The sequence below is a fragment of the Paraburkholderia sp. BGA-UO-ETr-F21 genome (assembly GCF_059567925.1).
In genome coordinates this window covers 344,390-399,710 of record NZ_JCAQOY010000036.1, presented here as the reverse complement: position 1 = coordinate 399,710, position 55,321 = coordinate 344,390, and the positions used below count along the sequence as shown (strand labels likewise).

The following is a 55,321-nucleotide window of genomic DNA, read 5'->3' as shown; positions in this document are numbered from 1 at the left end:
CCCCGCCTGCTTCAATCAGGAGACAGGCCGAACTGTTCCTGCAGCCCCGATTACTGCTTGTGTTCGCGATGACGATCGTGGGGTACGGTGGGTCTCTCATAGCGTTCACCTACCTCGCGCCGATCCTTGAACAGACGGCAGGGTTCAGTCCGTCGGCCGTAGGACTTGTTTTGCTGCTGTACGGCGCATCCGTCGCCGTGGGCAACATGTTCGGGGGAAAGCTGGCCGATACGCACGGACCGGTCGCGGCGCTCAAGCTGATCTTCGCTGTACTTGCAGCGGTACTTCTCCTGCTGGAGGTAACGGCAACGAACAGGGTGCTTGTGATTGTCGTTGTTCTGGCATGGGGTGCCGTTGCATTCGGTAACGTGCCTGCGCTGCAGGTATATGTCGTGAAGCAGGCAGAGCGTTTCGCACCGCATTCGGTCAACGTTGCCTCCGGGATGAACATCGGAGCCTTCAATCTTGGCGTCGCCGGTGGAGCGTGGACGGGAGGTGCCGTCGTCAGCCACCTTGGGCTGATGAACACGCCGTGGATCGGTGCAGTCGTGGTCCTTTTTGCTCTCGCGTTGACGTGGGTTAGCGGGAGTATCGACCGGCGCGAGCAGCAGCTTCGCGCCACAACTTCACTTCCCGTCTCGTAAGTTTGGGGAGACGTCCCGTATTTTTCTACCGATTGCTTCGTTGCGGCGACATCCGTCGTTTAGAGGCGAAACTCATCGAGAAAACATCATGTCCGCACAGATTGTTCTTATGACTGGTGCGTTAACTGGCATTGGCCGCGCAACGGCATTTGCCTATGCGAAAACAGGTGCCGGCATTATCGTGTCCGGGCGCAGCGAGTCCAATGGCCAATTGCTGGAGGCGCAACTGCGTGAGGGGGAGCCAATGCGCAATTCGTCAGGGCGGACGTCCGCGAGGAAAACCAGGTCGGGCACTCGTAGAGAGGACGTTGGAGCATTTCGGGAGGCTGGATGTCGCAGTCAATAATGCTGACCAGAGGGAGAGCTTGGGCCAAATCCCGGAGCAGACTGTTGAAAACTTTCACCGGACTTTCGATGCCAATGTGCTCGGCACTCTAACGAGCCTCAGGTACGAATTGCCCGTGATGTCGGTACAGAAGTCGGGAAGCGTTATCAACATTTCGTCGATTGCGGCTAAGGTGGGCTTTGCAAACGCCTCGATATATGCCGCTAGCAAACATGCGATTGACGGCCTTACCAAATCTGCCGCGCTTGAGGTCGCTCACCTGGGAGTGCGCGTGAACTCCATCGCTCCTGGACCTGTGCAGCCAGACATGATGGAGCGATTCGTCGGGCGTGACAGCGACGTCAAACAGGGTTTTGTGCAGACAGTGCCTGCTCTCGCGCAGGCACTGTTGACGAGATTGCCGACGCGATTGTGTTCCTGGGCAGCGATCGTGCCGCGTTCTTCAATGGGCAGACCGTCATGATCGACGGCGGCTGCCTAGCGCGTTAGGTGCGGCCCGATTCAGACAGGTTCGGGGGCCGCGTTCGGCGGGATTCATCCAGTTTCGGAATAGACCCTATCCCGCCTGATGGCTATCTGACCTCAGATTGAACCTCTACATTTCCACTCAACGAAGCATGCATGCCGGAGCTTCCCGGCGTTTCCCAGACATTCAAAGGCGGTATCATGACAAAGCTTTTCACATCAGCGAAAGTCGGTGCATTCGACCTTACTCATCGAGTTGCCCTCGCGCCGATGACGCGCGTGCGCACGGTCCAGCCCGGCGATATTCCGAGTCCGATGATGGCGGATTTCTACGGCCAGCGCGCATCGAAAGGTGGGCTGCTGGTGATCGAGGCAGCGAGTGTTTCCGTCCAGGCGCGTTCGTACCTCGGAGCAGCAAGCATCTATCATGACGGGCAGCAGGAAGGCTGGAAGGCCATCGCGGACGCCGTACATGCAAAGGGTGGATATGCGTTTCTGCAACTGATCCACGGAGGGCGCCAGAGCCACCTCGATGTGACGGGTGGTGCCCATCCGGTCGCACCGTCAGTGGTGCCGTTCGAGGGGGTGGCGCTGACGAAGGATGGGTTTGTGCCTGCGTCCCCGCATCGCGCGCTGGAAATCGAGGAGATCCCTGGCATCATCGAAGACTTCCGCGTCGCTGCAGAGCGTGCGAAAAGGGCCGGTTTCGACGGTGTCGAGTTGCACGCCGCGAACGGCTATCTCGTCGACCAGTTTATTCAGGACGGCACGAACAAGCGAACGGACGCTTATGGCGGCCCAGTTGAGAATCGCGTGCGCTTCATGCGTGAAGCACTGGAAGCGCTGATTTCGGTGTTTGGCGCCGACCGTGTCGGCGTGCGTATCTCGCCGTCGGGTGAGTGGGGCGGAATCTCGGACAGAGATCCTCAAGCGACGTTTAGCTACGTGGCGAAGGTGCTAGACAGCTACAAGATCGCGTACCTGCACGTGATCGAACCGCGTATCAAGGGCGACGATACCTTGCATGAGGCCCATCCTGTCGTTGCTGCATCGTACCTGCGACCGCACTTCTCCGGTCCGATCATCGCCGCCGGTGGCTTCGATCGCGAGGGCGCAATTGCGACGGTAGAGAAGGGAGATGCCGATCTCATCGCTTTCGGGCGTCACTTCTCGTCGAATCCCGATCTGCCTTACCGGCTGGAACACAACCTGCCTTTGACGCCGTACGTCCGGGCAGCATTCTGGGGAGGTGACGAAAAGAACTATTCGGACTTCCCCACGTACGACGAACAGGTGGCGCGGTCCGCGCAGGTTGAAGTCGCCGCAGCGGTGGTATGAGGTGGGCCGCGCCCTGCGGTGTCGCACAGGGCGCGGCGAACCTAACCCCTGGGGCGTTGTTGACGCAAGCTAACGAGAATTGGACATGAGCCGAGTTTATTCCGTGTCGAAGTCCGAGGCTGACCGTGCAGCCGAAGTTGCAATGGCCGCGGCCGCGGGGGCCGTGTCGGGTGCCCTACGCGCCGGTGCCCGCGTGCCGGCGTTCGAACTGCCTGACACCCGCGGCAACCATATCTCTCTCGACCAGTTGCTTGGTACAGGCCCCGTCGTTCTGAGTTTTTTTCGTGGTGCCTGGTGTACCTTCGGAGAGGAAAGTCTGGCGCAGCTCGCCGCGACGTTTGACCGTATTGTCGCAGCGGGTGCGGCCGCTTTTGCGATCGCCCCGTCCAGCCAGCTTTCCTCGTCTGGCAAGTCACTTCCGATCCCCGAACTGATAGACGTGGACATGAAGGTGGCTCGCTCGTTTGGCCTCGCGTTTGAGCTGCCCCCTGAACTCAGGTCGAGGTATCTGGAGCTCGGTTACGTTCCCCCGAAAACCCGAAAGTCGGACAGTTTTCTGGTGCCGATTCCAGCGACCTACCTGGTCGACCAGGAAGGCATGATCGTGCTCGCTCACATCGATGCTGACTATCGGCATCACATGGGCAACGAAGCACTGGTAGGCGCGCTGCAGGCTTTGCAGGACCGCTCCCTGGCGCGCGAGCGCACGGCCAGACAGCTGGCCGGAAAATGGCGCCTCGGACGCGACGTTTGAGTAGACACAGCCTCCTTCGAAGTACGTGGAGTCGACGGGGACGAACTCGATGAACCTGATTTCCGCGTGATCGGCACCCATGCGGCATCGGAATATCGTTCGAAAACCGCCAATCGCGCTTCGGGTGTAGTTTACATGCCCGAAATACGGGCTTACTCAGCGTGAGGTAACCTATCGTTTCGGCGGCCTTAGGCATCCAGTCCCGGAAGGGACTCAAGTGCTCATGGATGCTCTAAAATGCGCCGCGACAAAGATAGGACCTAGCGTCCATACCACGGGAGAGTCTCGATGGACCGCCTCGCTGCGATCGAAATCTACATTCGCGTCGTCGATACAGGTTCGTTCTCGGCGGCGGGAAGGCACTTCGACATCGGCCAACCGGCAGTGTCGAAGGCAGTCGCCCAGCTTGAAGAATGGCTCGGAGTCAAGCTGCTGCTCCGTTCGACGCGTTCCCTAACCCCTACGGAAGCAGGGCAGAGTTTTTATCTTCGAGCGAAGCGCGCGGTTGAAGAGGCCGATGAAGCAGTGCTCGCCGCGCGTGGTACGGCCGCGGGGCTCACCGGCAAACTTCGTGTATCGGCGGCGGTCTGTTTCGCAAGGCTTCACATCGTTCCTCGTTTGCCGGAGTTTTTGGAAAAGCATCCGGAACTCGATCTCGAACTGGTGCTCGACGATCGGAACATCGACCTTGTGGAGGAAGGGATCGACCTTGCGCTGCGCATGGGTGATCTGGCGGACTCCAACATGACGGCGAGGCGTATTGGCGAAGCAAGGCGCCGGGTCCTGGCTACTCCTGCGTATTTTGCGCAGCACGGGACACCCGAGAGCCCATCGGATCTTCTTTCCCATCGGGCTGTCATTTACTCGCGCGACTTAGGAGGCGGCGAGCACTGGACTTTCCGCAAAGACACTATCGAGCAATCGGTCAAGCTTGAGGGCCGTGTCGCAATATCGGCCACTGAAGGACTTCGAGCCGCCGTGTTCTCGAACATGGGGCTTGCAGTAGCGTCCGAGTGGGCATTCTCGCCGGAGCTCTGCTCCGGTGAAGTCATATCGGTACTGGACGACTGGATGTTACCTTCCATTCCGTTGTCGGCCCTCTATCCAACGGGCCGCATGGCAAGTAGCAAGGCGAGGCAGTTCGCTGCGTTTGTCGAGGAATGCCTGGCGCCAGAGTTCGCGCCGGAATTGCTGGCAGCGGGGCGGCGCCAGGCCGCAGCGTAACGACTTGTTCGGCAAGTGATTGAGCAGATCGCAGGACCGAGGTGGGGACACCTTGACGTAGTGGCTCGACTCGGATTGTTCGCGAACGTGTGTCACTGTATCGCCACAATACGGAATCGGCGTCGACTAAGGATTGCACGCTTTGGCATGCGCTTGCGCCTGGGAATCGGCGCAGATTACTGTTTGGTGCGGCCGGCAATCCTCGATTTCATTCATCGAGCCGGGACAGTAACAGTTGAAGCGTTGGTGCGGCGTTGCTCGGGCTGTGCCCTACGACGAGATCGATCTCCGGCATTTCACCGCTCAGCGGCCGGCTTGGACCACGCGGACGGCTGCTGTAGCTTGGAAGCTGCCGTTTGGCGACATCGGGTCGAACGGCCGAACTGGGTCGGGTTGCGTCAATCCGCTCGTCAAATTCGACGCCGGAAAGCGGCCACTGAAAATCCGCTTCCCGGAAGCGGCCAGTCGCCGGTGAGTACTTCCGACCCACAGCGGCCGACCGTCCTATGTTGTCCGAGGAGGTCGCTTCCACGTTCACAAACGATCATTCTCGGCCGCACTGATGACGTCGCGTGCTGGAGGTTGATCCTGTGAGTAGCGCGGAGTCATCGCAGTCCGGTTTGCCCTCGTGGGCGGCCCTGCGTTCGCGCGGCGGGTCGCCATCCTGGGCGGGTTCGCGTTGTCTCACCCTTTCGATTGTTGCTTGCGAACGGGAGGCTAGATGACATCGCTAACGAATCCGCCGACGGGCTGCGCGTTGACCGCTAGCGCGGTCCGCTTCCTGCGTTGTGCAATGACGAAGCTCCAGCCGCCCCGAACCGTGGCTCGGCGTAAGGTTCGATGCGCGCTGCCGATACCGGCCTGCCAATAAAATATCCCTGCACGGCATCGCAACCGAGCTCTTTGACTAGGGCGAATTGCGTTTCGGTCTCGATGCCTTCCGCGACCGTTCTCATGCCCAGCGCGCGCGCGAGCGCCACCATCGCTTCGACCATCGCACGTGCCTGGTGACAGGTCTCCTTAAGAGTGAGCTCCTGCACGAACGACTTGTCGATCTTGATGCGATCAACTGGCAACCGTGTGAGGTATGAGAGGCTGGAGTAGCCGGTGCCGAAATCGTCGAGCGAGACAGTCACGCCGAGCCTTCGTACAGCTGAAAGCGCGCGCGATGCGGCGGCGAAGTCGCTCATGACGACAGTCTCCGTCACCTCGATGTCGAGGGCGGAAGTGCATACGCCGGCCGCCTCGGCGGCCTCCGAAACCAGTGCGACGAGATCACAGTTCTGGATCGTCGTGGCCGAGAGATTGACGGCGACCTTGAACGGCATGCGGTTCGTCGCCTGCCATTTCGCCGCCTGGCGGAACGCAAGACGAATTAGCCAGTCGCCCGTCGCCTCGTAGGCCGGCGATTCAAGCAGCACGTCGAGAAAGTCGGCAGGCGTGAGGAGCCCCAGTTGCGGATGATTCCATCGCAGAAGCGCCTCGGCTCCGTAGACGTGGCCAGCATGCAGGTCCAGTTGTGGCTGGTAGTGCAGTTCGAACTGGCGCGCGGCGCTCGCTCTCTCCAGATCCGCGCGTAGTCGCCGGCGATGCCCGAGGCGCTGCGCATCCTCCTTGCCAAACGACCACACATGCGAACCGCCTGCGCGCTTCGCGTGATACATCGCGATGTCCGCATTACGCAGCAGCTCGCCCGCATTCGATGCCGAGATGGGGTAGCGCGCCACGCCGATGCTCGCGCCCACCGAGGCCCGCACGCACGGCGTCTGAATTGGCTCGCGCATGCGTAGTGTGACTTCGCCTGCGACGCGCGCGGCCTCGCCCTCTGGCGCATCGACGAGGCAAATTACGAACTCATCACCGCCGATGCGCGAAACATGCGGGCCTTCGGGAAACATGTCGAGAAGACGCTCGCCTATGAGACGCAGCACTTTATCACCCGCCGCGTGGCCAAACGAGTCGTTGATATCCTTGAAGCGGTCAAGGTCGATGAAGAGCAGATCGACGGAAGCGGCCCCGCCTTCATCGACGAGACGGTTCAGACGCAGCAGCAATTCCCGGCGGTTGATGAGGCCAGTCAGTTCATCATGCGTGGCTTGACGCGACAAGCGTTCGGAGATCGCGCGCGCTTCGGTGACATCGCGAACCAGCACGATGACACCGTCGTCGCATGGGAACGCCCGCACTTCAAACCAGGTACCGAGCGGCGAGTAAAAGTCAGTTGCGGTGCTCGGCATACCGGTCGCGGCCGCCTGCCGATAGGCTGCTTCGTAGCTCGACCCGATGAGATCCGGGTATTCGGCCCAGATCTCGCGACCCAGAAGGTCCTCGGACCGACGCTTTAGCAGCCGTGCAGCGGTCCGGTTGATATTCCGAAACTTCCACTCCCGGTCGAGCGCCATGACGCCGTCCGTGATGTGATCGACTATTTGAAAATCTTCCATGTCCTTGCCCCTCCCTGATGGACCGGTGCGAGGGTCCCGATATGTCTGTAATCGCTACCAGTGCGTATCGTAGGGGGAAATGGGCACGTTTGGAAACCGAAAGGTTTTCTGCGCTGGAGCTCCGCAGCGTCCCCTCGGCGCGGTCAGGCCAGGTGTGCCGTTCTCAGGGCGACCGCTTCCAGCGCGGAACCGGACATCTCAATGTCCGAGGTCCGGCGCCATCGAACGACGCTTGATGGCCGTTTATCGACTATACGACCTGCATACACCCCGAATCTCGCGAGGTTGCGATCGACAGCGAGGGACCTTTTCCTGCCTCGACGTTGACGGTTTCTGGTAATACCCTTGGGCTCGCACCACCACCTTGAGACCCGCGTCCAGTTGACGTCTGGAAGTGCGATTCTCCGATTTCTGTTGCGCTGCGCGCAATCTCGCATTGCGCAGACACACTATTTTGCGGCAGCTCGGCGCCCCTACCTGTAATCATATTTCAGACCGGGCTTCCCAAAATCATGAAAGTTGGCCGTTTTCACATAGACGTCGAAAAACGTCGCCTGATGCATGAAGGCGAAGACATGAAACTAGGGGTGCGAGCATTCGACATCCTTATCTGTATCGTCGCCGCTGGCGGACGGCTTGTCACGCGGGATGAGTTGTTGACAGCTGCATGGAAAGGGCGGGTGGTCGAAGATAACAACCTCGACGTTCATCTCTGTGCCATACGTAAGAAGCTCGGCCCAGACCGCAGCCTCATTATTACGGTGCCACGTCGAGGCTACCGTTTTGCAACGGCTCAAATTGGGGCTGAGCCGGGCTGCATCTGTGCAATCAAAGATGAACTTCCTTCGGATGCAAAGAAGTCTCGCGCTCGCTTGGAGGTTGCGATCAACCTGTTGCTTGAAATTTTCGACAGACCGGTTCCGGAATCGCGTAATGCGTTGCCATGGTCGAGGCCGGAAATGAACCGTCTGCAGGATAGTCAGGTCTCGCAACTACGGTCCGCGGCCGTGCGTAATGGTCGCGCACGTGCCAAGGCCGCGCGCGCAGTTTTTGCCGGAGCTCCGGCAGCCGGCCGTCTTCGTCGTACACGTTCAAACCCGAAGCGTTGGCTGCGTCGGCTTTGATGCAAGTCAGCTGGCCGGCTTCTGTGGTAGATGTTGGCGGGATGCCGCCAAGCGACGCTAGCTGCCCCGCACAACGAGACGGTTCACTCTCAGAGAGCGCGGCCGCAACCTGCTGCAAAGCCGGCCATCATCGCCCGCGAACGAGGGGCTGCAAGAGGTTGGAAGTGTGAGTTCGCCGATGCAGAAAGCTGCCGTTTTGCGGTGTGGTGCCGTCACCGCCAGCAATGCTCTACATGGCTGGCGTGGAACCAAGCCGGTCTCAACGTCAACGATGACCGAGCGTTAATCCTTTTTGGTTGGATGGCCGGTGACAGTTGTAGCCGACCTTTGAACGCCGAGCGACGCCGAATGTGAACGGCGGCTTGTGGCCGGGTTGAGGCGATGCCACCGGCAATTTGCTCGCTGGAAACGGCCGTTGAGCAGGGGCGGACGAGACCTTGGCGATTCAAATTGAATGGCGACCTCGAACGGCGGCTCATGGCCGGGCAGAGGCAATGCCGCCTGCGATCTCCTCGCCGAAGACCGGACATCGAGCGTGGGCGGACGAAACCTTGGACATACGAATTGGCTGGCGACTCCTACCGACGGCTTGCGGCACCCAGTCCGACGTTGCGCTGGCTGCTGGCTGCGGGCGGCTGGTTCCGCCGATCACGCGACTTCATCGGCAGGCGCCAGGCTGGTTTGCGCCCGACCCCACGGAGACAGGCCGGTAGCAGTCAGCTACCGTACCGTTCGGCTATTTCGCAGCCGCGTCGCGGCCATTGGCGCGCATAGCGTTACAAAATTAGTTGCAACGCGACTGTGCAGTGGTAACGAATTAGTTGACGTTGAATACGCGCCGGCGCCTTCATGGGGACGTCGAAGAGAGAAATGGTGCGTTGCACAACGGTAGTAACAGATTTGCTTGCGCGAGCGGCAAAAACCGCGGAATTCGGGCTGAGCCGCGTGCCGAACGGGTAGCCGTTCTCCGCACACCCTGTCGGCCGCGATGCGTCACGGAAGCCCGACTGGACCCAAGGCTCGGAGAGGACAGGGCGCCGACGACAGCCGCCGTTCGTCAGGGGCGCCATCAACCAGCGTCGTGGCGCAAACCCCCACCGGATTGGCGCGCCGGTGAGTCTCCGGCGTGGTCGGCACCCGGACGCCTATCGGATCCATCCGGCGGATGCGGCCGGTCGATGGCTGAGTGGCGCAGCCCCGCCTTCATGGCGGCGTCCTGTATCGGCCACGCTCCGACGCACGCGTCGTGTGTCGTGAATCGGCAGGGAGGGCGCGCCGGTTGCGCAAGCGTGCGCGGATCGGGTAGGGTGGCGGCATCTACAACCACAACGAGGAGCAAGCAATGAACAAGCAGGAACTGGTCGACGCAGTGGCCACGAAGACGGGCGGCAGCAAGGCGGCAACCGGCGAGGCGATCGATGCGGTGATCGCGGCGATCACGGGCGAAGTGACGAAAGGCGGCACGGTGCAACTGGTGGGATTTGGTTCGTTTTCCACCGGCGCGCGCGCTGCGCGGGTCGGCCGCAATCCGGCGACTGGCGCCGAGATACAGATCCCGGCTGCGAAGACAGTGAAGTTCACGGCGGGGAAGGCGTTCAAGGATGCGGTGAACGGCGCCTGAGACCGTACGCAAGCCGTCGCCGGATTTCTGCCGATGGCGCGGCTGCCGGCAGGGTAGCCGCCACAGGTGCTGGCGGCAGCCGCGGCACGGAGTGATCGGGCAAGGGCTGGACCTCGGCCAGTTGGCCTGGTAGCATCAGTGCGAGATACCGCGATGTACCGCGGCCCCTGCGATTCGCTTCATGTCTCTCTAGATAGCCGTATGGAAAAGAAACGATCGCGGACCGGGCGCGAAATCTCGTGCCCAACGATCGGTGCGTTACTGCGTTACCGGACGCGCATCGTGCGCGTCATCGCGGGAGCCCGCGGGCAACGCGCGATGATCGAGTCGCTCGACACCACAGGCAGGACCTTCTTGAGCACGGTGAAGTGGGTCAGCCTGCGTGAGCTCGGCAATCAGCTTTTCTGAAGCCGGATGTCTTCGCGGGTGAGCGGTCAGTCACGCCGGGAGGCGTGCGGATCAAATACCTCGACTCTCCAGTTCTGATATACGCGCCGACGCCCGATCGTGGCAGGTGCGTGCTCATCCCATCACACTGGATGGGGAAATTTGCTACTCGTATACTGGCGCTGACATCGGCAAAGGAAAGTGTATGAGGCGCGTAGTTGTCCGGCGGTCTCCAGTTCACGGCAAAGGCGTATTCGCCTTGCGCGCGCTCGCGGCGGCCGAACGGGTGCTTGAATACAAGGGTGAAATCACCTCGTGGCGCAATGCGGTGCGACGTCACCAGCATCAAGGCGTCGAAGGACACACATTTCTTTTTGGCCTGTCGGATGGGCGGGTGATCGACGGCAGCCGTGGCGGCAACAGCGCGCGCTGGCTCAATCATGCGTGCGCACCCAACTGCGAGACCATCGAGGATGAGGGACGGATTTTCATCTACACGCTCCGGCCAGTCGACGCAGGCGAAGAGCTTTTCATCGATTATCTGCTGGCAATCGACAACGCCGTAGACGAAGAGGCTCGCGCGCAATATGCATGTGCTTGTGCGTCTGTCGGGTGTCGTCGGTCGATGCTCGCTGTGACCGCGTAATGGGGAGCCAAGGCAGGGCGGTCCCGAGAGCGACAACGGCGCGACAGGGGAACTGGTTCCCGACTGCTGGAAGACTCACGTCGAATCGATTCAGGGGATTTTTCGAGGAAAATTGAACCCGTGCGATCGATACGCAACATGTGTCCTCGAACCGGGCGGTGGGTTCAGTCATCGTGTCCGATGAGAGTCGAGCTTCTGATGTCGGCCATGAAGGGACATTCGGCGTCTCTGGCTAGATCGTCAACAACCCTGATGTTTGGGTACCCTGCCGGTTATGCTAAAAGGTGTTCGAACATCCTCGAAAGATGAGCTCGGAGTTGGAATGCTACTTACCCTTACGCCGCTATGGCGCGATCATGACGGCATGCTTAAACTTCGATTTTTTCGTCGAGGGCTCGGGCTATGCGGCAGAAATCACCTTCTACTGCTACCCAGAAACGATAGAAGCGTTCGGTCGTACTCTGGGTGAATTTCCTCGGTCATCGATAGATGAAGTGGTTTTTGAGAATGGCTCAACCGCTCCGAATTCTTATAGTTGGCTGGCTCTGCGCGTGTTCGTCTTTGATGGGGTCGGCCATTCAGCACTTGAGGTCGAGTATCAACGAAATGGCACGCGCCTAGTAAGCGCCCGATCTCGGTTTGCCGTTGAACTCGAGCCTGCAACAATCAATCGACTCGGCTCTGAACTAGCCGCCTGGGCGTCATTGGCCGGTGAAGAATCTTTTGAGTTCACCTCCGCACAGCGATAGGCTGTGCATGCCGGCTGCACGAGGCAGGACCCGGCCGAGAACGGCCGTTCGACAATCGCTGGCGGAAAGTCTACAAATCTCGCTGGCTCACGCATGTTCCGAACTAACAAAATTTGCCGTTTTTAAATCTGCGGCATTTAGGAGCCTTGTATGCCCGCACCCTACATCGGCAGCTGCCTCTGCGGTCAGATCAAGTTTGAGCTCCGGCACGAACCACTCACTTTTTATGTTTGTCATTGCACCACCTGTCAGCGAAGAACAGGCGGTGCTGCGCTGCCCGTGATGTGGGTCCGTCGAGTCGATTTGCATGTCCTGGAAGGTGAGCCGATCATGCTGACCTTTGACTTTGACTTTGGTCGAGGGCGGCAGCGGCGCAGCAAGGCATGCGCGCGCTGTGACACGCGGCTTTGGGCCGAGCCCGTTGATCAGCCCGATCTGGCGATACTCAGACCAGGCACATTGCAAAACCAAAGCGAATTTTCCCCGATCGCGCACATATTCACCCGTAGCAAACAGCCATGGTTTCTGATTCCAGATGGCATTCCTAGTTTTGAAGGAAGTGTCGGCGAGCAGGAAGAATTGCTTCGCTTATGGCGCGAACGGAAGATCGACGGGCGCTAAGGAACCCGGAATTGACGCTGGACGGGCGGTGATCAGAGAGCTTGTCACCAAATTGCGGGCCGATCGCCTGTTTCAATATGATCCAGTCGTCTTCGGGCTCAGTCCGGCCATGAAGGGACACTCAACGAGACCGCGTCCATTGTCGACAATCTTCGGAGCTGCGCTTAGCCGCGCGAATTGGCGATCCGGTTTCCACCGTCGGCCAACCTTCTTAAAGCCCCCCTCGCCGCGTGCATACCGCATTGATCCTCATAATCGCGAACTGCTCTCTCGCTCCAGGCATATTTTGAAGAATGCATTCGTGATATGCCTGCTCACGCGGGAGCAGCATCTCGCTATTTCTATACAGCGCGTAGCATGACCGTTGAATGTAGTTCGAGGCAACTTGACTACGGGCGTCGCGCAACCCGACAAGCAAACACTCGTCATATGAGGAACCGCTGTCGGCCAATGCAGGTTGCATTGTTACCAAACCTGAAAGGCATATTGCCGCTCGGGCGGCATGCATCCGTAAAGCGCTTATGGGCATTGCTAAGCTCTCAATCTGTAATTTGCTTGGGATGGTTTTACCCAGGATTTGACAAAAGTTTATCAAAGCAAGGCCCATCCCACCCGCGGCATACTGAAACAATTTTCCGGCTGCATGCAATCATCAGCGCACGGGTCGCACATTAGCTAGGCTTCCGGGATCGGCCAATTTGGGACGTTTGACTTCGCTGTCCAAATTGCTAACAACCAGTCGGAATTGCGCGAGATTTGCGCGCGTTGTTGATCGCGCGCTCCACGTCCGAGGATTGAACCACTAGTCGTGCGTCGGCCGGACGCGTCGCGTGCAGCGTGTGGATCACTCAAGAATTTCGACTGTTTGCCGATATTAAAGTCCAGCGTCCTTTCATTGAAGCCGAAACTCATGACCCAGCGATTCAAATCATGGCTGCTGGCGTTCGCATTGAGCGCAGCATGTGCCGGTATCGTGGCATGCCTGAACCTGGTAATCGACAGTCCGGAATATTCGCAGCCGTCCTGGTTGATCTATTTACATGTGGCTTGCGCATTCGTTGGCGCGCTTGCCATCACTCGTTTCATCCAAGGGATTCCCGCCGCACTGCAGGGGCCGGGTTCACGATCCACTGTCGCACAAGGCGTCGTCGCCCACAACAGGGTAGCCGTCGTGAACATCGTCGTGCCAGGGAAGAGTGCATTCTTCTCGACACTCCGGTGCGTCATGATTCTCTGTTTTGTGCTGTGCCTCATGGCACAGTTTGTTCAAGTCGGCAAGCTTACAGACGACACGAGCGGTTCGCCCATCAGTCGCGGCCCGCAGTTGCGGAAGCTAAGTATATGAGGCCGGTTTGTAAGCCGCGTCGCGAGCCATCTGCGACAGCAAAGGCTCCAGAGGAAGTAAATGATGTGCGTCGTCGGTTGGCGCCCGAGATGCTTGTGGTCTTCCTGCTCGCGCTGGGCATCGCCTCGATCTGCTTCGGACTTTACAGCCTGATTCAAGCATTCGACGTCTTCGATCTTCCGGGCCCATTTAGGATCTGGTTCTCGCGCGCCCTCGTCGCGATGGCGGTCGGCGTGATCGCCTTGCATATCGGTGGAAAGCGCGCAGAGGTGCTCTAGGGCACGTTCGTAGGACGCAGTGCGGCCACTTTCGGTCATTCGATTTCGGCCCGCAGTTCGCGGACGATTGACGCCACCGGTCTCTTGTCCTCAAGTATCGCGCCCAAGCTCCGATTGATACCAAGACTGAATGGAGGCTAAAACAATGCCACACGGAGGAAATCCGGTTCTTCGACTGCTGTTGAGATACTGGTGGGTATTGTATTTCGCGGCGTGCCTCAGTTGGGGTATCCATGATTGGGGAGAAATCTTGGCCTCGCCAACGATGCCAAACGTGACTACGGGGAATATTATTCCTTACAATAACCATGGAAAGATCGTGTACATAACGCCCAGTCAGAGCCGCGCCATGATCTGGCAACCCTGCATCGGACCGATCCTGATCCTCATCGTATTTTTAGTTCGACAGCGACAGAGAAAGCGTGAAACCTAAAGGTTCGTGGATTTCTTGGATCTGCTGCGTAACTTGGACATTGAAAGAGCGGATCGAATGTATAGACCTTGGAAGCCCCTCGGGAAAATCGTCAAAGGTGACTGGCCAGGCTTCGATTTAAAGATCAAGGGGCGCAGCGTCGCTGTGAACCGTCATGTGTGGCGAGACCGAATCTGCATTTCCGGAATGCAACTGAATTTCCAGCACAGCGTAGCTGGTTTCTATCTTATCGACGAAAGCGTTGAAGTTACGTCGAACTACTCACCCATTCCTCAGGCGTTCGATAACTCGGACGCGGCGTGGCGTGGCTGCGAAATGTGGGTTGAGGAGAACAGTCCACGGATCGAGCTATACGGAGAACTCGGAAAAGTAAATTATGAGAGGTTGAACAGCTACTACATGGTAGGACAAGACGTTGTGCTGGTAGTCGACGCAGAAAGGGAACCGACGGTGATCGAGTTGCCGGCAACATCGCTGCCGGTCTGGGAATGACCGGTTTCGAGATTGGTGACTGTCTCCAATGGGTCGGGTTATGCCTTTTGTATGAGATGCGCACCCGGCGCGATGGCCGCGCACGACACGTGGGGCAAGGTGCGGCCAGGAGCAGCCGATCAGCATCGTGCTCGAAAGCGGCCGTTGGGCTATCGGTCAAATCGCAACGTAACTATCCTGCGAGAGCTTGTTAAATTTTAGTTGCCTTGCTAACCATATTGCGATTTAATGAACCCATGTTCGATCATTGCCTCTACTTCAATTCTTCGGCACTCGCGCGCCTCGCTGAGCGTGAATGGGCAGCTGTGTACGCGCCATTCGGGCTGACGCCGGCACAGGGATTTGTGCTGCGCGTAGTGCTTGCATCTCCCGGGTGCCTGAGTAGTCAGGTTGCGGACACATTAGGCATTGCTCGCCCCACCGCCACCCGACTTATCGACAATCTTTCTGAAAAACGATTGGTCGAACGCCGCCAGGCTGAATCGGATGGTAGGGAATGGTGCGTCTACCCAACCCGTGCAGGAAGGGCGCTCGACCAGCCAATTAACGATGCTAGTGCGGCGATCGCGAGAGCCCTGCGTGCGAAAGTTGGGCCGGAACTGTTCGAATCGGCTGTCTCCAGCATGCACGGCATCAGGAAGGCGCTTTCTTGAGGCCCGGATTCTTGTCTCAAATGATTGTCTTGCTAATTAAATCGGAAGGCCAATGAGAAACGTATCGACACAAAGAACGACCGCCCCGCGAAGTTTGCAGCGACAATCGTGGAGATCGGGGGCTGGAGTGCGATGGACCGCGGGCATCGCCTTTGCGGTAGCGGCGATTGCATTGTTCCTCACGGCTGTCGCCTATGCGCCGGCAAGCATCCGCGCAAACAATAACCTTTGTCTTCAGCAAGTCGCGAACGATGAACACGCGAGTCTCGAAGCCTTTTTTCAGAATCCCGCCCAACAAGACGCTTTTGTACAAGCCGTTACTGTCTGTTCGCGCTGAAAAAAACAAAGTCCTCCAGCAAACATCATTGGCGAGCGTCCGCTTCGTCGTTTCTCCAAGGACGGCTTTGGGTCGCAGTGAGACAAATAACCACCGTGCCATGAGCTTGGCCATCGACCTTTACCATAGCCGACCCTAAGCGGCAGTTCTAAATTGACCAGCTTGAGCGTATCGCCGAATGCCTGTCGACCGTCCCCCCCAACATACGAAGTCTCCTCAGACGGGAGTGTAGATCGAGAGTTTCAGCGACGGATCGTCGTTTGCCTGAAACGTAGCGTATTCGTAGCGTTGAGTGCCACGCTGAGGATGCGCGAGTACCTTCTGTCCGGATGCGCCACCACGGACATCGTGCGCGCTCCACCACCTCGCAAAATCCGGACTATGCGAACGCAGGCGTTCCACTAGCTCTACGAACGACGAGTCGGCGGAAAACAGATCATGCGTCGTGCGAAAGAGGGCGATCATGCGGCGCGCTTCGTTCACCCAGGCGGATCCGAACAGCCGCCGCGCTTCCGGTTCGATGAACATATAAACGAGGATGTTGTGGTCCGCCTCAGCCATGCGATCAAATCCGAACAGATCCGCGGCCGCCCGGTTCCACGTCAGGATGTCCCACCGGCGGCCGGTCACGTATGCCGGCAGGGGCAGGCTTGAAACGATGCGCGCGATCGCCGGCGGAACGCTCTCCGGTGCAAACGTACCCTGGTCATTGCAGCGGGCGAGCGTCCGCAGATGTGCGGCCTCTGCTTTTCCAAGGCGCAGGGCACGAGCAAGTGCGTCGAGAGTGGCATCGGAGGGACTGACCGCTCGCCCCTGCTCGAGCCGCACATACCAGTCCACGCCAATGCCCGCCAGTTCGGCAACTTCTTCCCGCCGCAGACCCGGCGTGCGACGGCGCCGGCCGCTTCTGGGCACGCCCGCATCCGGGACCAGTTTCTCCCGGCGCGAGCGCAGGAAATCACCAAATTCACTAAGTCTCGCTGCTGGCATGTTCGTCTCGCAGGGGGGTAGGCGCAAATCCTAGGATAGTACCAGGCCTTGTTGTTTATCCTGGGCTCGCCAGAATGACGTCGTCAAATCATCTATGAGGAGGACGACGATGAAAGCTGCAGTCCTGCATTCGCTTGACCGGCCGCTCGAGATTGCGCAGATACCGAACCCGGAAATCGGGACGGGCGAGGTGATCGTGGATGTCGCCGCCGCGCCGGTGCTGCCATACGCCAACGAAGTGTTCAATGGTCAGCGTCGTTATCCGATCGAGCTGCCCATGGTGCCCGGCTGCGGCGCGATCGGCCGCGTGAGCGCAATCGGCCCTGATGCTACGCATCTGAAGGCTGGCGACTGGGTGTTTTGCGACCCGACCGTGCGCTCGCGCGACGACGTCTTGATACCCGATATTGCGCTACAGGGCTGGAGTTCACGTGGCGAGGGCGGCCTGCGGCTGCAACGGTACTTTCATGATGGCCCGTTCGCTGAACAGGTGCGTGTGCCGACCGAGAACGCGATTCGAATCGGTGAGATCGATTCGGACGAGGCGGGGCGGTGGTGTGCGCTCAACGTCATGCTCGTGCCCTATGGGGGGCTGCTTTCGGCCGCGCTGCAGGCGGGCGAGACGCTGCTCGTGAGCGGTGCTACCGGCAATTTCGGCAGTGCTTGCGTGGCCGTCGCGCTCGCTATGGGGGCGCGTTGCGTGGTTGCCCCGGGTCGCAATGCACAAGCGCTCGACGATCTGAAACGGCGGTTCGGCGAACGTGTGCAACCGGTCAAACTTTCAGGCGATGAGCAGACGGACCGGGAACGAATGCAACAGGCGGCTCCGTGTCCGATCGATTGCGTAATCGATCTGTTGCCGCCTTCGGCACCCGCCACGGCCGTGCGTGCCGCGCTGATGGCCGTGCGCCCGTACGGTCGCGTCATTTTGATGGGTGGCGTGGGAATGCTCGGCGGCGCAGGGCTCAACCTGCCGTATCCATGGATCATGCGCAACGACATCACAATACGCGGCAAATGGATGTATCCGACGGAGGCTGTGACGCTCATGGTGGGCCTGGTCCGCTCCGGCTTGCTGGATCTTGGACATTTCGACATCAAGACATTCCCGCTCGTCGATGCCTACGATGCGGTAGCCCATGCGGCTGCGAACGGAGGTCCATTCAGAATGACCGTGATACAGCCTTAGCCGGCGATTGTGGCAGATGTCGGCCTTGCAGTGGTAATGGATTCATGCCTTGCTGTCGATGGCTAGGTTAACATCGCAAGGTCGCGGGTTCTCGCGGCCAGTTGCAGACGAATCCGTATCGCCCAGCTCTCTTTCAGTTTTAGCGGGGGCTTCTGCTCAGTAAGCTTGCCTTTGTGCCAAGGCACCCGTGCCTGGGCTGGCGGCGGTAATGGCTTCCATGGCGATGTCCTTTCCAAGTGAAGGGAGTACCAGTCTGCGCAAACCACCGGAGGCGACAAACGGCCAGTTTGTGACACTCGACCCATCGCTTAGACTGTCGACAATCATTGCTCCTGGCGCGAACAAAATGATGACTGAAATTGAACTCTTGAGGCCTTCGACTGCATTGCTGCCAAGCTACGTTTCTGCCCTTGAGGCGGGATGGTCACCTGACAATGTTCGTAAGGAGGCGGCTGCGCGCGAACAGTTGCACGCCATTGAATTGAACGCGGCGGCATTTGTTGACGGCCTGGATGATCCGACCGCATCTGGCGGCCCGATTCCTTTGCCCGACGGATCGACCGTTGCCCGTCTGCCAAGCATTGTTCGATGGATTTGGGACGGCGACGTTAGCGGCGCAATCGGATTTCGCTGGCAGGCTGGAACTGCCGAATTGCCGCCGTATGTGCTCGGACATATCGGCTTCTCAGTGGTGCCGTGGAAGAGAGGCAACGGCTACGCCAGTCAGGCGCTTAACTTGATGCTGCGCGAAGCGAGGCTTCAAGGCCTGTCCTACGTCGAGCTAACGGTTGATCCCGTAAATATAGCCTCGCAGCGGGTTATCGCAGCATGCAATGGCCTCCTGATCGAACGGTTCAAAAAGACGGCCGCCTATGGATTCGCTGAAAGTCTTCGTTATCGCATTGAGCTAGACGGCTGAGAAGGCTGTCAGACCCGGTTCAGCCAATCTCGGTTGTTCGACACCACTATGTAGATCGCCGACAATCTGTGATTCCAAAATCGAACCGGAAACGTCGCAACTGATCACGGGGCAAATATGGACTTACGTAGATTGCTGCTGAAAGGCACCGTTGTCAGCGTCGTTGCCGTTATGGGAGGCCTCTACGTCCTGCACGAGGACGGTAGTGCACATGCCGAAATCCTTATCGATCGACCACCTGCCGATGTCTGGAAAATCGTATCGAACGGCGCCGCATATTCTGCGTGGAATCCTTTCATCACGCGTGTGGACGGTGACTTCAGGGAAGGAGCAACAATCCGCATCGTGCTTGGCACCGGACCGGATTCGATTGTGTTCAGACCAACCGTTCTGCTCTTCCGTCCGCAGCAAAGCCTATGTTGGCGCGGCAGTGTATGGATTCGCGGCGTCTTCGACGGTACACATTGCATTCATCTCGCGGTCATCTCAGGGGGTACACGTCTTGAGCAAACGGAGTCCTTCTCTGGATTGTTTGCTGGACGATTGACGAAAGATGTTATCGAGGATACCCAGCGGGAATTTCAGGCGATGAATGCTGCGGTCAAGCAGCGCGCGGAGACGAGCGCGCCTTGAAGTCACAAGCGAGCTTCAAGCCGGCCATGAAGAGCCGTTCACCCTCGCTGAAGCTGGTTGTCGACAGCTGCCCTGGCAAGCGGCGGCCTTCGGGGCGTTTCGTTGTCGCCGAGCGGCCTTTGAATCGCTAAGGGTTTGTACCTATTCCGACAACTGTCAATTGTTCTGCAAGAGCTTAATCACAAGCCGCCTCCAGCCTAGACTGAAAGCACTGAAATGCAAACGGGTGTTTGCGGAAAATCAAACTCTGGAGGTAAGGATCATGAAATTTGTTCAATCGCTCGTTGTGGCCGCTGCTCTCGCTATTCCGGCTGTGTCGTCGTTCGCTCAATCGAATGAGGCCGCTGCACCGGTCAATTCTTTGTCGGGAACTCATCAGCATCTGCATTCGTTCCGTAACGATGTTTCTCGCTTGGGACACAAAATCCAGGGTTCAATTCGTCGGGATGCAAACGATGGGATGAAGTCGATTTACTTCGGTTCGTAAATCACCGGGGTTGAATGCTACAGGCCACTGTTGTACTGTTGACGTCCTTGCTTTAGGCCGTGAGCATTCTGTAGTTGCAATGGATCGAAACGCGCAGATCAATCTGCGCGTTTTTTGCTTTTTCGAAAACCTTCCTACTGTGCCTGCATTTTGCTGCGAGCGATGTCCGCTTCGGCGTCGACTTCTTTCGACCGTATCGGGCAGTGATCGGCCACAACCGGTCGTTCGACATACCCGCGCGAATCATCGACAATCGGGTGAAAAACCCTCGTTGCGACGGAATACAGGCGGATGGAACCTTGCACGATCCAATATACGGTCGATAACCTTTGCCATTGGGCAGGCATGGGCGACTATGTGTTGATTCCGCCCGATCGCAGCTATGAGATCACACTGCAGTATGAAGGCGAACCTCCGCATGGAGATTCATTTCACGTCGTTGAGATCGCGGGACGCCGGTTTCCCGGCTATGCATGGGGCAGCATGTTCGCAATATCCGAATGCTCGAACTTCATTGCCTTCAGTTGGATGGAACAGAAAGCTGATAGCCCCGCAGTTTGTGAAGCCATACGTCAAGAGTAACAAAAACGACGCAAACGACGCCGAAGCTATCTGTGAAGCGATGAGCCGGCCAGGAATGCGCTTTGTTGCCGTCAAGACCGTCGAGCAGCAGGACGTGCAGGCGGTTCACCGCGTCCGCGCCGGATTAATGGAGCAACGTAACGCAAAGGCAAACCAGATTCGCGGCCTGACCTCCGAATATGGCATTGTGGCGCCCCGAGAGATTCTCCAGTTGCGCCGCGCTGTTCCTGTCTGCCTAGAAGACGTACACAGCGGTCTGAGCGACCGATTCCGGCGTCTGCTCACGGGGCTGTGGGAGGACCTGCGCTCCCTGGACGACCGGATTCGCGAACTCGATCGTGAAATTGCTGCGATTGCCGCATCCGATCCCGTCGCCAGACGTTTGCAGCAATTACGCGGCGTTGGGCCAATGGTTGCGACGGCGTTGATCGCAACCGTGGGCAATGCCCGACAGTTTTCCAATGGCCGGCAGATGGCGGCGTCGCTCGGACTGACGCCCAGACAAAACAGCTCCGGTGGCAAAGAGCGGCTTCTAGGGATTAGCAAGAGAGGTGACGCTTATGTGCGTTGCCTGTTAATCCACGGCGCACGCGCGATGATCCAGATGGCCCGTCGACGGACTGATGCGCTAAGTCTGTGGGTCATGCGCATAGCAGGCAGCCGGCATCCGAACATTGCAGCCGTAGCGCTAGCAAACAAAACCGCACGCATAGCCTGGGCGATGATTACACGGGAAACCGATTACCAGCCGGAACTTGCCGCACATTGAAACAGTAACTACCAGCAGTACCTTCATCCACGATTGCAAAACAAGCCGCACGATGGCCAACAGGTCGAACCGGCGCTGATCAAACCCGTGACTGACCGAGGCCTTGAGCCCGTAGGAACGATTGGGAGTCAGCGCGCGAATAGCCCATCAGGGTCCGTTGCCTCACAGAGGCACAGTTGTACGAGACCGGATATACGTGAGCAATCGACACCGAGGCTTGACAAGCGACGTGTTTGCAAACGAGGAGGAGTCCATATACGGCCGGTCGACACCCTCGCGTAAATCGTCGACAATCAGAGCACTAACGAACCGAGATTCACGCCGCATCTGTCTAGACGCAACATGCGAAATGACCTAAACCGCGCAGCTTATTGGATTGGGTTTATCCTCGAACGCTGCCAATTTCCCGATCGCGATGCGCTCGCGGCCCAATTTGCGAATTCCGGAATCGGCGAGCTTTGCGAATGCGGGTGCAACAGTTTCGCGCTATCAATGGTTGCGCCCGACGACGTCCCTAGAATATCGACGAGGGGACACGGTTACGGCCTGGTGTTTGAAGCAGAGTTTCGTGACCATAGCGAACCCGACGAATCACGATCGCTTGAAATTCTTTTGTTCGCCGATGATTCGGGTCATTTGAGCTACGTTGAGATCGACTATTGTGGAAACGGGCTACCAATCCCCGAGCACATGAGCCTCGAATCGGCTCCCTATCATGTCTTCCACGGCGACACGCTGATCCATGCGTAGATCACGGGTATGCCAATCACATTAGGCTGTGTCCGGCCAGGAGCGGTCAGTCGACATCGGGGCCCTGAATCGCCGACAATCGGCGCAGACTGACGCAAGATGTAACTTGGATTAGCACCGGATCCACACATGACTACGAACCGCACAAAAACTCGGCTAGCCGGCGAGCTTAGTCGCTTCGTCCAGCAGTACGCCCGGAAGGCTCAGTCCTCAGAGCCCAACGACCGGCAATACGATCGCAAGCTCGAAAAGAAGATGAAACGCCTCTCCGCGTCTGAACTATCCGACCTTCTTTCGCAGGACGGGCAAGAGCCAGTTGGGCCGGGCCGTGAGAAAGGGTGAGAACGGCCACGAGTGGCCGCTGACCCGGTCGTGCTAGCTTGGCGACAATCCGGGTGAGGCAAGTCTGCGAGTGCAAATATGACTGTTAGATTCATCCTCGAAATCATTGATTCGGAAACAGGGTGTCCAGTGCGGAGTTTTGCGATTGAACCCGCAGATTCCGTTGTCATCTCGTCTCTGTTGGACGACAACGGTTTCGACCCGCGCAGTGTCTATGACCTTGATCCTCACGAAACAGCTGCGATTTTGTCCTATTTCGGCTTCGTGGCTGAAGAGCCTCCTTTGGCAATCCTAAGACCCCGCCATGAGCTTGACAATCGCCCTTACCAAGTTCACACGAATCGGGAACTTGCGCTGATGCTGGATGGAGTGAAGCCCTTTGCCGCATTCAGCGAGGAATATCCTTTGTTCGGAGAAGAAAGCCACATTCCGGAGAAGATCTTCGATCGCCATGTTGCAGACGGACGCTTTGTAAAAAGGGAATTTGTCAGTACTCGGATTCGCGATGGCTACAGGCTGCGCAAGGTTTTGTATGCCCGACCCGGCGAAGCTTGGCGCATCGACGCCTACATACTTCTTTGGCACACAGCGGAACAAACGGGCTGGAACGAGACGCTTGAGCGCATGGAAGGTTTCCTTTTAGGCTACGAAGAGTGGCAGACGGCATTACACATAGCAGCCGCGAGAGCACGAAAAGCGACGGGTCAGCCAGCCAGTTCAGACTCGCTGCCCCGCTGATATGGAGTTGTGAACCGACGAATTTTCGCTTGTGCTCGTGAGGTGCCGGATGTCCCTTTCCGAGAAGCGCGAGTGGCCGAAACGGGTCGGTCCATGCCTTTCGCATATCTGCTGCGATCAGCGATCTGCGGGGCTCGCGTTGGCCCGGGTTCGGCCACGAACGGTCATTCGACACGGGCTCCTCAATCGTTGACAATGCCGACAAATTAAGCCGATTCCGTATACGAACATGAACCTACTTGGACATCGCACACTTCATCGACCAGGGACCGTGTCGGAGGCTGCTACCCGCACTGAGAGAACCTCTGCGGACTTCCTGATAGACGGACAGTCTTTGCTGGAAATGCTGGTGAAAAATGCTGGAGGACACTCGGATTTCATGGGTTGCTTTGTGAGTGGGTATGCAGAGTCATGCGAGCGTACTCGCGCGACTCTGCTCGATGTTCCGCCTGAGAACGGAAGCGTGTGCTGCTTTACATCTGCCCAGAGTGCGGCGATATTGGCTGCGGCGCATATTCGGCCCTCGTGCGGCGCGATCGCGAATCCTACGTCTGGGAAAATTTTGCCTAGCAGGAGGGAAAATATGATTCGACGTCACTTGAGGCTGTTGGACCGTTTTTTTTCGAATCAAATCAATATAAAGCCGGCTTGTTCGCTGCGTCAGGATTTTGACGGACCCGAGTAGGCGTGAGATCCCAGTCGGCCATTTTGAGACATTTGGCGGCACTGCTTAAACTGCTGACAATCATTGCTCCCTGACACGCACCGGACAAAATGAGCGCAATTGAATTGTTGAAACCTACGACCGCATTGCTTCCGAGCTACGTTTCGGCTCTTCAGACGGGATGGTCACCTGACAATGTTCGTAAGGAGGTCGCTGCGCGCGAACAATTGCACGCCATCGAAGTGAACGCGGAGGCGTTTGTCGGTGGCCTAGACGATCCAACCGCATCGGGCGGCCCGATTCCTTTGCCCGATGGCTCGACCGTGGCCCGTCTGCCAAGCGTTGTCCGATGGATCTGGGACGGCGATGTTAGCGGTGCAATCGGATTTCGTTGGCAGGCTGGAACGACCGAATTGCCGCCGAACGTGCTTGGACATATTGGCTTCTCTGTCGTGCCGTGGAAGAGAGGCAACGGCTACGCCAGGCAGGCGCTTAACTTGATGCTCGGCGAAGCGAGGCTGCAAAGGTTGTCCTACGTCGAGTTAACGGTTGACCCGGAAAATATAGCCTCCCAGCGGGCAATCACAGCATGCGATGGTGTCTTGGTCGAGCGCTTCCGAAAGACGGTGGCCTATGGATTCGCGGAGTCTCTTCGCTACCGCATTGAACTAGACCATTGACGAATCTGGCGGCTCCGGTCAGCCAGTATGAGACATTCGACGGTAGCGACCAGATTGCCAACAATCGTTGGCGTGTCGGCGCGGCCGAACATAGCGTAAGCGAGCTGCCGCCATTACTGCGCGAGCATGAGGTTCAGGTTTTGAACCGCTGCGCCGGCTGCGCCTTTGCCGAGATTATCGAAAACCGCGGATAGCAGAACGTGTCCGTGTTCCGCGTTAGGAAACACGCTTAAACGCATATCGTCTGTACCGTTCAGTGCCTGCGGATCCAGCTGCTTTAAATCGCGCGATTCGTGCAGTGGCAGAACATGTACGTGGGCCGCCTCGGCGTAGTGGCGTGCGAGGCACGCGTGCAACGAAGCGCCGTCTGCGGGGGGCTCCAGCAGCCGCACATTCAGGGATACCGTCAGCACGATGCCCTGGCGGTACGCACCGTACGCGGGGACGAAGATCGGCCGCTGCGTGAGTCCGGCGTACTGCTGGATCTCCGGGGCGTGCTTGTGCGCGAGCTCCAGACCATATATTTGATACGACGGTGCGTTGACCGCTCCCGGCCCCTCGTATTCTTCGACGCCCGCACGCCCGCGTCCAGAATAACCAGACACCGCGTAAATGCTGACCGGGTGGTTGCCCGGAATGAGCCCGGCGTGCAGCAGCGGACGCAGCAGGCCAACTGCACCGGTCGGATAGCAACCTGGATTAGTGACCCGACGCGCGGTCGCAATGCGCTCAGCCTGTCCCGGCGTCATTTCCGGAAAGCCGTATGTCCAGTCCGGGTGTATGCGATGGGCGGAACTTGCGTCGATGACCCTGACGGCGGGGTTGACAATGGCGCCCACTGCCTCGCGCGCGGCGCCATCGGGCAGACAGAGGATGGCAATGTCGCAAGCGTTGATGGCTTCCGCGCGACGCCTGGAATCTTTACGTTCCGCCGCGGGAAGTGTGACCAGTTTCAGATCGGTCCGGCCGCAAAGCCGTTCGTGGATTTGCAACCCGGTGGTGCCCTGGTCGCCGTCGATGAAAACAAGGGGAGAGCTCATGCGCGCGATACTCCGGTAACTGGTAAGTGGAATGAGCTCGTATCTTCCGTGCACCACTAGAATAGAGAAAGTTGAATTTCATAACTTCGATATTCAGTTTTTCTGAATCTGGACGCCGACATGCGAGAGATCAGCCTGGACCGCTTGCGCACCCTGGTCGCTATTGCCGACCGTGGCTCATTCGCTGACGCGGCGCGTGCGTTGTATCTGGCGCCACCAACGGTCAGCCTCCACATCGCTGAACTGGAAGAGCGCATCGGGGCTCCGCTGCTCTCGCGCAAACGTGGACATGTCCGGCCGTCGGCAATAGGCGAGTTGTTGGTCGAGCGCGCGCGTCGACTGCTGGCCGACGCGGAACAGGCGTTAGACGATGTTCACCGCCAGGTTCAAGGTCTTGTCGGACGCGTTCGGCTCGGAGCATCGACTGGCGCGATTGCGCATCTTTTGCCGCAAGCGCTTGAAGTGCTGCGCCAGCACCATCCCGCTATCGATATACAGATCGCCGTACTCACCTCGCATGAAACGCTAACCCGATTGGTGGATGGGACATTGGATATCGGGCTGGTCGCACTGCCTCAGCCTCCCGTGGCTGGACTCGTGATAAAGCCTTGGCGCCGCGACCCCGTGATGGCCTTTGTGCCGGCGCATTGGCGGTGTCCGGCTCGCATTACGCCGGAATGGCTCGCCGCCCAGCCGCTCATACTTAATGATGCGACCACGCGTCTCTCGCGTCTGACTGCGGAATGGTTTGCGACCGGAGGGCACCATCCCGCAGCGCGCATTCAGCTCAATTACAACGATGCGATCAAGAGTCTGGTAGCGGCAGGTTATGGTGCGGCGCTGCTGCCTCATGAGGCCACTACGCCATTCGCCGACGCGCGCATTGTAATGCGTCCGCTGCGCCCGGCGTTGTGGCGTCGGCTCGGCATTGCGCATCGCGCGGGGCACGTCGATCGTTCCACGCAACATGTACTCGATGCGTTGTGGGATCTGCGATTGGCGTAGGAGTTTGCCATTTCCCTTTCGGTTCGTTCTCGCGTGGGACGGTAGCCCGTTGCACGCCACGACGAACGAATGGGCGCTTCGTAGATATTTGACAAACCGGAGCGGGTCGGATTATGCCTCTTGGTTGATGTGCGCGCCCGGCAAGATCGCTGCGCCCGGTCGTCAGGCGCTGGTCGGCCACAACGGGACGTTCGACAATGCCGGCTAGATCGCTGACAATCGCGTGCTGCCGCAGCATCTGCCCATTCTCGACGACGAGCTCGTCCCGAGCAGCCCCCGCGAGGGCTTCGATGTCGGCGGCCGTAACGGCGGGCTCGGCATCATGCGAACGATGGTCGGCTTCGGCATGTTTGCAATGACTGGTTACGTGCTTGGCCACGGCAGCGTGACGGCGAACCTGGTGCCCCTGCGGTCAGTTGCACTTGATGCTCGCAACGCTGCCGGACGCGGCATCAAAGAGGGCAATGCGCCGGACCGCACGCTGCAGGCCGATCCGTTTGTACGTCCTTTCCTAGGAGATTGTTTCATCATGTCGAGCTCATTTCGTGTCCTCGTTTTCGCCGCCCTCACAGCCTACGCGTTCGCGGCGCCTGTCGCGTACGCCGAGGGACTGGCGGGTACGTATGACATCTGTCGAACGCCGGCTGACGAGCAGGGCTGGGATGCCGAGAAACGCGACCTGCGGATCCGCTTCACCGACCAAGATGGTAAATACGCAGTCGCTTTCCACTTCAAGGCGAACGGCGCTTGGAAAACTTATACCGACGGCCCGTACGAGGCGGCGCCACCGTCGCGGTTCCGCGAGCTTTCCGGCGCGCCTTATCTATCGCCCGAGTCCGGCGCGGTGCCGGACGGCGTGCGCCCGTCGAAGGATGTACCTCTCGAGACAGTGGTTGTGCCGGACACTGCGGTCTTCATGCTGATGGCCGCGGACTGGTTCCGCCGCAATCGCGAGAGCAACGTGCCCTACGACACCAACGTGATCGGGGTATTCGTGCCGAAGGAAGGGCGCGCCGCCCGGCGAGTCCTCCTGTGCCGCGTCTGACGCGGTGCGTTTCGGCCGCGTAGCTCGCTATCAAGCAGGTCGCCATGACACGTCGGCTCATCCGTATCGACGATACGCAGCCGCCATCGATTCCGTCTCGACCGTGCGCATGGGAAACGCGTGTCTCTCAATACTACGTGGCTAGACAAAGCTTGAAGCACAGGAAACGGAGACGGAGTGACGCGTCGATGCGTTGTGACATTGGATGATGGACCGTGCTACGAGATCATTTACCACTTCTGGAGCATTAACGAGTGCCCAAACGGATATCGTGCTGCCGATTGCCGATTGCCGATTGCCGATTGCCGATTGCCGATTGCCGATTGCCGATTGCCGATTGCCGATTGCCGATTGCCCGTGACCGGCCACTTCGGACGCTCGACGCATCGGCCAAGATCGTCAACAATCAGCGCGAACCCTGCTCACTTCGGCGTGTTCGCAAGGTGTTCTGCCGCGCGTTTTGTAGCAGTCCTGCGGTGTTCAATAAAGGAGGCGATTTTCTCGCGAGTTGCTTTAGTCAGTGCTGGCGGCGCAGTGCGCGGCGATCCCGCCTGATATGGGGGTTCGGGATCGTACTCCATCTGAAGTTGGATTTCCTGAGCGACTTGATGGCCTACGAGATCGGCCACTACAGTCAAGGCGAAGTCTATACCCGAGGTCACGCCAGCGCCCGTTATCCGATTACGGTCCCGCACAACGCGCTCCTGAACAGGTTCGACGCCGAGCAAACTCAACTGGTCGATAGAGGACCAGTGGCAGGTTGCGCGGTAGCCGGTGAGTAGGCCTGCAGCTGCCAGAACGAGTGATCCAGTGCAGACCGACGTAACCAGTTTGCAATGCGCAGCAGCCCGCCTGAGGAACTGGAGTGTGATCTCATCATCCATGAGTTCGATTTGGCCAGGGCCGCCTGGAACGCAGATCACATCCAGTTCAGGGCAAGCCGCGAACGTGGTGGTGGGCAAAATGCTCAGTCCGCGGTCGGACGATACCGGATCGAGTGTTTTCCAAAGTAGGTGTATTTCGGCACCAGGCATGCGCCCGAACACCTCTGCCGGCCCCGTCAGATCAAGTTGTGTCAGTCTGGGAAAGAGAACGAGACCAACTCGAATTTTCTCACCATTCACGATCATCTCCAGTGGGGTTAGGTCTCGCATTGTAACGACGGCGATAAACTCAGGATCGTTTCCGATTGCGAGGCTATCGGCCAAACAAATTAGCCTGTAACGCCCACAGTGTCCATTCCATCTCGGCCATGAGCGGTCATTCGACACGGAACCACGAATCGCGGACAATCGACCATACGCCCGCCACCACCTCGCATGGATCATGAAGCAGCGTGTTCGGATCAGGCTTGTTCAGAGGCAACAAGCCCAGTGTCATGCGGCCGGCAAACCTGCACCTAGAGCGAAGGGATATTTGGAAGGTGACTATCGGTCGTGACTAGCCGCTATCTACCGACAACACAAAGAGTTGTTCAAGCGATTAGAAGACGCGTGAGCACGAGAAGGCCACGTTGGGCCGCGTTCCGTCTCGTCAACACAGCGGCTGACACGCCGCACGGTCGCTGGGAAGAATGTTGAGGCAAAGGTAGCCTATGGCGAAGCTTTCTGCGGTAGGCGCTCCCCAAACGCGTTCGAAGCGGTGTCAATAATCTTCCGGTAGCACTCTTTGACGTGCTTATCCCGTGCACCAGGGTGGAATGTCCTAAAACACTCGATGCCATTCGACCGGAAGTGCCAAAGAGCCTTTGGCTCGACCTTCACAGTCTGACGCTCCGGAAGCACGGCTTTCAAGGCGCGATCGTACGTGTGGCCACTACCGAAGATGATTAGATCTGGCTTAAGCAATTCGATTTCGAACTTGACGGCTGCAACCGAAAAATCAAACAAATGAGCGGAATGCCCGATCGAGCTCCTAGAGTAGCCGCGTTTCGGGCGGTGCCAGTCCATCTTCATTAGGTTGTTCCAGCAAACAGCCGCTCGATCGCCTCCAGCGAACGCATCGGCGAACCGCTTCCACTGCCGCAGTAACTCGCTATTACCGGTGCCGCGGGCGTGTTGATTCTCATAGCGAGCCTTCGCGATGTCGATCCTGTCCGGACGCTCGTAGAAGGCTCCCAGCTTGCCACACCAACCGTTAGTTTCCTTCCCAATGAACATGACTCGGACGGGCGCATCGAGGTAAGCCTGAGATACGCTCAGGAGAAACGGCGCCGACAACTCGTGAAAATGTTGAGTCAAGCCGGACTTGGCCGCCGCAAGCGCCCCGACATAATAAATATCCAAGACCGCTTGAACATCGTCTTTGGGCATGGTTGCACCGGATGGTATGCGTTGGCGGCGGCCCAGCCCTTCGCCTTCAGCTTTAGATTCGGCGGTAATTGTGGCATAGGTGATCAGATGTCGGCGGAACGCACGGACGACCCTATGGCTTTCCGCGAGGGGCTCTTCTGGGTCGGGGTGGTGCGTTCGCCGTCGGCCCGGATCCGGCCATGAAGCGACGGTCGATATCCCTCTCCGAATCGTCGACAATTTTCCCGTCGATTTTCCAATTTGCTCGACTACGCATTACTGTCCGTTCCAAACGCCCGAGTAAAGGTCATAGACGGTCAAGTGTCGTAGCGCCTCTCTAACCTTTGCCTCCCCGACAGTGTCAAGCAATCGGGTCGGGATAGAAATCCCGACATGCTCTCGGCCAATCGAAAATACTTCGGCTTTACCGTCGAGCAGGTCAAGACTGAGCTCAACATCGCTCAGGGATGCCCCACGAGCTATAAGTTGAAGGCTCATGACCGCTTCACCCGAACCTCGGCGACGTCTCCGAGCGCTTTTTCCAGCCGCCCCTCCAGATCGTCCACAACCCTTTGTCCACGCACGTCATAGTGCGCCACAAACCTTGTCGGCAGAGGCACGTGTTGTCGGCCAAAAAGTATCCGCGCCCGTACGAACGCAACGCTTAGGTTCAGTGCATCTTCCGTCTCGACATAGTGATTGGCGATCAGCGTGTGTTCTGTGGCGTCGGTTGCAGAAAACTCTGGCGTAAACATGATATTTTGATCCGAGACATCCCAGACTGTTGAACGGCCGCTTTCGGGAAATCTGAAGGCCCGCTTCGGGTCGCGTGCTGCCGACCGCAGCCGTGCAAGGCCGAAGCAGGTATGCCAATCGCGTGAGGCGGTGCCCGGCCGATTTGAGACATCCAACACGCCCCGCAGATTCGGCGACAATCACGACGAGCTAAGCATATCCGCGCGCGACCATGTCCAATGACCAAAGAAACGTTTGCAAGCGATTCGGTGCAGAATACGCGCCGCCCGACGAGAGCCAGAAGGTAGGAATCTCACTTGCGTCCCTTGAAAAGGTCCCGCTTCATGCGGGTCGGCTATCCCCGGAAAACGGTATGTGCGGTTGGTATATTTATGGCGGCGAGTACTCAATGGACGCTGACTCCGGCGCGAGAATTACAACACGCCTCGACTAAAACCAATCGAATGGACGAATGCCAATGAATGCGCGCTACAGCCAAGGTACGTTGCAAAGGACGGCAACGCTTATCCATAAGCGTTTTCACACGTCGACCGAGCGCTCGAAAGAACTAGCTGCCCAAGCGCTTGACGGGATAGATGCGCACGGACTCGATCCTGATGATTGGCAAACTGTAGTGGCCACTGTCAACGTCGTGGTTCGAGCGTGGATTTCCAGCGACGTGGGTAAATAGCCAGCGTTGACAGCGCAGATCATTGAATGGCCGTTGTTGGGTATTTCGAAGGTCCCTTCAGGGTCGGGTAGCGTTGCACCGCGGCCAACTTGTGTCGTTCAACGGGATCGCCTAGTTCACCGACAGTCACCGGCATCGGTTGCCGTCAAAGTTGTCCGGATGCTTTTTGGATGGTCCGAGCGCACGCAGCTTAGAAGCCCGGCGCGGGTCGCCAGTTAACATAAGGCGGGAATGAAGCGTTACTCAGAAACGCGGAAAATATGTCGATGACCTGCGTCGACATGAACCATTCATCGGAACGCATCGGAATGTTCCCCGCCCGACACACCAATATGCTCCCGTCCGGGAACACTGGATTGGGCTTGTCATGGAAGGCTCTTGAACGCGTATTCGTGCAGGCATCAAAGTGTTCGACCATGCAAGTGACGCCGCCCCCTGCAATCTGAACGTAACTTCCACTCTCATTCGTCAGAGAGGCATAAGAAGACGGCCCATAGCTGCGCAACGCTTTTATTGCACGGCTGATCTGAGCAGGCGTGGGCGCTGAAATGCCGACCTTTCCCTCAATCTCGAATTCCATTGGCAAATAAACTGCAGTAGGAGTTTGGAGCACGAACGTCATCCTATCAGCTCGATTGGCTGAGCATGTTGAACGGCCGCTTTGGAGAAAATCGAAGGTCCGTAACGGGTCGCGTGTTGTCGATCGAAACCGAGGGAGGTCGAGTCACGGATGCGTTTTGCATGAGATAGTGCGCGGCCAATAGCGGACCGTCATAACGCCTCGCCAAATCGACGACAAACTATATGTCGATGACATATCGTCGATCGACCACTGGGGTTGTGTCGATGTAACTTGATTTAGTCCCAGAAAATCGCCAACCGCTCCGCTCGTAAAACGCGATAGCTCGAGCGTTATCCTCGAGCACATAAAGATGCATCAGGTTTTGATTTTGTTCTCTCGTCCACGTTCGCACCGCCTCAATCATCAGTTTTCCGGCTCCGCATCCTTGATAGGCTGGGAGTACATGGAGGCAGTCTAGCAATGTTCCGAGGGGCGAATCATCAACATTCTCGGCACTGACAAAGCCGACCGGCATTCCTTCCTGCTCGGCCAACATAACGAGGCCTCGCGTGTTGGCCGGCCGCGCCATATAGGTTTCCCAATGTGAAGCATGGTCAGCCGGCACCTTCTCAAGCAGATACTTGGTGGGCAGGATTTCACAATAGGCTGCCTGCCAACTTTGGGTATGCAGTCTCGCGACGATCAGCGCGTCGTCAGGCTCCGCTGAGCGCAACAGGATTTTGTTTTCCGCCATGTCGCTTGTTCGTACGCAAATGACAACCATTGTAGCAATGCCGTTATCTGGAAATACGGCCCGATCGCTAGGCGTCGGCGTCACTCGGGTCGACCGCATCCTTCAGTGGCGGTTGGTGCGACCAAATCAGGCACGATCCGGCCATTTTCGGACGTTCGACATTGCTGGATGAATCGTCGACAATCTGCATTGATTCAGCCCTCGGGCCACTAACGCAATCAGTGCCGATCGAGTCTTCACATGCCACAAATCGAATTAAAGCGGGCTGATAAAACGGACCATCAGCTAATCGTAAACCTGATGCAGTTTTATAACTATGACTTCAGCGAGTGGATTCCACTTCCGTTTACCGACGACGGTTTTTTTGCTATCCGTCCGAAGCTCGATTATCTCTCCAGTTCAACGACGATGCCATTTCTCATTCTCGTCGATACCCAAATCGCCGGTTTCGTTATCGTCGACGACGAGGTGCATGTCACTGGGGTACAGTTCAATATCGGTTACTTTTTCGTGGCTCGGCGTTATCGTGGTCTAGGCGTGGGAACACAGGCCGTGTCTCATTTGCTGCGCAAGTTCCCAGGTAGCTGGCAGATATGGCACGTGACGGAAAACCTGGGAGCGGCTGCCTTCTGGGCAAAGACTATCCCCGCTGTGTCCGACGGCAAATATGTCGTCCATTCCTTGGAGATTGACGACTGTACTGCGACGCTGTACCGGTTCGATAGATGAGAGGTCGTTCGGCTGAGCGCGGCCACAACGAGACCTTGGACAGGGCACGAAAGTCGTCGACAATATAGCGAGACATTCAACGCTTCGATCGGGCAGAAAACACAGAAACTGACTGGATCACCATATGAAAGCCTTTGTCATCCGTCCAGCGCATGCCGCCGACTATCGCCCAATACTCGCATTGCTAAACAGTGAAGGTCTGCCGACGCAGGATGTAACCGTTGAGCAGATACCTCGCTTCCATGTCGCCGTTCTCGGGGATGCTAGTCTCGTGGGTTGTGTCGCGTTCGAGCAGTTCGGATCTGACGCGCTGCTGCGGTCGCTGGCCGTCGCTCACGGTGCGCGACGACAGGGTGTTGGCCACGCGCTGGTGGAGACCGCCGAGCGAGATGCTGTGTGCAATGGTATCCGTCGCTTGGTCTTGCTGACCACGACCGCAGCCGCGTGGTTCGCATCCATCGGATACCGTGGATTCGACAGAGCCGTCGTGCCGGATCGCTTACTGGCCACTTCGCAATTTGCGTCTCTTTGCCCGGCCTCGGCCACGTGCATGGTCAAGAATCTGTGACAGGCCTGTGTGGGCCGCCGTGACCGACTGCGCAGAGCGGACTGTCCCCTTTGGGTCTCGTGCTGCCGACCGCAGCCGTGCAAAGCCGAAGCAGGTATGCCAATCGCGTGAGGCGGTGCCCGGCCATTTTGGGACATTCGACGTCGTCGGCCAATTTGTCGACAATCGGGTCGACCTGTTGCTCTGCGAATCCCACATGGGAAACGAGCGCGATGGAATCAGTCAGGAGACGAGCTTGGCCCGTCTCTCGCTGATTAATCGACACCGGGAACTCCTGTCAAGGCGAGTCGGCTCGAGCGCATCTTTATGTATTCCGGGTCAGACGACAGTCCCGGAGATAGTTGACTCCAGGTCAACTCAGAGGGCGGACCAAGATAAAGGATGGCATCGAACTGATCTTGCATCACTGGAGATCGCGTCGGATCAACATAGATTTCCACCATGGAATCGCCGTCCTTGACGAACATCGGGTGCGGATAATACGAGTGGAAACCCGCTTCTCCGAGTGGTGTGCCTCGGATGACTGCCAGGCTTGGCTTGCGCCATGACGAGGCTTCGGACTGTAGAGTCGCCAGATCAACAAAAACCGGCACCCAAACGGAATAGACCTCGGCGCCTTCGCTTTCCAGCAACGAAACCAGGCTACTTGGTAGTGGGTTGTATTGTTGTTCCGCCTTTTCGGAGTTCTTCGCCTGCCAGAAAAGATTTCTACGCAATAGATGCATTCCGCCGTAGATGACCAGCGCGCGGCGCCGCTTGCCCAGCACTTCGCGTTGGATAATTTCCGCTGCACAACTGTCGCGGTCGCCTAACGCTCGCCAAGCTTTATCGAGTTCCTCGGCGTTCGCGATTTTCGACCAGTCTATCGGCGCATCGCCTAGCAATACGCGGATCTGACGGTCTCTTGGAAGCGAGGCATTCAAATGACGCACTTCACGAAAAAGCCCTTCAAAGACAGGGCGGTCCCACACGTCGTGGGGCTGCGTGGTGTTTTGCCAAGCTTGGCGGAGTTGATTTTCGGGTACGTCTTCCCCCGCAACGAACCGGTCCATCATCTCCTGATAAAGGGAATTGCCACTTTCAACTACGATATCGTTCACGATGTAAGCAAATCTGGGGTCCCGGATCAGCGAAATTCGAAAAGCATAAGCCTGTTCACATCCGTGGCCACCATCGCAAATCGCGACGACATTGTTGGATTTGAAAGCTTCGAGAATACCCGTGATCGGATCAATCGGATTCGCAGCAATTGCCATCGTGTGGGCTCCATCACTCTTATTTCAGACGTTCCAAATCTTACTGCGTCAAGCATTGATGACGGCCTGACAGGTGGGAAGTTCTGCGTGCCGGATTAGTTTGGATGTCCGGGTTCAATCAATGCGACCGTTTCTTGTGGGGCGCGCGCTGTTGAGCGCGGCCTCGCGAGATTCGCGATGTATGCAGTTTGCATAACTCGATTACCGGCCAATTCCGACGATCTGGGCATGCGCCATGATCGTAAACAATCTCTTCTGGTTTCAGTTGTCGATAGCTAGTTGAAAGCTATGGCCGAGCGGATTCGAAGATTTATTTATTCAGCCCGAAAAGCGAATCATAGCGCGCTGCTCTAGGATTTAATTTGAGCTAGAGTCCAATGCTGACATTCCTGAGAGGCTAAATTTGTGATTGACGAAACGGCTGTCATCCACCCGACTGCAGTTATTGAAGAAGGCGCCGTCATCGGGGCTCGAGTTCGCATTGGTCCCTATTGCTGTATAGGCGGTGACGTCGAGATTGGCGAAGGCACCGTCCTTAAGTCGCACGTTGTCGTAAGCGGGCACACCCGCATTGGCCGAGACAACACGATCTACCCTTTCGCCACGATCGGAGAAGACAACCAGGACTTGAAATACGCTGGAGAGCCAACCGTCGTAGAAGTGGGCGATCGCAACAGAATCCGGGAAAGTGTCACGATCCATCGCGGCACGGTCCAAGGAGGCGGTATCACCAAGGTCGGAAACGACAACCTTCTGATGGTCAATGCTCACGTCGCCCACGATTGCATCGTTGGAGACCATTGCATTCTGGCAAACAATGCAACGCTAGGCGGTCACGTTATCCTGGATGATCACGTGATCATCGGCGGTATGTGCGCAGTCCATCAATTCTGCATCATCGGAGCGCACGTTATGGTGGGCGGCTGTTCTGGTGTCGCGCAAGATGTGCCGCCGTTTGTTATTGCACAAGGCAATCACGCTTCACCTGTCGGAGTGAATACCACGGGGCTACAACGCCGTGGCTTCAGCAAGGAGGCGATACAAGCCATCCGGAATGCCTACAAGCTGCTTTACCGTAGCGGGAAGACGCTTGACGAAGCGAAGCCGGAGATTGCTGAGATTGCAACAGCCCATGCCGAGGTTAAGCCTTTTTACGATTTTCTTGAGCGCTCGACTCGCGGTTTGATTCGGTGAGGAAAGGTCGGGCAATCCGCGCCGCGTGAACGGTTGATTCTCGATCAAGCGGAAGGCGGACGGGTCACGTTATCCGGTTTGCATGCAGTGGCAAGCCGCGAGTGGGGGGCTGCCACTGAAGTGGCCCGAATTGGCGGGAAATATTTTCTGAAGTACGCTTGTAGCGTGCCTCTGCATGCCTCCCTATTATCCTGAACTCACCCTATGTCGCATTCCGTCGATGAACTTCTCGCGCTTGACATACTTACATTGCGTGAGCACACAGAACGAGCTGGCGACGCCTTTGACGTAGACGAACATCGGCAGAAATTGTGCACGTCCATGGAGGTTAATGAGGTGTGCACTGTGCGACGGAACGGGAAACTCGTGGCCTATGCAATGCTTCGCCCGGAAGCCGAAGCGTGCTGGTTCGTTGGTGCTTTTGTTACGCATCCCTTGCATCGAACGTACACCGTAATAAGTGAACTGTTCGCGAATATCGCGACTCTGGCGACCGAACGGGGAATCGGTGAGCTACGAAGCCATGTCTACAAGACCAACCGATTGTCTATCGCTTTCCACCGCAGGCTCGGATTTCTGGTGACGCGTGAGAACCACAAGGGCTTCGAGTTCTTTATCACACTGGATGAACTAGCCACGAAGCCAGCAGTACGGCGTGCCACCGCCCGAGCGACATCCCTCGCGGAGTAACGCGCAAAGCCCACTGTTCTCAATCGCAACGAGAGGCGCATATTCCTGAGAATGCATCCAAACGTCGGTCACCAAGAGCCCACGTTACACCGTTTGAAGGTCCGCTTTCTGGAAGCGGGAGTGACCGGTCAGGGTCGACATGTGCCCTTCGTAGGCAGTCTCGGTTCGTCCGCGGGCTTAGCCGTTCACACTAGGATGAAGCATTGTCACGATTGAAGCGCACCACGGTTCCTCGCAACTAAGCCTCCGCGGCAGCCGTGTCGCGCTGATTTTGCGGTCCAGCGAAAACCCGGTGACAGTGCCATCGCTGATGGTCGTCGTCGTGTGCTAACTTTGACCGTGTCTCAGGCTTGAGACTTCAACGCTGATATCGACCTTCTGATCGTTTTTCCCCGCAGACTTTGATGTCTCCCCATACGTAGTTTGGGCAGGCACCAGAGGCGGCGGGGAGCGGAAGAGGGCGAGGGCCTGTGCATCGTCTGCGACGCCCAGCGTGTTGGTGACCGCAGACGGGTTGGCGAAGCGGCCGGCACGAGTCCGCCAGGCGCGGCCGGACGCGTCGGCTCCGGGCGCAAGCGCTGCCAGCCAGACCGCGGGGCCGGCCGACAGGCTGGCGGTTTCTGGTCATTGTGACGGAGGTCGACACGCTCACCGCCATGAAGGACGTCGCCGTAAGTGGCCACGCGCTGACCATCCTGCCATTGCTCGCCATCAGGGAAGAGCAGAATGCGGGAGTGCTGAAGGGCGTTCGTAGTGAAAAGCCGGCGATCAAGCGCACGATTTCTTTGGGATTCAACAGGCAAAGGCCGCTCTCCAAGGCGGCACGGTTCGTGGGTAAGCGGCTTCGGGAACTGGCGACGGGGGTCCTTGATGGTTGATCGGATTGTGTCGACCGTGACCCGATGCGATTTGCGCGATCGCCAGGTCGCTGCCGCCTTCATTCGTACCGCCAATTTTTCGAAGCCCCGCGTTTTTTGTTCCTTGGCCTACCGCATCGGTCGATGCGTCGAGCGCTTAACGATTAAACCGTCATAAAAGTATCTGATCGATAACGCGCTGGTTGCCGAGTGAGTTCTCAAGAGTGAAAGATAATTTCGCCTTCTGCCCAAGCACTGCTCTCGCAAAATCTTCGACCATGAGTTGGTATTGGTCGACATCGCCGAACTCAACGGTGCGTGTTTGACCTGTCTCGTCCGAACGATGGCGAATTTGCGCGGGACCGTAGACTCCCGGATTGAAGGGGGCGTCAACGCTCAACCAGCCTTTCGTTCCATGAAAGATCATGTGTTGTCGGCGCGACAGTTGCGTGCCGCAGTAAAACGCCATCGAGAATTTAGGAAATTCGACGGTGCATCGGGCGAACCGGTCGGTACCGAAACGCGGATCGAGCAAAACCTCGGCGTGAACTCGCTCCGGTTCAAGTCCCGTGGCAAGACGCGCGGTCACGACGGGATAGACGCCGATATCGCGGACTCCGCCGCCCCCCAGGGCAAGATTGTTCTTGAGCGCATTGGGATCGTCGTTGAAGTATGTGAACGACCCTTCGATCAGTGTGAGTTCACCGAGCAGGCCCTGAGCAAGGCTGTCGCGAACAAAGGCCCATTGTGGGTGATGCGCAACCATGAAGGCTTCGCCGCATACCAGCCCTGTCTTGTCTCGCAAGGCGATCAACTCAAGCACCTCGCCACTGTTCATCGCGATCGGCTTTTCACATAGCACATGCTTGCCGCCGAGAAGCGCTTTCTTGCACCATTCGATGTGGCTCGCCGTTGGCAGCGGAATATATATCGCATCTACCTCGCTGCTTTCGATCACCGCGTCGTAGCTTGTCAAAACATGGTCGATTGCGTGTTTGCTTGCGAAAGCCTGCGCGCGGTTACGGTCGCGGCTGGCGACGGCGGTTACCCGGCCGTTGGACGAGCGCTGGATAGCCGGGACGACGAAGTTGTCGGCGATTTTTGCGGCACCCAGTACACCCCAGCGAATTTTTTCAGTCATTGTGTCTCCGTGTGTTCGTTTCGTTTAACGTGGCGCCGTTAACAAACGGTCTGCAGACGTTCGGCGCAGATGGCGAGTACTTCATCCGGTGCGCGTTGCCACCAGTTATCGGCCGAAAAAATCTCGGTTTCTACGAGGCCGTTGTATCCCGCTTGCTCGACGCACGACCGCACCGCCGGCAGATCGATGACGCCGTCGCCCATCATTCCACGATCGAGCAGCATGTCGCCGGTTTCGTGCAACCAGTCGCACACATGGAAGGCCATAATGCGGCCTGCCTTGCCGGCCGCCGCGATCGACGCGCTCAGATCAGGGTCCCACCAGCAGTGGTAAACATCGACCGCAATGCCGACCAGTCCCGACCGATCCGGGTCCACCATTTCACAAATCGTCATCGCCTGTGAGATGGTATTGACCACCGCGCGATTGGCTGCATACATTGGGTGAAGAGGTTCGAGTGCAAGTGGCACACCGCATTCGCGTGCGGTCTCCATCAGCATTGAAATGCCGTCCACCACCTGGCTTCGCGCACCTTCCAGATCGCGGCTACCTGGTACGAGGCCGCCGACCACCATCACGAAGCAACGTGCTCCGAGTATTGCCGCATCGCGCAATGCGGCCCGGTTTGCCTCGACATTCGCATTGAATTCGGCGGGCGTCGCTGCCGGCAGATAGGTCGAACGGCAATAGCCGGTCACGGCGAGATCAAGCGCTCTGATCTGCCGCGACAATTGCGCGACATCGCCTTCCTCGACCTCGCGGCGCCACGGCGCTATCCCACCAAAGCCCGCTTTGGCAACACGGTCAATCGTGCGACTGAGTGGCTCCCGATGGCCCAGCGTTGCGGTATTGATGGAGCACAGGTCGAGTCTTCCGTGAAGGGTTCTCATGGGTTTCCAGATCGATATCGAAGACGAGCAGACCTTGTGCACCGTCTTCAAGTGCCTCAAGAAGACGTGCCCCAATGGCTTGATGCGTGGGATGCGCCAGATAGGCAAAGCAGTCGTCGCGGCTCGCGAAATCCATCATGAAGCCGTCAGAAAACGTCATGCCATAGCCTTCCGGCGATACGTTGGGTCCGCTCTGAAAGTTGGTGAAGGCAATACCGGGTACTTCCGTCAGTCGCCGGATCTGCTCGAAGAACGCAAGGCGGCGTGCCGGTGTCACTTCGTGACGGAACCGGCAAAACACCATATGCCGTACAGGTCCTCCAGATCGGGCCATGATCAGTCTCCGCATCCTAGTGGCGCCATGACCTTGCGGATGCGAGTGATTGCATCGCCCGGATCGCGCAACAGGCCGGCCTGGTCGGCGAGGCGGAACACGTCGGCCAGGTAAGCAGGTGGCCGCATGCCGTGGTGACCGCCCGGCATAAAAAAATGATCCTGGAAGCCGTTCAGGTACGCGAGGAATACCACGCCCGTCTTGTAGTACTGCGTTGGCGCGCGAAAAATGTGACGCGAGAGCGGTACCGTCGGCCCCAGCAACCGGTTGAAGGTCTCGACGTCGCCCGCAGAGAGGGCGGTCAGCGCCTGAGAAGCCGCGGGTGCAATGGCGTCGAAAATGCCGAGAAGCGCATGCGAGAAATGCGTGCCGTCGCCGGCGATCAGCGCGGGATAGTTGAAGTCGTCGCCGGTGTACATCTTCACGCTTTGCGGCAGACGGCGGCGGAACGTGATCTCCTTCTGCTCATCGAGCAATGAGATCTTGATGCCATCCACTTTGACTGCATTGGCCTCGATAATGTCGAGGCAGACTTCCGCTGCTTCCGGAAATCCGGTTGCACCCCAATAGCCCGCGAGTTCTGGGTCGAACATGTCGCCGAGCCAGTGCAGGATCACCGGTTGATCGCACATGGCGAGCACTTCGCGATAGACGCGACGGTAATCGTCCGGTGAGCGAGCCACTTTCGCGAGCGCGCGGCTCGCCATCAGGATCACGCGCCCGCCTACGCGTTGAACGGCTTCGAGCTGCTCTGCATACGCGCGAATCACCTGGTCGCAATTGGTCACCGAAGCGGGCGTGATGTGGTCAGTGCCGCAACCCGAAGCGATGGCCGCCCGAGCGATATCGCGCGTGCCTTCGATGCTGCGCGTGATCAGTTCAAGCGCCGTGCTCCATGGCAAGCCCATGCCGCGTTGCGCCGTGTCCATGGCTTCCGCGATGCCGAGCCCCTGTTCAAGCAGATAGCGACGATAAGCGATAGTGCGATCCCAGTCGATGGCGGGCGCGGCGTTCAACTCACCGGCGCGCAACGGATCGGCCACCACGTGTGCAGCCGAGTACGCGATGCGGTTGAATTCGCGCGCGGGTGGCCGTGCTTCGAGCGGAGTGCCCTGCACGAAATACGTTTCCAGTGTGCCGGACGCGGATGGAAGTGTGATTGACGAGTTCATAGGTAGCTCAGTATTTGGTGACGAGCAGGCCGCCGTCGATACGGATTGCCTGGCCCACGCTGTAAGGGAGGCCACCGGTGGCAAGCGTGCGTACGGTGGTTGCGACTTCCTGCGGCGTGCCCCAGCGTTTGATGGCGGTCAGTCCCTGTTCGATCTGCGCGTCATAGCGCGCGCGGGATGGCGCGGTCATTTCGGTCTCGATCAGACCGGGCTGTACTTCATATACGCTGATACCGTGTTCGGCGAGCCGCAACGAGAACAGCGTGTTCCCCATCGACAGCCCGGCCTTGGATACGCAATATTCACTGCGCAAAGGCGACGCCGCGATCGCATTGGACGACGTGATCGTGATGATCGACGGATGCGCTGCGACGGCAGTGCCTTGGCGCGCCAGGCAATGTTTCGCGAATGCCTGCATGAGAAAGAACGTACCCCGCGTATTCACCGCAAGACAGCGGTCGAAACTTTCCGGGGTGACGTCGAGCAGGTCGCCGCGCGAAATCACGGACACACCTGCATTGTTCACTAGACAGTCGATCTGACCGTCTAGCGCGGCTTCGATGGCGCGTAAAGTTGCCGCATGCGAATCGATGTCCGCGAGGTCGGAGAGCGTTGCGATCGCATGTGCGCCGGTCTTCTGAACCTCGCTCACGGCGTCGTCGAGTTCGTCCGACGCCACGGCATCGGTCAGTGCGACGTCGAAACCCGCGCGGCCCAGTTCGATCGCGATTGCGCGTCCGATGCCGCGCCGGCTGCCGGTGACGAGGGCAATGGGTCGAGCGTTCATAGCGAGGCTCCGTTGGCAAGCAGATCACGCGCAATGATCGTGCGCTGGATCTGGTTGGTGCCTTCGTAGATCTGCGTGATCTTCGCGTCCCGATACAGGCGCTCGACTTCATAGCCGCGAATGTAGCCGCTGCCGCCGAAAATCTGCACGGCGTTGGCGCTGTGTTTGACGGCGGTATCGCCCGCAAAGCACTTCGCCATCGAGCATGCAATGCTTGCGCGGTCGCCCGATTCGAGCCGGTCGGCGGCGTCGAGGACGAGCAGGCGCGCGGCCTGTATATCTGTCGCCATATCCGCGAGCATCCATTGAATGCCCTGTAGCTCAGCGATATGGCTGCCGAATTGTTTGCGGGTTTGCGAGTATTCGAGCGCCGCTTCGAGCCCGGCTTGCGCGATGCCTACCGCCAGCGAGGCGATCCCCACACGGCCCTTGTCGAGTGCGCTCATCATCATGTGAAAGCCGCGGCCTTCCGTGCCGAGCAGCGCGTCGCGCGGCAACTTCACCCGGTCGAAATTCAGTTCGCCGACCTGCGATGCTCGCTGCCCCATCTTGTGCTCCTTGGGGCCCTTCGATACGCCCGCCGAGGAACAGTCCACGATGAAAATACTCATTCCACGCTTGCCCGCCGAGGGATCGGTCCGGGCGAGTACGAATGCCACGTCGGCAACGGGAGCGTTGTGAATCCAGAGCTTGGCGCCATTGAGTTCCCAGCCCGCACTCGTGCGTGTCGCCGTCGTGCGGATGCCGGAGACATCGGTGCCGGCGTCGGCTTCCGTAATGCAATACGCCGGCCGCAGTTTCGCGCGCAACAGCGGCTCCATGTAGGTCGCGCGTTGCTCGTCGGTACCGTGGACGGAAAGAAGGGTGCCAACCAGCTCGAGCAGCCCGCACTGGTCCGCTACGGACGCGTAGCCGCGCGACAGTTCTTCCATCACGAGTGCGTATGCCGTGACGTCAAGTCCGGCGCCGCCGAACTCTTCCGGCACCGTGATGCCGAACAGGCCCAATTCGCCCATCTGCGCGTAGATCTCCGCCGGGAAGCGTTCCTCGCGATCCAGTTCCTCCGCGACTGGACGGATCACTTCCTGAGCGAAGCGCCGGGTGGTTTCACGAATCTGCTGATGCGTTTCTGAGAGTTTCATGCTGTCTCCGTCCTCGTGATGGGCACCTGTTTTGTGCCTGGTTTGTGCCGTGCAGGTAAACCCGAGCATCGGGTTTCATTGCTTGAATTACATCGTTTCGTGTGCCAACATTGCCAACAAGTAACCATCTGGGTGGTTATTTAAAACCAACGAATCACCGATGTCAACGAGCTTTGTGGCCGATCGGACAGGAGGGTAGTTTGAAAAACTGGATGCAAGCCGAAGATGCGGTCGAGCAGATCTTCGATGGGGCGACCATCGCTCTGGCCAGTAACGGCGGCGGGATGCTCGAGCCGGACGCCGTGCTCGCGAAACTGGAGCAGCGCTTTCTCGAAACTGGGCATCCACGGGATTTGACGGTGGTGCACGCGCTCGGAATTGGCGATGGCAAGGGCAGCGGTCTTGGCCGCTTCGCTCACCCGGGGATGGTGCGGCGCGTCATCGGCGGACACTGGAGCTGGTCGCCGGCCATGCAGCAAATGGCGAAAGAGAATGCGTTCGAGGCGTATAGCTTCCCGGCGGGCGCAATCTCGACACTGCTGCGCGAAATCGGAGCGGGACGGCCGGGGCTCGTCACGCACGTCGGGCTGCGTACGTTCGTCGATCCGCGTATCGACGGCGGCAAGATTAATGCGCGCGCAACCGAGAATCTCGTTGAGCTGATCGAACTCGATGGGCGTGAGTATCTGCGCTACAAACCGTTCAAGGTCGATTTCGCGATCGTGCGTGGTTCATCGGCGGATGCGGCCGGCAATGTCACGTTGCGTCGTGAGCCCGTCGACCTCGACACATACGCGGCGGCCCTGGCTGCGCACAACAGTGGCGGTCATGTGATCGTGCAGGTCAGGGAGCGCGAGCCGGCGGGCCACGTGCCGGCGCGACTGGTGCGTATTCCGGGTGTCCTCGTCGACACCCTCGTCGAGACGCCGGCCGCGCCGCAGTGTGCGATCGCCGATTACGATCCGACACTGAGCGGCGAATCGCTTGGGACGATCGCCGACGGTTTCTATGAAGTGCCAGGTGGCATTCGTCGAATCATTGCGGAGCGCGCATCGCATGAATTGCATGCTGGGCATTCGGCGAATTTCGGATTCGGCATCCCTGGCGGTATTCCGGGTTTGCTCGCGCAGGCGGGGCGGCTCGGCACGTTCTGGGGAACGGTCGAGCAGGGCATTCACAACGGCGCGATGGTCGATGGCCCGATGTTCGGATCCGCGCGAAACGCGGATGCGATCCTCTCGAGCGTCGACCAATTCGATTTCTACAGCGGCGGCGGCGTCGATATCTCGTTTCTCGGAATGGGAGAGATGGACGGCGATGGAAATATCAACGTCTCGAAACTGGGTTCGACCGTGGTTGGGCCGGGCGGCTTTATCGACATCACGCAAGGCGCCCGCAAGATCGTTTTTTGCGGCAGTTTCGAAGCAAAGGGTCTACAGGTCGAGCAGGTTGGCGAGCGGCTGAAGATCGTGTCGCCGGGCAGTGTGCCGAAACTCGTCGAGCGCGTGCAGCACATTACGTTCAGTGGCGTGCAGGCGCGTATCGCCAGGCAGGAGGTGCTGTATGTGACGGAACGCGCCGTTTTCAGGCTCGAAGAAAATGGCGTTCGGCTGATCGAAGTATCCGAAGGTGTCGATATCGAGCGAGACGTGCTGGCACGGATGGGCTTTCGTCCGCTAGTGGACGACGCATTGCTGGCCCGCAGCCGGGGCGGTGCGGACAAGCCCAAGGAGCAGGCAGCGTGATGAGCGGGCACGCGCCACGGAGCGCCGTTGCCCGGCGCTCCGTGCGTCGTCAGTCAGGCGCGCACAAGCCGGAGAACGGTTTCGATGTTGAAGTCGAGACGATTTTTCAACGCCTCCTTGCTCATGAAGTCGATGTCGAATATCACGCCGCTGGTGAAGCGGTTGGTCAGGTAGTAGTAGCCGACCGCTGCCATGGTGATGTGCAACTGACGGGCGTCGACACCGGGGCGGAACACGCCGGCCTTCACGCCGCGGTCGAGAATTCCCTGCAACATCGAGATGAAGCCGTGATGCAACTCCTTGAACCGCTCGGAATTCTTGACGTGCCGCGCCTTATGAAGATTCTCGCTGTTGACGAGCGTCATGAACTCGGGATTCTTCAGGTAGTAGTTCCACGTATGCGTGGTGAGCGCAACCAGGGCGTCTTCCGCCGACAGGTGTTCGAGGTTGAGCTTCTGTTCGGCGTGGCGGATATCGGCGTACGCATCTTCGAGCACGGCCTGGAAGAGTTCCTCCTTGCTGCCGAAGTAGTGATAGATCATCCGCTTGTTGGCCTTCGCGCGCGTGGCGATGGCTTCGACGCGGCCACCGGCGAGGCCAAGCTTGGCGAACTCTTTTTTGGCGGCCTCGAGAATGCGCGCCTTGGTGACTTCGGGGTCTCGCTGCCGGGGCGGTGCAGCGCTGGCGGCGGTTTTTTTCAATGCCCGGCTGGGGGGCGTGCTCGCAAGGGTCATGACGGATTTTGGCTGCAATGAATGAGTGGGGACGGTCGTTGTCGATTTCGCGTCGTGGCACCGACTATAGACCAAAAAAGCATTGCCCGGAAGTAACCGGATGGTGCAGAATGGGGCGCAAAAATGTCATGGGCACCGCGGCCGCTGCGCGATTGCCTTACACCTGCGATGCGTCACGTGGCGCGCGTGGGAGCAAATACTGGAGGCTGGAATGAGCAATCTGAACGAACTGGCAGCATCGCTTCGTCTTCCGTCGGAACCTGTGCGAACGCCGATGTTCATCGACGGCAAGGACTACCTTGCGTCCGCCGGCGAATTCGTCACGCGCAAGAGTCCGGGCCACGGCGTGCCGGTGACATCCACCGCGCGTGCGTCGGTCGAGGATCTGAACGTGGCCGTGGCTGCCGCCCGCCGTGCATTTGACGATGGACGCTGGTCGCGTCTGTCGGGTGAACAGCGCGCGACGGTGCTCCTGAAAACCGCGAGCCTCATCCGGGAAAACGTGGAGACGCTCGCCTTCCTGGAAACCCTTGAAAGCGGCAAGCCGATCGGCCAGTCGCGCGGCGAGGTCAACGCTGCAGCAGGCATCTGGGAATACGCTGCGGGCCTGGCGCGTATTGCGCACGGCGATTCGCACGACAACCTGGGCAGCGACATGTTCGGCCTTGTCGTGCGTCAGCCTGTCGGTGTGGTGGGTATCGTCACCCCCTGGAATTTCCCGTTTTTCATTCTGTCCGAGCGTCTACCGTTCGTGCTGGCGGCCGGGTGTACAGCGGTGGTTAAACCCGCCGAGCTTACCTCGACCACTACACTCAAACTCGCCGCGCTGCTCACTGAAGCCGGACTGCCTGACGGCGTCGTGAACGTGGTGACCGGGCTCGGCTCGAAGGTGGGGCAAGCTCTCGCGGAACATATGGATGTCGACATGGTGTCGTTCACCGGTTCAACGGCAGTGGGCCGTTCGGTGTTGACTGCAGCGGGCGGCAACATGAAGAAGGTCGGGCTCGAACTCGGCGGCAAGAATCCGCAAATCGTGTTCGCGGACGCCGATCTCGCCGATGCCGCCGACGCCATCGCCTTTGGCATCTGTTTCAACGCGGGTCAATGCTGTGTATCGGGCAGCCGTCTCGTCGTGCATCAATCGGTGGAAGAAGAACTCGTCGCGCGTGTCAAGGGTGTGCTTGAGAAGGTCCGGGTGGGCGATCCGCTCGATGCGTCGAACCACGTCGGCGCGATTGTCGAAGCGCGCCAGTTTGACAAGATCTGCGGTTTTATCGCAGCGGGGAAACGTGACGGTGCGCAACTGGTGCACGGCGGCACGTCGAGCCAGGAAGGCGAGCGCTTCTTTATCCAGCCCACCATGTTCCGCAACGTCGAGCCGCATAGCGCGCTGGCGCAGGAAGAGATCTTCGGACCCGTGCTGTCGGTCACGTCATTCGACACCTTTGAACAGGCCATCCGGATTGCCAACGGCGTGCCGTATGGGCTCGCCGCCAGCATCTGGACGCGTGATCTGCAAGGGGCGATCAGGAGCTTTCGCGACGTGCAGGCCGGCCGCATTTGGGTCAACTGCACCATCACCGGTGGCCCGGAAATGCCGATCGGGGGCGTCAAGCAGTCGGGCATCGGCCGAGAAACGGGACGCTACGGCGTCGAGGAATACACCGAGCTGAAGTCGGTTCACGTCCAGTTGGGCAATCGTCCACGCTGGATCGGCTAATTCGGCCCAGCTCAAACAAGCGGCCGTCGAGAGCCGCTGTGCGGGCCTGAGAGATTGCGGAGTCGCGCGCGGCAGTGTGACTGCAGAACAGTATCGGAGACAGCAATGTATGACTATGTGATCGTAGGTGGCGGCGCAGCGGGTTGCGCGCTGGCGGCGCGTCTGAGCGAGGACGCTGGCAACCGGGTTTTGCTTCTCGAAGCCGGACCCGCCGATACGGATCCGTATATCCACATGCCGGTTGGCTTCTTCAAGATGACGGCAGGTCCTTTGACCTGGGGCTATCGCACGGCGGCGGCGGCGGAAACACAAGGGCGGCAGATTCCGTTCGCACAGGGCCGTGTGCTCGGCGGTGGCGGCTCGATCAATGCGATGGTCTACACACGGGGTCAGCCTTCGGACTATGACGGCTGGGAGCGCGACGGCTGCACGGGCTGGGGGTTTCGCGACGGCGTGCTGCCGTACCTGCGCCGTATGGAAGACAACGAGCGTCTATGCAACGAGTATCACGGCGTTGGTGGCCCGCTCGGTGTGTCTGATCTCATCAGCGTGAATGAATTGACCAAAGCGTTTGTGCTGGCGGGACAGGAAGCGGGCATGCCGCACAACAGCGACTTCAACGGCGCGCAGCAGGAAGGCGTTGGCGTATATCAGGTGACGCAGCGCAACGGCAAGCGTTGCAGTGCAGCCGTTGGCTATCTGCGCGACGCTCGCTCCCGGCCCAATCTGACCGTGCGAACCGGTTGCCTCGTCTCGCGTGTGGTCATCGAAAACGGCCGCGCAATCGGCGTCGAATTTGCGCCGGACAACGATCGCTCGAACGTGACGATTGCGCGCGCCGAACGCGAAGTGATCGTCACAGCTGGGGCGATCGGCTCGCCGAAGTTGCTGATGCTCTCGGGTATCGGGCGTGCGGAAGATCTGGAGCGGGCCGGCGTGAAACCCGTGCATGTCCTGAACGGTGTCGGACAGAACCTGCAGGATCACTTCGATATCGACATCGTCTACGAGTTGAACGGCGCGTACAGTCTGGACAAGTATTCGAAGAAGCACATGATGCTGCTAGCCGGCCTCGAATACAAAATCTTCAACAAGGGACCGGTCACGTCCAATATCGCCGAAGGCGGCGCCTTCTGGTATTCGGACAGCAGCGTGCCAACGCCCGACCTGCAGTTTCACTTCCTGCCCGGAGCCGGCGTCGAAGCCGGGGTGCCGCCGGTGCCGTCTGGTTCGGGTTGCACGCTGAACTCCTATTTCCTGCGGCCGCGCAGTCGCGGCAGCGTCACGCTGCACAGTGCCGATCCCGCCGACGCACCGGTGATCGATCCTGCTTATATCCGCGATCCGTACGATCTGAAGGTTGCGGTTGACGGTATCCGTCAGAGCCGCGAAATCATGAGTCAGAAGGCACTGAGCAAATACATCAAAAGCGAGCACTTCCCGGGCGGCAACGTGCGCACGCAAGCCGAGTACGAGACTTACGCGCAGCAGTACGGACGCACTGGTTACCACCCCGTCGGCACCTGCAAGATGGGCATCGACGAACTGTCGGTTGTCGATCCGCAATTGCGCGTGCATGGTATCGCCGGACTGCGTGTCGCCGATTCATCGGTGATGCCGCGCATCGTCAGTTCGAATACGAACGCGCCCACGCTGATGATCGCGGAAAAAGCCGCGGACCTGATTCGCGGTCTGGTCGCCATACCGGCGCCCGCGATTGGCCGGCTCGCGGGTATGCCGGCTCGCGCCGCGCGCGAGAGTTCGGTCGCGGCGGTCTGACAGGAGGCGAGGCGGAGCGATAAAGAGTGGCCTGAAAATCGGGCTATTCTGGATTATTCATAAATATCCGGTTATTTATAACCATCCCTGTTGCAAGGGTTCTTTTGGCTTGGAGGAGACATCATGTCGAAACAGGATCAACACACAGGCGTTTCGCGCCGCGACTTTATCAAGCTCGGCGCGGGTGCGGCATTTGCCGCCGTGGGCGGTGGCATGTCGGGGCTTTCGTTTGGCGCGGGACAGACCACGCTGGCCTGCTCGTTCCGCTCGCTGACCAACCCGTATTACACCGCGTTCAACAAGGGCGCACAGAACTTCGCGAAGAGCGTCGGGCTGCCGTACGTGCCGCTCACAACCGAAGGCAGCTCGGAAAAAGGTATTGCGGATATTCGCGCGCTGCTGCAAAAGACCGGCGGCAACCTCGTGCTGAACGTCGACCCGAACGACTCCGCCGACGCGCGCGTGATCGTCGAAGCCTGTTCGAAAGCCGGCGCGTACGTCACGACGATCTGGAATAAACCCAAGGACCTGCATCCGTGGGATTTCAACCCGAACTACGTCGCGCACATGTCGTTCGACGGCGTGGCGTACGGCGAATCGACCGCGACCGAGTTGTTCAAGGCGATGGGCGGCAAGGGTGGCGTGGTGGCGATCGGCGGCATTTTCAGCAACGTGCCGGCCATCGAGCGCAAGGCGGGCCTGATGGCGGCGCTGAAGAAATTCCCGGATATCCAGTTGCTGGACTTTCAGGTGGCGGACTGGGACTCGCAGAAAGCCTTCCCGATCATGCAGGCGTGGATGACGCGCTTCAACTCGAAAATCAAGGGCGTGTGGGCGGCGAACGACGACATGGCGCTGGGTGCTATCGAAGCGCTGCGCGCAGAAGGGCTTGCCGGGCAACTGCCGGTCTCCGGTATGGACGGCACGCAGCCGGGGCTCGCCGCGATCAAGGCGGGTGAACTCGTGACTACGGTCGACTGGGATCCGTACTGGCTCGGCGGCATCGGTCTCTCGATGGGTCTTCAGGCGCAGCAGAAGAAGCTACAGGTTGCGTCGCTGCCTAAGGATCAGCGTGAATCGTTCTGCAAGGCGACCCTCGTGAACAAATCGAACGTACAGACGGTGATGGCGCGTGCAACAGCGCCGAACGCCGATTGGAACAACCTCTACGCCCGTGTCGCGGGCCCCGTGGTGTATCGATGAGCAAACTAACCGCAGCGCCTACCCGGCAGGCCGTAAGCACAACAACAACCGGGCTCGGATTCACGTCGATGCATTCCCTGCTGCAGCGCTTTGCGCCGCTGCTGGTTTTGCTGGCGCTCGGCCTTTGTATCGGCGCATTCAATCACGATTTCTTCGATCCGATGAATCTGGCGCGAATCGCGGTGTCTGCGGCGATTCCGCTCACCATCGCGCTCGGTGGAACATTCGTGATTCAACTCGGCAGCATCGACCTGTCGGCGGAAGGGATTGTCGCGGTGTCCGCCATCACTGTGTCGATGCTGGTCGAGAATTCGTACAACGATAATCACCATGGCTTGTGGGTGCTGGCCGTCGCGATTGCGGCCGGCACGGCACTGGGGTTCGCTAACGGCATGCTCCACGTGTTTCTGCGCATTCCTTCTTTCATTGCCACGCTCGCGGTCGGCTTTGTGGCAACGGGAATCGGAACGGCATGGCTATCGGGCAACACAATCCGCGTGAGCGATACGGCATTGCGTTCGATCGCCATTACGCGTTACGTGGGTTTGCCGTTGTCGGTATGGATCGGCTTGCTCGCGCTCGCCATCGCGTGGTTTGTCCATCGGCATACGTTGCTCGGACGTCACGCGCTGGCAGTCGGCGGCGGTGAGGATCTCGCGCGTCTGAACGGGGTGCGGGTGCGGCGCGTGCGGATTGCGATCTTTGCACTCGCGGGCGCGTTTTATGGCGTGGCCGGCATCCTTGCCGTCGCGCAATACGGGCAGGGCCATGCGCTCATCGCCGACGGCCAGTTGTTTGTCGCGATCACGGCGATCGTCGTCGGCGGCACTTCGCTCGCGGGCGGCAACGGCAGCCCGTTGAACACGCTCATCGGTACGTTGATCGTGGTGGTGCTCGGCAACGGCATGGTGCTGCTCGGCGTGCCGCCATACGTGCAACAGGGCATTCAGGGCGTGCTGATCATCGTTGCGGTCACGCTTGCGCTCAATCGCTCGCACCGGCGCATCGTCAAGTGACCCAGGGAGATTCGATATGCTGAAGCTCAAGAACATCACAAAGCGCTTCCCAGGCGTGCTCGCACTGGATGACGTTTCGGTCGAAGTGCGGCCTAATGAGATCGTCGGCCTGATTGGCGAGAACGGCGCGGGCAAGTCGACGCTGATGAAACTGCTGACTGGCGCCTACCGCCAGGACGCAGGCGAAATCACGTTGTCGGGCCAGCCGCTTGTGATTCGCAATCCTCGCGACGCGACGGCGAAGGGCATTGCGATGGTGTATCAGGAACAATCGATCCTGCCAAACCTCACAATCGCCGAAAACCTGTTTCTTGGCCGTGAGGAAAATTTCACGACGTTCGGCCGGATGAACTGGCCGAAGCTCAAGCGCGCCGCTCAGGCTGAACTCGCCACCGTGCATCTCGACATCGATCCGTTGACGGTTTGCGAGGACCTCTCGTTCGGGCAGCGGCAGATGGTGGAGCTGGCGCGAGCGCTGTCACTGGCGAGCCGCACCGGCGGCACCCCGATCATTCTCCTCGATGAGCCGACTTCCGTGCTGGAAGCCGCCGAGATCGAGATTCTGTTCAGACTGGTGCGCGAACTCAAGTCGCGTGCGTCGTTCGTGTTCGTTTCGCATCGTCTGGACGAACTGCTTTCGCTGAGCGATCGCGTATACGTGATGAAAGACGGCAAGGTCGTGGCAGAAATGGCTTCCGCGCAGGCCTCTGTCAAGCAGCTTCATGAACTGATGGTGGGTCGTTCGATGAACGGCGAGTACTACCGCGAGAACCTGCAAAAGCCGTGTCGCGATGAAGTGGCGCTATCGGTTCGACATGCGTCGCTCGGTCATGCGTTGAACGATGTGTCGTTTGAGGTACGACAGGGTGAGGTCTTCGGTGTGGCGGGTGTCGTCGGGTCGGGGCGCGAAGAACTGTGCCGCGTGATCGCCGGTCTGGACAAGCTCGATTCCGGCGAAGTGAGAATCGGCGGCACGCTGCTCAAGGCCCAGGCGAATCATGCGGTCGCGTTAGGCGTTGGCTACGTGCCGCGCGAGCGCAAGGTGGAAGGGCTCGTGACGCAGATGAGCGTTGCTGAGAATCTCACATTGCCGCGACTGAAGGCGGTGAGCCGGGGCGGCGTGGTACGCAGAGGGAACGAGCGCAAGATTGCCAACGAGTGGATCGAGCGTCTGCACATCAAGACGCCGGGACCGGAAGCTTCTTGTCGCAATCTCTCGGGTGGCAACCAGCAAAAGGTGGTGCTCGCGAAATGGCGCTTCGCCGGCAGCCGAATTCTCGTGCTTGACCATCCGACCCGCGGCCTCGACGTGGGCGCCAAAGAGGAAGTCTATCAACTGATTCGCGAGTTGACCGCTGAAGGGGTTGCGGTCGTGCTGACTGGCGACACGCTCGAAGAGATTCTCGGCCTGAGCCACCGCATCATGGTGATGCGTGATGGCCGTGCGCAAAAAGTTCTGCCGTGCGAAGTGGGCTCGAAGCCTTCGCAGGTCGATATCGTCGAACATATGGTGTGAGGCTGCTATGTCATTTCTGAAATCACCTTCGAGGGCGACGCTTCGCGACAATGCGCCCTTCGCTGCGCTCGTGGCGTTGTACGTGCTGATCGAGATCGCCGAGCCGGGCTTCATGGCGTTGTCGACTCAACTCGGACTGCTCGCGGACAGTTCAACGCTGTTCATCATGGCCGCCGGCACAACCTTTGTGGTGCTGCTGGGAAGCATTGATCTGTCGCTGCAGGCGGTTGCATCGCTGGCGAGCGTGATGGTCGCGCTGTTCCTGCCTCGCTACGGGGCATGGGCGGCAGTCATCGCGCTTGCCGCGTCGTTCGGGATTGGCCTGTTGAGTGGCGTGATCCAGACCGTGCTGCGTATTCCCTCGTTCATCGCGACGCTTGCGATCAGCGGCATTGCATCGGCTGCGGCGCTCACGCTGTCAGGTACGCGTTCCATCGCGATCAGCGACGACATGCGCAACGCTTCTCTGGGCTGGACGACGGGGACCTCGTTCGGCATCCCGCATGAGATCCTGCTGGCAGTCGCCGTGTTTGCGTTCTGCTGGTTTCTGCATCGTTCGACTGTGTTCGGCCGTCACACCGATGCGATCGGCGCAGGCGAGCCCGCCGCCATCGCGTCAGGCGTGCGGGTTTCCGTGACGAAATGCCTGGTGTTTGCGACCTCGTCTTTTTTTGCAGGACTCGCCGGCGTCGTAATGGCGGGACGTCTCGGCAGCGGTTCGCCCACCTTGGCCAATCAGTTTCTGTTGCCGGCAATCGCAGCGGTGATCGTTGGGGGAACGGCGCTGACGGGTGGCTCGGGTGGCATCGTGCGTACGTTGATCGGCGCGTTGCTGGTGTCGGTGGCGCGTGTGGGCATGACGTTTGTCGGCATTAGCGTGTTCGCACAGCAGATCGTATTCGGCGTGATTCTGATTATCGCGGTGACGGTCGCTTTCGATCGCTCAAAGGTGTTGGTCATCAAATAGGTCCAAGTGCGGTCAGTCTGGACTGACATGGACAATCTGGCGGAGAAGGGTGGTGACGAAATGAAAGTGCTAGTAGCAGTCAAGAGAGTGGTCGATTACAACGTGAAAGTTCGAGTCAAATCGGACGGCACGGGCGTCGACATCGCGAACGTGAAGATGTCGATGAATCCGTTCGATGAGATCGCGGTTGAAGAAGCGGTGCGGTTGAAGGAAGCCGGCGTGGTTAGCGAGGTGGTGGCGGTTTCTTGCGGTGTCGCGCAAACGCAGGAAACGCTGCGTACGGCGCTGGCGATTGGCGCGGATCGCGCTGTGTTGATCGAATCGTCCACGGAGTTGCAACCGCTTGCGGTGGCCAAGCTGTTGAAGGCGCTGGTCGATAAGGAACAGCCGCAGCTTGTCATTCTCGGCAAGCAGGCGATCGACGACGATTCGAACCAGACTGGCCAGATGCTGGCTGCTTTGGCCGGGTTGCCGCAGGCGACGTTCGCCTCGAAGGTTGTCGTCGCCGACGGAAAGGCGACGGTGTCGCGTGAAGTGGACGGTGGCGCTGAAACGCTGTCGCTGACGCTGCCCGCAGTCATCACGACCGATCTGCGCCTGAACGAGCCGCGCTATGTGACGCTGCCGAACATCATGAAGGCGAAGAAGAAGCCGCTGGAAACGATCAAGCCGGAAGACCTGGGTGTCGACGTCACGCCGCGCCTGAAGACGCTGAAGGTTGTCGAGCCGCCGAAGCGCTCCGCCGGTGTGAAGGTGCCGGATGTGAAGACGCTGGTCGAGAAGCTGAAGACCGAAGCCAAGGTGCTGTGAGGAGACGGACGAAATGACGAATCTGGTTAATCTTGTAATCGCAGAACACGACAACGCATCGATCAAGGCCGCGACGCTGAACACGATCGCAGCGGCGCAGAAGATTGGCGGGGATATTCACGTGCTGGTGGCAGGCCACAACGCACAAGCCGCAGCGGATGCGGCAGCGAAGATTGCAGGCGTTTCGAAGGTCCTGCTCGCCGACGCGCCGCAACTCGAAGCGGGCCTCGCGGAAAACGTCGAAGCGACGGTGCTGAACATCGCGAAGGACTACACGCACATCCTCGCGCCGGCAACGGCATAC

The 55,321-nt window shown here is 58.9% G+C and carries 58 protein-coding genes and 3 pseudogenes (2 of these 61 cut by a window edge); 43 read left to right on the top strand and 18 right to left on the bottom strand.

The features are described from left to right. The 7 genes and pseudogenes from AC57B1_RS22890 to AC57B1_RS22860 all read left to right on the top strand — a co-directional run. On the top strand, positions 1 to 644 hold the 3' portion of the coding sequence (locus tag AC57B1_RS22890; RefSeq protein WP_496418857.1) for an MFS transporter. 553 nt of this gene lie to the left of the window's left edge; the window shows 644 of its 1,197 coding nt (coding positions 554-1,197); the start codon falls outside the window, past its left edge; it ends in the stop codon at positions 642 to 644. Positions 645 to 732: 88 nt separating this feature from the next. Beyond that, positions 733 to 990: an SDR family NAD(P)-dependent oxidoreductase gene (locus AC57B1_RS22885; RefSeq protein WP_496418763.1), complete on the top strand. Its 258-nt coding sequence runs from the start codon at positions 733 to 735 to the stop codon at positions 988 to 990. Next, a pseudogene (locus AC57B1_RS22880) lies at positions 875 to 1,282 on the top strand (SDR family NAD(P)-dependent oxidoreductase); the annotation flags it as partial. The gene AC57B1_RS22885 and the pseudogene AC57B1_RS22880, both read left to right, overlap by 116 nt. A 119-nt stretch (positions 1,283 to 1,401) precedes the next feature. Next, positions 1,402 to 1,479, top strand: coding sequence for a hypothetical protein (locus AC57B1_RS22875; protein ID WP_496418856.1), 78 nt, complete (start codon positions 1,402 to 1,404; stop codon positions 1,477 to 1,479). Between the two features lie 177 nt (positions 1,480 to 1,656). Further along, positions 1,657 to 2,793 (top strand): alkene reductase, encoded by a 1,137-nt coding sequence (locus tag AC57B1_RS22870; protein ID WP_496418855.1) that lies wholly within the window; start codon positions 1,657 to 1,659, stop codon positions 2,791 to 2,793. 85 nt (positions 2,794 to 2,878) lie between these two features. Next, positions 2,879 to 3,547 (top strand): redoxin domain-containing protein, encoded by a 669-nt coding sequence (locus tag AC57B1_RS22865; protein WP_496418762.1) that lies wholly within the window; start codon positions 2,879 to 2,881, stop codon positions 3,545 to 3,547. Between the two features lie 288 nt (positions 3,548 to 3,835). After that, the gene (locus AC57B1_RS22860) at positions 3,836 to 4,771 is read left to right on the top strand and encodes a LysR family transcriptional regulator (protein ID WP_496418761.1); all 936 of its coding nucleotides are present in this window, start codon (positions 3,836 to 3,838) and stop codon (positions 4,769 to 4,771) included. Between the two features lie 764 nt (positions 4,772 to 5,535). Here the strand turns inward: AC57B1_RS22860 and AC57B1_RS22855 are convergent. After that, positions 5,536 to 7,215: a putative bifunctional diguanylate cyclase/phosphodiesterase gene (locus AC57B1_RS22855; RefSeq protein ID WP_496418760.1), complete on the bottom strand. Its 1,680-nt coding sequence runs from the start codon at positions 7,213 to 7,215 to the stop codon at positions 5,536 to 5,538. Positions 7,216 to 7,727: 512 nt separating this feature from the next. On the opposite strand from AC57B1_RS22855, the gene AC57B1_RS22850 reads away from it, so the two are divergent. From AC57B1_RS22850 to AC57B1_RS22825, 6 genes are all read left to right on the top strand, one after another. Beyond that, positions 7,728 to 8,339 carry a winged helix-turn-helix domain-containing protein gene (locus AC57B1_RS22850; RefSeq protein WP_496418759.1) on the top strand — a complete coding sequence of 204 codons (612 nt, stop codon included), beginning with the start codon at positions 7,728 to 7,730 and terminating at the stop codon, positions 8,337 to 8,339. Between the two features lie 1,342 nt (positions 8,340 to 9,681). Further along, on the top strand, positions 9,682 to 9,960 hold the full coding sequence (locus AC57B1_RS22845; protein ID WP_496418758.1) for an HU family DNA-binding protein: 279 nt from the start codon (positions 9,682 to 9,684) through the stop codon (positions 9,958 to 9,960). 201 nt (positions 9,961 to 10,161) lie between these two features. Continuing rightward, positions 10,162 to 10,368: a hypothetical protein gene (locus AC57B1_RS22840; RefSeq protein ID WP_496418757.1), complete on the top strand. Its 207-nt coding sequence runs from the start codon at positions 10,162 to 10,164 to the stop codon at positions 10,366 to 10,368. Between the two features lie 184 nt (positions 10,369 to 10,552). Next, positions 10,553 to 10,993, top strand: coding sequence for an SET domain-containing protein (locus AC57B1_RS22835; RefSeq protein WP_496418756.1), 441 nt, complete (start codon positions 10,553 to 10,555; stop codon positions 10,991 to 10,993). 356 nt (positions 10,994 to 11,349) lie between these two features. Then, on the top strand, positions 11,350 to 11,742 hold the full coding sequence (locus AC57B1_RS22830) for a hypothetical protein (protein ID WP_496418755.1): 393 nt from the start codon (positions 11,350 to 11,352) through the stop codon (positions 11,740 to 11,742). Between the two features lie 150 nt (positions 11,743 to 11,892). Next, on the top strand, positions 11,893 to 12,363 hold the full coding sequence (locus AC57B1_RS22825; protein WP_496418754.1) for a GFA family protein: 471 nt from the start codon (positions 11,893 to 11,895) through the stop codon (positions 12,361 to 12,363). 211 nt (positions 12,364 to 12,574) lie between these two features. Here AC57B1_RS22825 and AC57B1_RS22820 read toward each other — a convergent pair whose 3' ends face one another. Next, positions 12,575 to 12,871: a VF_A0006 family four-cysteine protein gene (locus AC57B1_RS22820; RefSeq protein ID WP_496418854.1), complete on the bottom strand. Its 297-nt coding sequence runs from the start codon at positions 12,869 to 12,871 to the stop codon at positions 12,575 to 12,577. Between the two features lie 402 nt (positions 12,872 to 13,273). Between AC57B1_RS22820 and AC57B1_RS22815 the strand changes: the two genes are divergently transcribed. From AC57B1_RS22815 to AC57B1_RS22800, 4 genes are all read left to right on the top strand, one after another. Further along, positions 13,274 to 13,708 (top strand): hypothetical protein, encoded by a 435-nt coding sequence (locus AC57B1_RS22815; protein WP_496418753.1) that lies wholly within the window; start codon positions 13,274 to 13,276, stop codon positions 13,706 to 13,708. A gap of 89 nt (positions 13,709 to 13,797) precedes the next feature. Then, positions 13,798 to 13,986 carry a hypothetical protein gene (locus AC57B1_RS22810; RefSeq protein ID WP_496418752.1) on the top strand — a complete coding sequence of 63 codons (189 nt, stop codon included), beginning with the start codon at positions 13,798 to 13,800 and terminating at the stop codon, positions 13,984 to 13,986. Between the two features lie 448 nt (positions 13,987 to 14,434). Continuing rightward, positions 14,435 to 14,911 (top strand): hypothetical protein, encoded by a 477-nt coding sequence (locus tag AC57B1_RS22805; RefSeq protein ID WP_496418751.1) that lies wholly within the window; start codon positions 14,435 to 14,437, stop codon positions 14,909 to 14,911. A gap of 236 nt (positions 14,912 to 15,147) precedes the next feature. Next, positions 15,148 to 15,564 carry a MarR family winged helix-turn-helix transcriptional regulator gene (locus AC57B1_RS22800; RefSeq protein ID WP_084167099.1) on the top strand — a complete coding sequence of 139 codons (417 nt, stop codon included), beginning with the start codon at positions 15,148 to 15,150 and terminating at the stop codon, positions 15,562 to 15,564. Positions 15,565 to 16,117: 553 nt separating this feature from the next. Here AC57B1_RS22800 and AC57B1_RS22795 read toward each other — a convergent pair. Next, positions 16,118 to 16,891, bottom strand: a complete 774-nt coding sequence (locus tag AC57B1_RS22795) for a helix-turn-helix transcriptional regulator (RefSeq protein ID WP_408354398.1) — start codon at positions 16,889 to 16,891, stop codon at positions 16,118 to 16,120. A 109-nt stretch (positions 16,892 to 17,000) separates the two neighbouring features. On the opposite strand from AC57B1_RS22795, the gene AC57B1_RS22790 reads away from it, so the two are divergent. Then, entirely contained in the window at positions 17,001 to 18,080 is a 1,080-nt protein-coding gene (locus AC57B1_RS22790) for an alcohol dehydrogenase catalytic domain-containing protein (RefSeq protein WP_496418750.1), read from the top strand. A gap of 48 nt (positions 18,081 to 18,128) precedes the next feature. Here AC57B1_RS22790 and AC57B1_RS22785 read toward each other — a convergent pair. Further along, positions 18,129 to 18,316, bottom strand: a pseudogene (locus AC57B1_RS22785) (hypothetical protein); the annotation flags it as partial. Between AC57B1_RS22785 and AC57B1_RS22780 the strand changes: the two are divergent. The 7 genes and pseudogenes from AC57B1_RS22780 (at position 18,289) to AC57B1_RS22750 (ending at position 24,644) form a co-directional block, all read left to right on the top strand. After that, positions 18,289 to 18,999, top strand: a complete 711-nt coding sequence (locus AC57B1_RS22780) for a GNAT family N-acetyltransferase (RefSeq protein ID WP_496418749.1) — start codon at positions 18,289 to 18,291, stop codon at positions 18,997 to 18,999. The pseudogene AC57B1_RS22785 and the gene AC57B1_RS22780 sit on opposite strands and share 28 nt — an antisense overlap. 132 nt (positions 19,000 to 19,131) lie before the next feature. Then, entirely contained in the window at positions 19,132 to 19,632 is a 501-nt protein-coding gene (locus AC57B1_RS22775; RefSeq protein ID WP_496418748.1) for an SRPBCC family protein, read from the top strand. Between the two features lie 262 nt (positions 19,633 to 19,894). Further along, the gene (locus tag AC57B1_RS22770; RefSeq protein ID WP_496418747.1) at positions 19,895 to 20,119 is read left to right on the top strand and encodes a hypothetical protein; all 225 of its coding nucleotides are present in this window, start codon (positions 19,895 to 19,897) and stop codon (positions 20,117 to 20,119) included. Positions 20,120 to 20,651: 532 nt separating this feature from the next. Beyond that, a pseudogene (locus AC57B1_RS22765) lies at positions 20,652 to 21,470 on the top strand (IS110 family RNA-guided transposase); the annotation flags it as partial. A 342-nt stretch (positions 21,471 to 21,812) separates the two neighbouring features. Further along, positions 21,813 to 22,220, top strand: coding sequence for a hypothetical protein (locus AC57B1_RS22760; protein WP_496418746.1), 408 nt, complete (start codon positions 21,813 to 21,815; stop codon positions 22,218 to 22,220). 420 nt (positions 22,221 to 22,640) lie between these two features. Next, a complete protein-coding gene (locus AC57B1_RS22755) occupies positions 22,641 to 23,300 on the top strand; it encodes a hypothetical protein (RefSeq protein WP_496418745.1) in 660 nt (219 codons plus the stop codon). 774 nt (positions 23,301 to 24,074) lie between these two features. Then, positions 24,075 to 24,644: a GNAT family N-acetyltransferase gene (locus AC57B1_RS22750; RefSeq protein ID WP_496418744.1), complete on the top strand. Its 570-nt coding sequence runs from the start codon at positions 24,075 to 24,077 to the stop codon at positions 24,642 to 24,644. Between the two features lie 113 nt (positions 24,645 to 24,757). Here the strand turns inward: AC57B1_RS22750 and argC are convergent, their stop codons facing one another. Beyond that, entirely contained in the window at positions 24,758 to 25,684 is a 927-nt protein-coding gene (gene argC, locus AC57B1_RS22745; RefSeq protein WP_496418743.1) for an N-acetyl-gamma-glutamyl-phosphate reductase, read from the bottom strand. A 120-nt stretch (positions 25,685 to 25,804) separates the two neighbouring features. Between argC and AC57B1_RS22740 the strand changes: the two genes are divergently transcribed. Further along, a complete protein-coding gene (locus tag AC57B1_RS22740) occupies positions 25,805 to 26,689 on the top strand; it encodes a LysR family transcriptional regulator (RefSeq protein ID WP_496418742.1) in 885 nt (294 codons plus the stop codon). A 223-nt stretch (positions 26,690 to 26,912) separates the two neighbouring features. Then, positions 26,913 to 27,734 carry a hypothetical protein gene (locus AC57B1_RS22735; protein ID WP_496418741.1) on the top strand — a complete coding sequence of 274 codons (822 nt, stop codon included), beginning with the start codon at positions 26,913 to 26,915 and terminating at the stop codon, positions 27,732 to 27,734. A gap of 422 nt (positions 27,735 to 28,156) precedes the next feature. On the opposite strand, the gene AC57B1_RS22730 is transcribed toward AC57B1_RS22735, so the two are convergent. The 3 genes from AC57B1_RS22730 to AC57B1_RS22720 all read right to left on the bottom strand — a co-directional run bounded on the left by AC57B1_RS22730 (position 28,157) and on the right by AC57B1_RS22720 (position 30,780). Further along, positions 28,157 to 28,858, bottom strand: a complete 702-nt coding sequence (locus AC57B1_RS22730) for a DJ-1/PfpI family protein (RefSeq protein ID WP_496418740.1) — start codon at positions 28,856 to 28,858, stop codon at positions 28,157 to 28,159. Between the two features lie 468 nt (positions 28,859 to 29,326). Then, positions 29,327 to 30,046, bottom strand: a complete 720-nt coding sequence (locus tag AC57B1_RS22725) for a hypothetical protein (RefSeq protein ID WP_496418739.1) — start codon at positions 30,044 to 30,046, stop codon at positions 29,327 to 29,329. Positions 30,047 to 30,519: 473 nt separating this feature from the next. Next, a complete protein-coding gene (locus AC57B1_RS22720; protein WP_496418738.1) occupies positions 30,520 to 30,780 on the bottom strand; it encodes a hypothetical protein in 261 nt (86 codons plus the stop codon). 212 nt (positions 30,781 to 30,992) lie between these two features. On the opposite strand from AC57B1_RS22720, the gene AC57B1_RS22715 reads away from it, so the two are divergent. Both AC57B1_RS22715 and AC57B1_RS22710 read left to right on the top strand, forming a co-directional pair. Beyond that, on the top strand, positions 30,993 to 31,214 hold the full coding sequence (locus tag AC57B1_RS22715) for an immunity protein Imm33 domain-containing protein (protein ID WP_496418737.1): 222 nt from the start codon (positions 30,993 to 30,995) through the stop codon (positions 31,212 to 31,214). A 24-nt stretch (positions 31,215 to 31,238) separates the two neighbouring features. Further along, positions 31,239 to 31,451, top strand: a complete 213-nt coding sequence (locus tag AC57B1_RS22710; RefSeq protein ID WP_496418736.1) for a hypothetical protein — start codon at positions 31,239 to 31,241, stop codon at positions 31,449 to 31,451. A gap of 190 nt (positions 31,452 to 31,641) precedes the next feature. Here AC57B1_RS22710 and AC57B1_RS22705 read toward each other — a convergent pair whose 3' ends face one another. Then, a complete protein-coding gene (locus tag AC57B1_RS22705; protein ID WP_496418735.1) occupies positions 31,642 to 32,073 on the bottom strand; it encodes a hypothetical protein in 432 nt (143 codons plus the stop codon). A 178-nt stretch (positions 32,074 to 32,251) separates the two neighbouring features. Beyond that, positions 32,252 to 32,767 (bottom strand): GNAT family N-acetyltransferase, encoded by a 516-nt coding sequence (locus tag AC57B1_RS22700; RefSeq protein ID WP_496418734.1) that lies wholly within the window; start codon positions 32,765 to 32,767, stop codon positions 32,252 to 32,254. Positions 32,768 to 33,007: 240 nt separating this feature from the next. Here AC57B1_RS22700 and AC57B1_RS22695 point away from each other — a divergent pair, with 240 nt between their 5' ends. Both AC57B1_RS22695 and arsN2 read left to right on the top strand, forming a co-directional pair. Then, a complete protein-coding gene (locus tag AC57B1_RS22695; RefSeq protein WP_496418733.1) occupies positions 33,008 to 33,496 on the top strand; it encodes a GNAT family N-acetyltransferase in 489 nt (162 codons plus the stop codon). A gap of 124 nt (positions 33,497 to 33,620) precedes the next feature. Next, positions 33,621 to 34,064, top strand: a complete 444-nt coding sequence (arsN2, locus tag AC57B1_RS22690; RefSeq protein WP_496418732.1) for an arsenic resistance N-acetyltransferase ArsN2 — start codon at positions 33,621 to 33,623, stop codon at positions 34,062 to 34,064. Positions 34,065 to 34,318: 254 nt separating this feature from the next. Here arsN2 and AC57B1_RS22685 read toward each other — a convergent pair whose 3' ends face one another. Continuing rightward, the gene (locus AC57B1_RS22685; RefSeq protein WP_496418731.1) at positions 34,319 to 35,320 is read right to left on the bottom strand and encodes a hypothetical protein; all 1,002 of its coding nucleotides are present in this window, start codon (positions 35,318 to 35,320) and stop codon (positions 34,319 to 34,321) included. 408 nt (positions 35,321 to 35,728) lie between these two features. On the opposite strand from AC57B1_RS22685, the gene lpxA reads away from it, so the two are divergent. The 3 genes from lpxA to AC57B1_RS22670 all read left to right on the top strand — a co-directional run bounded on the left by lpxA (position 35,729) and on the right by AC57B1_RS22670 (position 38,082). Beyond that, entirely contained in the window at positions 35,729 to 36,514 is a 786-nt protein-coding gene (gene lpxA, locus AC57B1_RS22680; RefSeq protein WP_496418853.1) for an acyl-ACP--UDP-N-acetylglucosamine O-acyltransferase, read from the top strand. A gap of 204 nt (positions 36,515 to 36,718) precedes the next feature. After that, positions 36,719 to 37,204 (top strand): GNAT family N-acetyltransferase, encoded by a 486-nt coding sequence (locus tag AC57B1_RS22675; protein ID WP_496418730.1) that lies wholly within the window; start codon positions 36,719 to 36,721, stop codon positions 37,202 to 37,204. 629 nt (positions 37,205 to 37,833) lie between these two features. Next, complete coding sequence (locus AC57B1_RS22670; RefSeq protein ID WP_496418729.1) at positions 37,834 to 38,082, top strand: LysR substrate-binding domain-containing protein; 249 nt, start codon at positions 37,834 to 37,836, stop codon at positions 38,080 to 38,082. A 151-nt stretch (positions 38,083 to 38,233) separates the two neighbouring features. Here AC57B1_RS22670 and AC57B1_RS22665 read toward each other — a convergent pair whose 3' ends face one another. The 6 genes from AC57B1_RS22665 to AC57B1_RS22640 are packed head-to-tail and all read right to left on the bottom strand — an operon-like array spanning position 38,234 to position 43,527. Further along, positions 38,234 to 39,202 (bottom strand): Gfo/Idh/MocA family protein, encoded by a 969-nt coding sequence (locus tag AC57B1_RS22665; RefSeq protein WP_496418728.1) that lies wholly within the window; start codon positions 39,200 to 39,202, stop codon positions 38,234 to 38,236. Positions 39,203 to 39,240: 38 nt separating this feature from the next. Next, entirely contained in the window at positions 39,241 to 40,092 is an 852-nt protein-coding gene (locus AC57B1_RS22660; protein ID WP_496418727.1) for a sugar phosphate isomerase/epimerase family protein, read from the bottom strand. Next, on the bottom strand, positions 40,007 to 40,426 hold the full coding sequence (locus AC57B1_RS22655) for a Dabb family protein (RefSeq protein ID WP_408355375.1): 420 nt from the start codon (positions 40,424 to 40,426) through the stop codon (positions 40,007 to 40,009). The genes AC57B1_RS22660 and AC57B1_RS22655 overlap by 86 nt, the downstream gene beginning before the upstream one ends. A 2-nt stretch (positions 40,427 to 40,428) precedes the next feature. Then, positions 40,429 to 41,598, bottom strand: a complete 1,170-nt coding sequence (locus tag AC57B1_RS22650; RefSeq protein ID WP_496418726.1) for a dihydrodipicolinate synthase family protein — start codon at positions 41,596 to 41,598, stop codon at positions 40,429 to 40,431. Positions 41,599 to 41,605: 7 nt separating this feature from the next. Further along, positions 41,606 to 42,385, bottom strand: a complete 780-nt coding sequence (locus tag AC57B1_RS22645) for a 3-ketoacyl-ACP reductase (protein WP_496418725.1) — start codon at positions 42,383 to 42,385, stop codon at positions 41,606 to 41,608. After that, complete coding sequence (locus tag AC57B1_RS22640) at positions 42,382 to 43,527, bottom strand: acyl-CoA dehydrogenase family protein (protein ID WP_408355384.1); 1,146 nt, start codon at positions 43,525 to 43,527, stop codon at positions 42,382 to 42,384. The genes AC57B1_RS22645 and AC57B1_RS22640 overlap by 4 nt, the downstream gene beginning before the upstream one ends. A 212-nt stretch (positions 43,528 to 43,739) precedes the next feature. Here AC57B1_RS22640 and AC57B1_RS22635 point away from each other — a divergent pair, with 212 nt between their 5' ends. After that, a complete protein-coding gene (locus tag AC57B1_RS22635; protein WP_408355408.1) occupies positions 43,740 to 45,272 on the top strand; it encodes an acyl CoA:acetate/3-ketoacid CoA transferase in 1,533 nt (510 codons plus the stop codon). Positions 45,273 to 45,325: 53 nt separating this feature from the next. Here AC57B1_RS22635 and AC57B1_RS22630 read toward each other — a convergent pair whose 3' ends face one another. Next, positions 45,326 to 45,973: a TetR/AcrR family transcriptional regulator gene (locus AC57B1_RS22630; RefSeq protein WP_408355387.1), complete on the bottom strand. Its 648-nt coding sequence runs from the start codon at positions 45,971 to 45,973 to the stop codon at positions 45,326 to 45,328. A 244-nt stretch (positions 45,974 to 46,217) separates the two neighbouring features. Here AC57B1_RS22630 and AC57B1_RS22625 point away from each other — a divergent pair, with 244 nt between their 5' ends. The 8 genes from AC57B1_RS22625 to AC57B1_RS22590 form a co-directional block, all read left to right on the top strand. Beyond that, positions 46,218 to 47,726: an aldehyde dehydrogenase family protein gene (locus tag AC57B1_RS22625; RefSeq protein WP_408355390.1), complete on the top strand. Its 1,509-nt coding sequence runs from the start codon at positions 46,218 to 46,220 to the stop codon at positions 47,724 to 47,726. A 105-nt stretch (positions 47,727 to 47,831) separates the two neighbouring features. After that, positions 47,832 to 49,505, top strand: a complete 1,674-nt coding sequence (locus tag AC57B1_RS22620; RefSeq protein WP_408355393.1) for a GMC family oxidoreductase — start codon at positions 47,832 to 47,834, stop codon at positions 49,503 to 49,505. 123 nt (positions 49,506 to 49,628) lie between these two features. Continuing rightward, on the top strand, positions 49,629 to 50,708 hold the full coding sequence (locus tag AC57B1_RS22615; protein ID WP_496418724.1) for a sugar ABC transporter substrate-binding protein: 1,080 nt from the start codon (positions 49,629 to 49,631) through the stop codon (positions 50,706 to 50,708). Between the two features lie 68 nt (positions 50,709 to 50,776). Continuing rightward, positions 50,777 to 51,724: an ABC transporter permease gene (locus AC57B1_RS22610; protein WP_408355399.1), complete on the top strand. Its 948-nt coding sequence runs from the start codon at positions 50,777 to 50,779 to the stop codon at positions 51,722 to 51,724. A gap of 16 nt (positions 51,725 to 51,740) precedes the next feature. Continuing rightward, the gene (locus AC57B1_RS22605; protein WP_496418723.1) at positions 51,741 to 53,240 is read left to right on the top strand and encodes a sugar ABC transporter ATP-binding protein; all 1,500 of its coding nucleotides are present in this window, start codon (positions 51,741 to 51,743) and stop codon (positions 53,238 to 53,240) included. 7 nt (positions 53,241 to 53,247) lie between these two features. Then, the gene (locus AC57B1_RS22600; protein WP_408355405.1) at positions 53,248 to 54,207 is read left to right on the top strand and encodes an ABC transporter permease; all 960 of its coding nucleotides are present in this window, start codon (positions 53,248 to 53,250) and stop codon (positions 54,205 to 54,207) included. Between the two features lie 60 nt (positions 54,208 to 54,267). Further along, complete coding sequence (locus AC57B1_RS22595) at positions 54,268 to 55,017, top strand: electron transfer flavoprotein subunit beta/FixA family protein (protein ID WP_496418852.1); 750 nt, start codon at positions 54,268 to 54,270, stop codon at positions 55,015 to 55,017. A gap of 22 nt (positions 55,018 to 55,039) precedes the next feature. Further along, positions 55,040 to 55,321, top strand: the beginning of a protein-coding gene (locus AC57B1_RS22590; protein WP_496418851.1) for an electron transfer flavoprotein subunit alpha/FixB family protein. 651 nt of this gene lie beyond the right edge of the window; the window shows 282 of its 933 coding nt (coding positions 1-282); its start codon is at positions 55,040 to 55,042; its stop codon lies off the right edge, out of view.

Excerpts from the sequence above, each read along its gene's own strand:
- AC57B1_RS22845 (WP_496418758.1), top strand. The coding sequence starts at position 9,682 with ATGAACAAGCAGGAACTGGTCGACGCAGTGGCCACGAAGACGGGCGGC.
- AC57B1_RS22855 (WP_496418760.1), bottom strand. The coding sequence starts at position 7,215 with ATGGAAGATTTTCAAATAGTCGATCACATCACGGACGGCGTCATGGCG.
- AC57B1_RS22740 (WP_496418742.1), top strand. The coding sequence starts at position 25,805 with ATGCGAGAGATCAGCCTGGACCGCTTGCGCACCCTGGTCGCTATTGCC.
- AC57B1_RS22710 (WP_496418736.1), top strand. The coding sequence starts at position 31,239 with ATGAATGCGCGCTACAGCCAAGGTACGTTGCAAAGGACGGCAACGCTT.
- AC57B1_RS22800 (WP_084167099.1), top strand. The coding sequence starts at position 15,148 with ATGTTCGATCATTGCCTCTACTTCAATTCTTCGGCACTCGCGCGCCTC.
- AC57B1_RS22685 (WP_496418731.1), bottom strand. The coding sequence starts at position 35,320 with ATGGCAATTGCTGCGAATCCGATTGATCCGATCACGGGTATTCTCGAA.
- AC57B1_RS22645 (WP_496418725.1), bottom strand. The coding sequence starts at position 42,385 with ATGAACGCTCGACCCATTGCCCTCGTCACCGGCAGCCGGCGCGGCATC.
- AC57B1_RS22815 (WP_496418753.1), top strand. The coding sequence starts at position 13,274 with ATGACCCAGCGATTCAAATCATGGCTGCTGGCGTTCGCATTGAGCGCA.
- AC57B1_RS22760 (WP_496418746.1), top strand. The coding sequence starts at position 21,813 with ATGCGAAATGACCTAAACCGCGCAGCTTATTGGATTGGGTTTATCCTC.
- AC57B1_RS22665 (WP_496418728.1), bottom strand. The coding sequence starts at position 39,202 with ATGACTGAAAAAATTCGCTGGGGTGTACTGGGTGCCGCAAAAATCGCC.
- AC57B1_RS22715 (WP_496418737.1), top strand. The coding sequence starts at position 30,993 with ATGTCCAATGACCAAAGAAACGTTTGCAAGCGATTCGGTGCAGAATAC.
- AC57B1_RS22675 (WP_496418730.1), top strand. The coding sequence starts at position 36,719 with ATGTCGCATTCCGTCGATGAACTTCTCGCGCTTGACATACTTACATTG.
- AC57B1_RS22605 (WP_496418723.1), top strand. The coding sequence starts at position 51,741 with ATGCTGAAGCTCAAGAACATCACAAAGCGCTTCCCAGGCGTGCTCGCA.
- AC57B1_RS22825 (WP_496418754.1), top strand. The coding sequence starts at position 11,893 with ATGCCCGCACCCTACATCGGCAGCTGCCTCTGCGGTCAGATCAAGTTT.
- AC57B1_RS22610 (WP_408355399.1), top strand. The coding sequence starts at position 50,777 with ATGCATTCCCTGCTGCAGCGCTTTGCGCCGCTGCTGGTTTTGCTGGCG.
- AC57B1_RS22755 (WP_496418745.1), top strand. The coding sequence starts at position 22,641 with ATGACTGTTAGATTCATCCTCGAAATCATTGATTCGGAAACAGGGTGT.
- AC57B1_RS22840 (WP_496418757.1), top strand. The coding sequence starts at position 10,162 with ATGGAAAAGAAACGATCGCGGACCGGGCGCGAAATCTCGTGCCCAACG.
- AC57B1_RS22835 (WP_496418756.1), top strand. The coding sequence starts at position 10,553 with ATGAGGCGCGTAGTTGTCCGGCGGTCTCCAGTTCACGGCAAAGGCGTA.
- AC57B1_RS22660 (WP_496418727.1), bottom strand. The coding sequence starts at position 40,092 with ATGAGAACCCTTCACGGAAGACTCGACCTGTGCTCCATCAATACCGCA.
- AC57B1_RS22860 (WP_496418761.1), top strand. The coding sequence starts at position 3,836 with ATGGACCGCCTCGCTGCGATCGAAATCTACATTCGCGTCGTCGATACA.
- arsN2 (WP_496418732.1), top strand. The coding sequence starts at position 33,621 with ATGAAAGCCTTTGTCATCCGTCCAGCGCATGCCGCCGACTATCGCCCA.
- AC57B1_RS22620 (WP_408355393.1), top strand. The coding sequence starts at position 47,832 with ATGTATGACTATGTGATCGTAGGTGGCGGCGCAGCGGGTTGCGCGCTG.
- AC57B1_RS22635 (WP_408355408.1), top strand. The coding sequence starts at position 43,740 with ATGCAAGCCGAAGATGCGGTCGAGCAGATCTTCGATGGGGCGACCATC.
- AC57B1_RS22770 (WP_496418747.1), top strand. The coding sequence starts at position 19,895 with ATGAAATTTGTTCAATCGCTCGTTGTGGCCGCTGCTCTCGCTATTCCG.
- AC57B1_RS22780 (WP_496418749.1), top strand. The coding sequence starts at position 18,289 with ATGGCTTCCATGGCGATGTCCTTTCCAAGTGAAGGGAGTACCAGTCTG.
- AC57B1_RS22820 (WP_496418854.1), bottom strand. The coding sequence starts at position 12,871 with ATGCATGCCGCCCGAGCGGCAATATGCCTTTCAGGTTTGGTAACAATG.
- AC57B1_RS22725 (WP_496418739.1), bottom strand. The coding sequence starts at position 30,046 with ATGCCCAAAGACGATGTTCAAGCGGTCTTGGATATTTATTATGTCGGG.
- AC57B1_RS22705 (WP_496418735.1), bottom strand. The coding sequence starts at position 32,073 with ATGACGTTCGTGCTCCAAACTCCTACTGCAGTTTATTTGCCAATGGAA.
- AC57B1_RS22790 (WP_496418750.1), top strand. The coding sequence starts at position 17,001 with ATGAAAGCTGCAGTCCTGCATTCGCTTGACCGGCCGCTCGAGATTGCG.
- AC57B1_RS22640 (WP_408355384.1), bottom strand. The coding sequence starts at position 43,527 with ATGAAACTCTCAGAAACGCATCAGCAGATTCGTGAAACCACCCGGCGC.
- AC57B1_RS22830 (WP_496418755.1), top strand. The coding sequence starts at position 11,350 with ATGACGGCATGCTTAAACTTCGATTTTTTCGTCGAGGGCTCGGGCTAT.
- AC57B1_RS22795 (WP_408354398.1), bottom strand. The coding sequence starts at position 16,891 with ATGCCAGCAGCGAGACTTAGTGAATTTGGTGATTTCCTGCGCTCGCGC.
- AC57B1_RS22600 (WP_408355405.1), top strand. The coding sequence starts at position 53,248 with ATGTCATTTCTGAAATCACCTTCGAGGGCGACGCTTCGCGACAATGCG.
- AC57B1_RS22810 (WP_496418752.1), top strand. The coding sequence starts at position 13,798 with ATGCTTGTGGTCTTCCTGCTCGCGCTGGGCATCGCCTCGATCTGCTTC.
- AC57B1_RS22615 (WP_496418724.1), top strand. The coding sequence starts at position 49,629 with ATGTCGAAACAGGATCAACACACAGGCGTTTCGCGCCGCGACTTTATC.
- AC57B1_RS22870 (WP_496418855.1), top strand. The coding sequence starts at position 1,657 with ATGACAAAGCTTTTCACATCAGCGAAAGTCGGTGCATTCGACCTTACT.
- AC57B1_RS22865 (WP_496418762.1), top strand. The coding sequence starts at position 2,879 with ATGAGCCGAGTTTATTCCGTGTCGAAGTCCGAGGCTGACCGTGCAGCC.
- AC57B1_RS22650 (WP_496418726.1), bottom strand. The coding sequence starts at position 41,598 with ATGAACTCGTCAATCACACTTCCATCCGCGTCCGGCACACTGGAAACG.
- AC57B1_RS22750 (WP_496418744.1), top strand. The coding sequence starts at position 24,075 with ATGAGCGCAATTGAATTGTTGAAACCTACGACCGCATTGCTTCCGAGC.
- argC (WP_496418743.1), bottom strand. The coding sequence starts at position 25,684 with ATGAGCTCTCCCCTTGTTTTCATCGACGGCGACCAGGGCACCACCGGG.
- AC57B1_RS22625 (WP_408355390.1), top strand. The coding sequence starts at position 46,218 with ATGAGCAATCTGAACGAACTGGCAGCATCGCTTCGTCTTCCGTCGGAA.
- AC57B1_RS22850 (WP_496418759.1), top strand. The coding sequence starts at position 7,728 with ATGAAAGTTGGCCGTTTTCACATAGACGTCGAAAAACGTCGCCTGATG.
- AC57B1_RS22595 (WP_496418852.1), top strand. The coding sequence starts at position 54,268 with ATGAAAGTGCTAGTAGCAGTCAAGAGAGTGGTCGATTACAACGTGAAA.
- AC57B1_RS22695 (WP_496418733.1), top strand. The coding sequence starts at position 33,008 with ATGCCACAAATCGAATTAAAGCGGGCTGATAAAACGGACCATCAGCTA.
- AC57B1_RS22655 (WP_408355375.1), bottom strand. The coding sequence starts at position 40,426 with ATGGCCCGATCTGGAGGACCTGTACGGCATATGGTGTTTTGCCGGTTC.
- AC57B1_RS22720 (WP_496418738.1), bottom strand. The coding sequence starts at position 30,780 with ATGTTTACGCCAGAGTTTTCTGCAACCGACGCCACAGAACACACGCTG.
- AC57B1_RS22700 (WP_496418734.1), bottom strand. The coding sequence starts at position 32,767 with ATGGCGGAAAACAAAATCCTGTTGCGCTCAGCGGAGCCTGACGACGCG.
- AC57B1_RS22885 (WP_496418763.1), top strand. The coding sequence starts at position 733 with ATGTCCGCACAGATTGTTCTTATGACTGGTGCGTTAACTGGCATTGGC.